This is a genomic window from Xanthomonas theicola (genome assembly GCF_014236795.1).
In the GTDB taxonomy this organism is placed as follows: Bacteria; Pseudomonadota; Gammaproteobacteria; order Xanthomonadales; family Xanthomonadaceae; genus Xanthomonas_A; species Xanthomonas_A theicola.
Genome location: NZ_CP049017.1, coordinates 2935972 through 2993361, shown reverse-complemented (window position 1 = coordinate 2993361; position 57390 = coordinate 2935972). Strand labels below are relative to the sequence as shown.

Sequence of the window (57390 nt, the reverse complement as noted above, 5' to 3'; positions counted from 1 at the left end):
GTAGGCGCCTTTTCCGCATGGGCCGCCTGCACCAATGCGTGCTCGGGCGCCTGCGCGATCTGCTGCTCCTGGGCCTGGCGTTGCTGCCGTTCGCGTTCCTGGCGCTGCCGCGCGGCGCTGGCCGCCTGGGTTTGCGCCTGCACGTCGAGCACGTGCTGCGGGCTGGAAGCGGGGTCGGAGGCCGAGCCATCCGTGTCGGCCGCCCCGTCGCAGGCGTGCGCCATGGACGCCTGCGGCGGCGTCGGCATGTCCGAGAGCGACGGGGCTTGCCGGCGCGCCCGGACCTCGTCCAGCGCCTGCCGGATGTCCTCGGTGCCGGTGACGGCGGCGATGCGCTCCACGCCGTCTGCACCGCGTTGCAGATGGACGATGGGGCTGTCTGCACCCAGCGCACCGCCCGGCCCGCGCTGCAACTGCACCGCGCCATCGCCGGTCAGCCCTTGCCCCTGGCGTGTGCGCTGCATCGCCAGATCGATCGCCTCGCGCCAGTCCGGGTTGAGTTCGGTCCCGACGATGCGGTAGCGGTACAGGGTCTGCTCGCGTTGCAGGTCCTGCGGCGTCGGCGGCGCCTGCGCAAGGGCGGCCATGGCCTGGGCGTGTTCGGCCAGCGCCGGTTGCAGCAGCGCGCGTGTCGTGTCCAGTTCCAGCGCCAGATTGCCATCGGCGCGGACGCCGTTGCTCGTCCACTGGCCCTCGGCATCGCGACGGTAGCGCTTGCCATCGGAAGCGTTCAGCGCATCCGGATCGGGCAACGCCTGCTGTACCGCCGGGGACATCGGATACCCATCGGCGGACCAGCCGCTGCGGTGGTAGGCCAGTTCATAGCGCGCGGCGATGGCGCCGGGGCCGTTGGCGAGGTTGCGCGCAACGACGGCCGCGGCCTGCGCGTCCAGGTCGGCCGCACGCGCTGGCGATGCGGTCTGCTGTTCGTAGAGGCCGCGGTTGTTTTCCCCGGACACGCCGGTCTTGACCTGGCGATGCCACTGGCCGTCGGCGGCATCGCGGGTCCAGTCGGCGCGACTCAGGCTGGGGCGGTCGCTGGCCTTGGCGGGGAGTCGGAAGGGATCGTCGGGGTGCGGCGCGGCCTTCAGCGCCAGTGCGGTCGCGGCGTTGGTGGCGAGAGAGTTCAACTCGCGCGCCTTCTCGTCGCTGGCGAGGATCGGCGTGGGGATCGGCTTGTTCACCCCGTCGCTGGTGGTGTCGGCCATGCCCTGGCGCGACCAGGCGCGGCCGTCGAAGGCCCAGGGCGTGCCGTCGCGGTCGGTTTGGTGGTAGATGGCGCGGTTATCGAGCAAGTCGGCGGCTTGCTCGCCGACCTGGCTCATGAAGTAGGCGTCGGCCGCGATCAGTCCCATCGGACCGGCGCCGGCACTGCCCAACGCATACGCCGCGGCAGTGCCGCCGGCCCAGCCGCCGACGTTGCGCCCGGCGAAGTGGACCAGTTCCGATCGGGCGGCGAGCGGGTTGTCGTGCGAGAGCAGGTCGCCGATTGTCTCGCCGGATTGCTTGGCGTCGTACAGGCTGGCCGCCACGCCCAGCGCGCCGACCGCCTTGACGCCGGGGCGGTCGCGCAGGGGCGCTGCGTAGGGCGTGAAGTCCACATGGCCGGTGCGCCGCAGGCGCGCGGCCAGGGTGTCGCCCTCGGTCAGCGCAGGATCGGCCACGGTCGCGGTGGGCTGCACGCGGCGTGCCGATCCAACCAGTTGCCGCATCTGCGCCGCAAGCGGTTCGGGCGCGTGCGCCACGGCATGGAGACGACGCCCGGCGGCGCGTGGCGCGCATGGTCGGCGGTGAGCTGGCGCACCTGTCCGGCGGCGCTGGCGCGGTCCAGCCTGGGGGCGAGGCGGAACAAGGCATTGCCCTCCTCGGAGCGGTGGATCACGTTCATGCGCGGATCGGCCGGGGCGTGCAGGCGCGGCAACCACGGCTCGCCGAGCAGGCCATTGTGGTAATCGGTCATCAGATTGAGGCTGCGCACGCCCAGGCCGCCGCGCAGGTAGCTGCCGCCGATGTCCGAGTGCGCGCCGGCCACGGCGACGTGAAGGAAGCGGCCGTCTTGCGACAGGCCGTGGGGGATGATCCGATCCACCGGGAACAGCCCGCGCCGTTCGTGCGCGGCGCTGATCTGGAACCCGGCATCGAACACCGATTGACCAAGGTCAAACATCGGTGGACCAACGGGCAGCTCGAGCGGATGAACCGGACCATCGAGGAAGCCACCCTCAAACGCTTCCACGACGACGATCGCGCGCAGTTGCGCCAGCACCTAGCCGACATCGATGCCTACACCTTCGGCCGCAGGCTCAAGACCCTGAAGGGGCTGACGCCGTACGAATTCATTCGCAAACAGTGGACATCCGAACCCGGCCGGTTCGAGGTCGACCCGATCCATCTAATGCCCGGACTGAACAGCTCGCCGAGGTCGGCGTGACCTGGTACGCCTGGCTCGAACAAGGGCGGCCGGTGCGCGCCTCCGCGCGGGTGCTGATCGCCATCGCCGGCGCCTTGCAGTGCTCGGACGTCGAGACCTGCCACGTGCTGGCGCTGGCCGGCCTGGGCGCCGCCGGAGCCGCGGCGGCGTTGCCGCTGTGCGAGCGGGCGACCGGCACCGCGTGCATGCTGCTCGACCAGCTCGCGCCATGGCCTGCGATGCTGCAGAATCCGCGCTTCGACATCCTCTGCACCAATGTCGCCTTCGAACGGCTGATGGGCGTGACCCTGGCCGACCTGCCGGAAGCCGACCGCAACTGCGTCTACCAGGCGTTCACCAACCCGCGCTGGCGCGCCAGCTTGGTCGATGACGAGAGCGTCCTGCGGCACATGGTGGCGTTGTTGCACGCAGCGATGGGCGAACACCTGGGCGAGCCGGCGTGGGAGCGCCTGTTGGCGCGCTACTGCGCGGCGTCCGCCGAATTCGACACGTTGTGGCGGCAGCGCCGCGAGGTGCGTGCGGTGGAAAACCAGGTCAAGCGGTTCCGCCACCCGCAACTGGGCGAGTTGCAACTGCACCAGGTGAACTGGTGATCGGCGCCGCGCAACGGCAACCGGCGGGTGGTCTACCTGCCTGCCGACGAGGCGGCGCAGGCGGCGCTGTCGCAGTTGCATGCGCAATTGCCCGTCGCCACGGCGCCGGAGCCCGGCGTACGGCACGGCGCTGAGTGCGGGCGCGTCGGCCTTGCACAAGCGGCAGCGGCGGTTCGTTCGCCGCCATGCGCTCCTGGCCATGGTCCCCGGACGCGGCCGGTATCGGGTTCGCACGATCGAAGGCAAGGCGCTTCGGCCGCATCCGCAGGCACGGGATGAATGCGCGCCTACCCGTTGCGGTCAGGCTGAATACATAACCGGTTCCAGCCGGATGCGGTTCAGACGGCAAGCGCATGAATGCAGTCGTGCCAACAATTAAGTGACGGAGCTGCCATGAACATCAAACGCATTGCCACCCTTGCCCTTGCGTCCCTGCTGGCGCTGGGCTCGATGGCGCCGCCGGCCTTCGCCCGCGACGGCTGGGACGGCCGCGACCGCTATGGCTACGGCTGGAACGACCGCGGCGACCGCGACCGCGACGGCCACGACGACCGCCGCTACTACCGCGAGGGCTATCGCGACGGTTACCGCCAGGCGTACCGGAACGGCCGCGGCGACGGCGACTACCGTCCCGCGCCGCCGCGTCCGCACTACTGGGCACGCGGCGAGCGCTATCGCCACGACGACCGCGGCCCGGTCTACGTGGTCAACGACGACCCGCGCTACGAACTGCGCCGCCCGCCCCGCGGCTACCACTGGGTCCGCGACGACCGCGGCAACCTGTTGCTGGTCGCCATCGCCACCGGCGTCATCGCCGACCTGGTGCTCAATGGCCACTGAACCGCGCCCCCCGCAACGCCACGACAGCCTCCCCTCCGCGAGGCCGTCGTCGTTTTGGTTCGCCGCCGGCGCCGCGCCGGGCTTAAACTAGCGGTCTGCCTTTTGTCCCTGCCCCGGAGACCCGATGTTCCCGCGCGACGCCCGCATCGAAACCTACGATCCCGAACTGGCCCAGGCCATCGCCGCCGAAGCCGGCCGCCAGGAAGACCATGTCGAGCTGATCGCCAGCGAGAACTACTGCAGCCCGCGGGTGATGCAGGCGCAGGGCAGCCAACTGACCAACAAGTACGCCGAGGGCTATCCGGGCAAGCGCTACTACGGCGGCTGCGAGTTCGTCGACGTCGCCGAGCAGCTGGCGATCGACCGGGTCAAGCAACTGTTCGGCGCAGACTATGCCAACGTGCAGCCGCACAGCGGCTCGCAGGCCAACCAGGCGGTGTACTTCGCGCTGCTGCAGCCGGGCGACACCATCCTGGGCATGTCGCTGGCCCACGGCGGGCACCTGACCCACGGGGCCAAGGTCAACGCCTCCGGCAAGCTGTTCGACGCGGTGCAGTACGGGGTGAACGAGCAGGGCCTGATCGACTACGGCGCGGTGGAGCGGCTGGCGCTGCAGCACAAGCCGAAGATGGTGGTGGCGGGGTTCTCCGCGTACTCGCAGTGGATCGACTGGGCGCGCTTCCGCGCCATCGCCGACCAGGTCGGCGCGTTCCTGTTCGTGGACATGGCGCACGTGGCCGGCCTGGTCGCCGCCGGCGTGTACCCGAGCCCGCTGCCGCACGCGCACGTGGTCACCTCCACCACCCACAAGACCCTGCGCGGCCCGCGCGGCGGCATCATCCTGGCCCAGGGCGCGAGCGAGGACCTGGTCAAGAAGCTGCAGTCGATCGTGTTCCCGGGCATCCAGGGCGGTCCGCTGATGCACGTGATCGCGGCCAAGGCGGTGGCGTTCAAGGAAGCGCTGGAGCCGCAGTTCAAGGACTACCAGCGGCAAGTGGTGAAGAACGCGCAGGCGATGGCCGGCACGCTGATCGCGCGCGGCTACAAGATCGTCTCCGGCGGCACTGAGAACCACCTGATGCTGGTGGACCTGATCGGCAGGCAGGCGTCCGGGAAGGACGCGGAAGCGGCGCTGGGCAAGGCCCACATCACCGTCAACAAGAATGCGGTGCCCAACGACCCGCGCTCGCCGTTCGTGACCTCGGGCCTGCGCCTGGGCACCCCGGCCATCACCACCCGCGGCTACCTGGAGCAGGACAGCATCGACCTGGCCAACTGGATCGTCGACGTGCTCGACGCCCCGACCGACGCCGCCGTCATCGCCCGCGTGCGCGAGGCGGTGACCGCGCAGTGCAGGACGTATCCGGTGTATGGCTGAGTTGTCGGGACTGGCGACTGGGGACCGGGGACTCGGCAAAGCGCCGGTTCCCTCATCCGCTGGCATGGCCATCGGGCCGGCCGGCCGATGCATTCCGCTTTTCCCCGAGTCCCGGGTCCCGGGTCCCGGGTCCCGGCTTTCCTGATGCACTGCCCCTTCTGCCAGCACACCGACACCCGGGTGATCGATTCGCGCGTGTCCGAGGATGGCGCGACGATCCGCCGCCGCCGCGAGTGCGAGGCGTGCGGCGAGCGGTTCAGCACGCTGGAGACGATCGAGCTGAAACTGCCGACGGTGATCAAGAGCGACGGCGGCCGCGAGGCCTTCGATGCGCGCAAGCTGCGCACCAGTTTCGATCGCGCGCTGCAGAAGCGGCCGGTGGCCGAGGAGCAGATCGAGGCGGCGGTGCGCGCGGTGGTGCACCAGTTGCGCATGTCCGGCGAGCGCGAGCTGCCGTCGATCCGGGTCGGTGAATACGTGATGGCCGAACTGCGCAAGCTCGACCAGGTCGGCTATGTGCGCTTCGCCTCGGTGTACCGCAGCTTCCAGGACGTGGCCGATTTCCGCGAGGAGATCGAGAAGCTCGAGCGCGAACTGCCGGTGGGCAGCGAGCAATTGCCGCTGCTGGACCTGGTCCGCGCCGACGAGCCGGCCGACAAGGCCGGCAAGCGCTGACCGGCATGCGCATCGTCTGCGTGGCCGAGGCGGCGCAGCACATTCCGGCGCTGGCCCGCGAGCACCTGCAGGCCTTCGGCGCGCTGCTGCCGGAATGGGACGTGGCCGAAGCCGCAGCCGACCTGCGCAGCCATCGCTGCGACCGCCGCATCCCGACCAGCTGGATCGCGCTCGACGGCGACGATTGGCTGGGCTCGGTCAGCCTGCTGCACAACGACGACGCGCGCATCCGCCAGTTTTCGCCATGGCTGGCGACGCTGTACGTGCGCCCGCAGGCGCGCGGCGGCGGGGTCGGTGCGCACCTGGTCGCGCATTGCGTGCAGGCCGCGGCGCGGCGGCGGGCCGGCGATCTGTATCTGTACTGCGCGCCGCAGTTGGTGCCGTTCTACCGGCGCCTGGGCTGGCAGCGGCATGCGGACCTGCCGCTGGGGCCGCTGCAGGTGGTGGTGATGCGCATCGACGCCGGCGCGCCGGCGGCATGAGTGGTTTCTCCGCCGCCGACCATCGCTACATGGCGCAGGCGCTGCGCCTGGCCGAGCGCGGCGCCTACACCACGCGTCCCAACCCGATGGTCGGCTGCGTGATCGTGCGCGACGACGAGGTGCTGGGCGAGGGCTTTCACCAGCGCGCCGGCGGCCCGCATGCGGAGGTGTTCGCACTGCGTCAGGCCGGTGTCGGCGCGTGTGGCGCCACCGTCTACGTGACCCTGGAGCCGTGTGCGCACTTCGGGCGCACGCCGCCGTGCGCGCTGGCGCTGATCGAGGCCGGGGTGGCGCGGGTGGTGGCGGCGATGGCCGACCCGTTCCCGCAGGTCAACGGCGGCGGTTTCGCGCTGCTGCGCGAGGCCGGCATCGCGGTCGGATCCGGGCTGATGGAAGTACAGGCGCGCGCCCTGAACCGCGGCTTTTTGTCGCGGGTGGAACGTGGCCGGCCGTGGCTGCGGCTCAAGCTCGGCGCCAGCCTGGACGGGCGCACCGCGCTGGCCAGCGGCGAATCGAAGTGGATCACCGGCGCGGCCGCGCGCCAGGACGTGCAGCGCTGGCGCGCGCGCGCCGGGGCGATCCTGACCGGCGCCGGCACCGTGCTGGCCGACGATCCATCGCTGACCGCGCGCCTGGACGACGGCGCCGACCTGCTGCCGCCGTTGCGCGTGGTGCTGGATGCGCGGCTGCGCACGCTGCAGCAGGCGAAGGTGCGCGACGGCGCGGCGCCGACCCTGTACCTGCACGCGCCGGGACTGGCGCCGCCGCCGCTGGCGGGGGCCGAATTCGCCGCGGTCGCGCTGCGGGCGGGGCGGTTCGACCTGGAAGCGGTGCTGTGCCTGCTGGCCGCGCGCGGCATCAACGAGGTCCAGGTCGAGGCCGGCGCGACCCTGAGCGGCGCGCTGCTGCGCGCAGGCCTGGTCGACGAACTGCTGCTGTACCTGGCGCCGCTGCTGCTCGGCGGCGACGCGCGCCCGCTGCTGGCCGGCCTGGGCATCGACACGCTGGCGCAGCGCGTGCCGCTGCAACTGCACGAGGCGCTGCAACTGGGACAGGATCTGCGGCTGCGCTACGTTCCGGTGGCCCGCTGAGCACGGCGGCGGCGCGGCGCGGTGTCGGCAGACGCGCCGGGCGCGGCCAAGGAACGGTGTCTCCTGTCGCGGCGCGCGATTTGACGGGTGATTGACAGTCTACCGGGGCGGCGCGGTACGCGCGCGGCAGACTGTCCCGCCGAGGTGCGGCCACCGGCCAGGGCCGGTGCAGGCGGCCCTGCTAGAATGCGCGGGCCGGTTCGCCGGCGACCACAAACGTCTTCAGGGCGGGGTGCGATTCCCCACCGGCGGTAGGCATGCGCGAGCGTGCGAGCCCGCGAGCGCTTTCGCACGCAACCCCGCGCCATCATGCGCGGCTCCGGTGCGAAAGGTCAGCAGATCCGGTGCGATGCCGGAGCCGACGGTATAGTCCGGATGAAAGAAGACGGCGTTCGCGCGGCCCGGCGGCTGTGCGTCCGCCTGTTTGCCTTGTGGCGTTTTTCGCTCACCCTGCTTGCGAGAAACGTTTATGTTCACTGGAATCATCGAAGGCGTCGGCCGTCTCGCCGCGCGCCAGCCGCAGGGCGGCGATGTCCGCTTCACCTTCGCCACCGGCAGCCTGCCGTTCGCCGACGTCGAGCTCGGCGAGAGCATCGCGGTCAATGGCGTGTGCCTGACCGTCGTCGCCTTCGATGCGGACACGTTCCAGGCCGATGCGTCCACCGAAACCCTGGCCCTGACCACGCTCGGCGCGCTCGCCGAAGGCGCGGCGCTGAACCTGGAACGGGCGATGCGCCCGACCGACCGGCTTGGCGGGCATCTGGTCAGCGGCCATGTCGACGGCCTCGGCGCGGTGGTGTCGATCCACGAGGACGCGCGCGCGCAGCGCTGGCGCTTCGTCGCGCCGCCGGCGCTGCTGCGCTATGTCGCCAGGAAGGGCTCGATCTGCGTGGACGGGGTCAGCCTGACCGTCAACGACGCCGACGCCGCCGGGTTCGAGGCGGCGCTGATTCCGCACACGCTGGCGCATACCGCGTTCGCGCACACTGCCGTCGGCGCGGCGGTGAATCTGGAGATCGACCTGGTCGCGCGCTACGTCGAACGCCTGCTGCGCGGCGGCCAGGGCTGAACTGCGCCGGGTCCGTCACCGCCGCGCCGCCGCCAGCGGCGGCGCCATCCGTCTTCTCGCGAGTCCGCCATGCCGCCATCCGCCACCCCCAGCCTGAACTTCGCCCCCGTCCCCGAGCTGCTGGATGAAATCCGCGTCGGCCGCATGGTGGTCATCGTCGACGACGAGGACCGCGAGAACGAGGGCGACCTGATCATGGCCGCCGAACTGGTCAAGGCGTCGGACATCAATTTCATGGTCACCCACGGCCGTGGCCTGGTGTGCCTGCCGATGTCGCCGGCGCGCTGCGCGCAGTTGGGTCTGGCGCCGATGGTGCAGGCCAATACCGCGCAGTTCCAGACCAACTTCACCGTCAGCATCGAAGCCGCAGAAGGCGTCACCACCGGCATTTCCGCCGCCGACCGCGCCCACACCATTCGCACCGCGGTCCGGCCGGACGCCAAGCCCGGCGATCTCAGCCGGCCGGGCCACATCTTTCCGCTGATCGCTCAGGCCGGCGGCGTGTTGAACCGTGCCGGCCACACCGAGGCGGCCGCCGACCTGGCCGAACTGGCCGGGCTGGAGCCGGCCGGGGTGCTCGTGGAAATCCTCAATCCCGATGGCAGCATGGCGCGCCGTCCGGAACTCGAGCTGTTCGCGCGCGCGCATGGCTTGAAGATGGGCTCGATCGCCGACCTGATCGCCTACCGCCTGGCCACCGAGCACACGGTCGAGCGCATCGACGAGCGGGCGATCGAGACCGAGTTCGGCGGCTTCACCCTGGTCACCTACCGCGACCGCATCGCCCACGACCTGCATTTCGCGCTGGTGCGCGGCACGCCCGACGCGGCGACGCCGACCCTGGTGCGGGTGCAGGTGGAAAATCCGCTGGCCGACCTGCTGCACTGGCGCCGCGACGATTTCGGCGTGGCCTCCAGCGACGCGCTGCGCGCGATCGCCGCGGCCGGCAGCGGGGTGATGGTGGTGCTGTCGGTGCCGCGTGACAGCCAGGCGCTGCTGGCGCGGCTGCGCAAGCATCCCGACGTGGCCGCCAACAGCAAGGACGTGGGACAGTGGCGGCGCAACGGCGCCGGCAGCCAGATCCTGGCCGATCTGGGCCTGGGCAAGTTGCGCGTGCTGGGCACGCCGCGCCGCCAGATCGGGCTGGCCGGGTTCGGACTGGAGGTGGTCGAGCATGTGGAGCCGGGACCCGGGACCCGGGACCCGGGACCCGGAAAAGGCTGATGCCTCCGCGGGCAAGCGTTCGCCGTGCTCTAAGCTCTTCCGAGTCCCGAGTCCCGAGTCCCGAGTCCCGGGCAGGCCGCCTGCTAAACTCGCCCATTCTCTGAACCCGCCACCGCCATGACCCATTACGAAGGCGACCTCCGCGCTCCCGCCGCGGTCCGTTTCGCGATCATCGCCAGCCGCTGGAACGCGCGCATCACCGACGTGCTGGTCGCAGGCGCGCGCGCGAGCCTGTCCGGCAACGGCATCGCCGACGACGCGGTGGACGTGGTCCGCGTGCCTGGCGCGTGGGAATTGCCGCTGGCCGCCGCGCGCGTGGCCGCCGCCGGCCGGCACGCGGCGATCGTCGCGCTGGGCTGCGTGATCCGCGGCGACACCCGCCACTACGAGCATGTGGCCGATGGCTGCGCCGACGGCCTGCTGAGGGTGTCGCTGGATTTCCGCATCCCGGTGCTCAACGGCGTGCTGGCGGTGGAACGGGTCGAGGACGCCGAGGCGCGCGCCGGCGGCAGCCATGGCAACAAGGGCGAGGAAGCGGCGCTGAGCGCGCTGGAGATGGTCAATCTTTGGGAGCTGCTGCCGTGAACAAGTCCGCTGGCCACAGGCACACCCGCCGCGACGGCGTCGACCCGGTGCTGCGTTCGCGCGCGCGCCGGCGTGCGCTGCAGGCGATCTACGCCTGGCAGATGTCCGGCGGCAACGCGCAGCACGTGATCGCGCAGTTCGCGCACGAGCAGGCGCACGAACTCGCCGACCTGATCTATTTCGAGAACCTGGTCGAGGGTGTGCTCAAGCATCGCGCCGAACTGGATGCGGCGCTGGTCGGCTACCTGGACCGCACGGTCGAGGAAGTGGACGCGATCGAGCGCGCGGTGCTGCGCCTGGCCGCCTACGAGCTGCTGCATCGTCAGGACGTGCCGTACCGGGTGGTGATCAACGAGGCCATCGAGACCGCCAAGCGCTTCGGCTCCGAACACGGCCACACCTACGTCAACGGCGTGCTCGATCGCGCCGCGCTGCAGTGGCGCGCGGTGGAGTCGGGCAGCGGCGCCTAGGCGCCGCGGGATTCGGCATTCGGGAGTGGGGTTCGCACAGCGGCATTTCCGGCGACGGTCGTTGCGCGCGCAAGCCGGACGCGGATTTCCGGCAACGACGTTCGCGGCTACGCTTGCCGTGCTGCAAGCCTCGAATCCCGCATTCCGGTTTCGCATCGGGCCCGCCCGCCGCTGTTGCGAATCCCCACTCCCGAATCCGCACTCCCGGCCCCGCCAATGCCCGAATTCGCTCTGATCGATCGCCTGCGCGCCCGCATCGGGGCGCGCGCGGACGTGGCGCTGGGCATCGGCGACGACGCGGCGCTGCTGCAGCCGGCGTCGGGCGAGCAACTGGCGATCACCACCGACACGCTCAATGCCGGGGTGCACTTCCCGGTCGAGACGGCGCCGGCCGACGTGGGTTGGAAGACCCTGGCGGTGAACCTGTCCGACCTCGCCGCGATGGGCGCGCAGCCGCGCTGGTGCATGCTGTCGCTGTCGTTGCCGCACGCGGATGCGGCGTGGATCGACGCCTTCGCCGACGGGTTCTTCGCGCTGGCCGACGCACACGCCATCGTGCTGGCCGGCGGCGACACCACGCGCGGGCCGCTGTCGCTGTCGGTCACCGCGATCGGCAGCGTGGCGCCGGGTGCCGCGCTGCGCCGCGACGGCGCCCGGCCGGGCGACGAGATCTGGGTCACCGGGCGCCCGGGCGAGGCCGCCGCGGCGTTGGCCTTGTGGCAGGCCGGGCGCCTGGACGTGGCCCGCGTCGCCGCCGATCCACTCCACGAGCACCTGCGCCGCCGCTTGCTGCGGCCGACGCCGCGGGTGCAGGCCGGGCTGCGCCTGCGCGGCCTGGCGCATGCCTGCGTCGACCTCTCCGACGGCCTGCTGGCCGATCTGGACCACATCTGCGTGCGCAGCGGCGTCGGCGCCGAATTGTGGCTGGCCGCGCTGCCGGCCGCTGCCGCCGCGGCGGATGCGACCGCGGCGCAGGTGCATGCCTGGCAACTGGGCGGCGGCGACGACTACGAACTGTGCTTCACCGCCGCGCCGGCGCAGCGCGCGGCCATCGTGCAAGCACTGGGCGCGATCGGCGAGGAGGCGACGCCGATCGGCCGCATCGTCGCAGGCAGCGGCATCCTCGTGCGCGACGCCGATGGCCGGCCCTGGCAGCCGCCGCGGCGCGGCTACGAACATTTCGCCGCCTAGCGGAAGACGGAGCGGCTGGCGGGTTGGGAACTGGGGATCTACGGATGGATGCCCGGCCGCCTTCTGCAGGAGGGGCTTCGGCCCCGACGGTCGCCGAAGCCGGTGGGTAGTTGCGAATGATGGCCCAAGCCCGCCCGGAGCCGCTCTTCCAGAGCGCCTCCCTCTGCCTGCCATACCATGCCGCACTGCGGCGTGAACTGACCCGTACCTGGTGGTACGGTCACGGCGCTCGACCCCACGTCGTGTGCTCGCAAACCGTATTGGCAGTCTGGCCATTCCGGCCCGGCGCCGCCTGGGAGGCAGTACATGCGTACGTCCGTGTCCCGCTGCATCGCCCTGTGCGCGATGCTGTTGTTCTCCGCCGCTGCCTTCGCCGGCGGTTTCAGCAAGCAATACCGGACCATCTCCAGTTGGGACGGCACCGAGCTCGGCGCGCTGGTGCTGGTGCCGCAGGGGCAGGGCGCCGGGCCGTTCCCGCTGGTGGTGATGCCGGCTAGCTGGTCGCTGCCCAATCTGGAGTACGTGGGCCGCGCCAGCGCACTGGCCAGCGACGGCTACGTGGTGGTCAGCTACACCTCGCGCGGGTTCTGGGATTCGGCCGGGCAGATCGACATCGCCGGGGCGCCGACGGTGGAGGACGTCAGCGCGGTGATCGACTGGGCGCTGGCCAATACGCCGGCCAATGCCGGGGCGATCGGCGTGTCCGGCATTTCCTACGGCGCCGGCACCGGCCTGCTCGCCGCTGCGCGCGATCCGCGGATCAAGGCGGTCGCCGCGCTCAGCGGCTGGGCGGACCTGCAGGCCTCGCTGTACGCGAACGCCACGGTCAGCCAACAGGGCGTGGCGCTGCTGGTCGCGGCCGGCGCGGCGACCGGCCGGCCGGGTCCGGAGTTGGCGCAGATCGGCGCGCGGGTCGCCCTCGGCGACTACGACGGCGCGGTGCGGGGCTTTCTGCCCAACGCTGCCGAGCGCGGGGTGATCAACGAACTGCAGGCGCTCAACCGCAACGGCGCCGCGGTGCTGCTGGCCAATGCGTTCAACGACGGCCTGTTCCCGCCCAACCAGTACATCGACCTGTACAACCGACTCGACGTGCCCAAGCGGCTGATGTTCAGCCATGGCGATCACGCCACCGCTGAACTGCCGGGTGCGCTGGGCCTGCCGAACGCGGTGTACGCCGAGACCACCCGCTGGTTCGACCATTACCTCAAGGGCCAGGCCAACGGCGTGGACCGCGAGCTGCCGGTGCGGTTGTCCACCCTCGGCGGCAGCTGGCTGCGCTATGCCGACTGGGACGGCGTGCAGGCCGGCGCGACCCGCTACGGCCTGAGCCGGCCGAGCGGCCTGCTGGCGCCGACCGGCGCACTGGCCAGCGGTACCAGCAGCGGCTGGACCCACCGCATCGCCACCGGCGTGCCGACCCTGGCCGATTCCGGGGAGGTGCTGGCGAGCGGCCTGCTGCAGGGCTTCGGCCAGCCGGTGACCACCTCGATCCCGCTGGTGGCGCGCTACGGCGCCGCGGTCTGGAGCGGGCCGGTGTACGCCAGCGCCAAGCGCCTGGCCGGCAGGCCGTCGCTGCGCCTGACCGTGACCCCGAGCCAGACCGACGTGTCGCTGTTCGCCTACCTCTACAGCATGGACGGACTCGGTGTGGCGCAGTTGCTCAGCCACGCGCCGTACACGCTGCGCAATGCGACACCGGGCGTGGCGACCACGATCGACCTGGCGCTGCAGGCGACCGCCGCCGAGATCCCGGCCGGACGCCGACTGGTGCTGGTGGTGGACACCACCGATCCGCGCTACGCCACCGCCAGCCGTTTCGGCGGCAGCGTCAGTTTCAGTTCGTCGGTCGCCGCGCCGTCCAGCCTGAGCGTGCCGCTGCACTGAGCCGGGGTCCGGCGCCTCGTGGCGCCGGACTCCAGCGTTCCCGCTGCCGGCGGGCGACAGCGGCGCGCGGTCGTCGCGCCGCGACCGAGGCAATGCATCGCCGGCAGCATGCCTGGCCACCTGTACACGTGCGCCGCAGCGTGGCAGCGCGTTTCGCATTCGCGCTGCGGCGATCTTTCCGGCTGCGGAGCACGGACGCATCCGACACCGCGCCAGCGCGCGTAACGTGTGCCGCTCGAAAGAGCGGTGGGCGCAACGCGGACGATCGTTCGGCTGCGCCGCGGCGGCCGCAGGAAGCGCCTGAATTTACGCAGAATTTATTTGAATCGTCCGCCGGTTTGCAACGAAGATATTCGGCGATTCCTATACTTTCCCCGCTGATGCCGGGGGTGGTTCCGTGGAGTCGATGGACATGTTGCTGGCCGCGGCGCCGGCCGGTGTGTGGATGCTCTGCCGGCGGTGGAACCGCCGGCCCGGCCCGGCGCACCCGGATGCTCTCGCGGACCCGCGCGGCAGGCAGGGCTTGGTCCGCGAGATGCCGCACCGAGCGCCTGCGCATCCGTTGCTGGCGCCGAACCGGTCCACCATGGCGAGATTGCCGCGCGGCACCTGTGTCGTGCCGATGTTGCCGGCAACGCGTCGCACTTGCATTCCCCTCCGGCCAGGTTGAGCGCCCGCGTGCCGCATACGCCGGCATCAATCGATCGGCCGGCGACGATGCGGCGGGCGCCCGGTACCCCGGTCATATCCTTACCCACAGAAGAGGACGGCTCGCTGCGAGCCGGTTTTTGCGATGTCGATGAAGGTCAATCCGTTTTTCGTGTCCCTGGCGCTGCTCTATGCTGGGAAAGCCGCTGCAGTCGATGCCGCGGCGCAGGCCCCTGCCGCACCGGCGCCAGACATGATGCAGGAGCGCGCTGCCGCCGCGCTGTCGCCGGCCAGCGACGACTGTTCCAATGGCTTCTTCTCGCGGCTGGTCGACGCCTACCGCGAGGACGCCCAGCCTGCCGATCCGAACGCACCCGCGGCGGCGCGGCGCGGCATGGAGTCGCCGTTCTCCTCGCCGCCATTTCCGTCGGCGGAATGGCAGCTCGGTGCCGTGGACTATCCGGTCGGCGTGCCGAACGAGAATGCGCAGTACCCGGTCGAGAAAGCGCTTGCGTGCACCCGTGCAGGGCAGTGGATGAAGCGCAACCGCATCGAGCTCTATGGCTGGATCAACCCCTCGGCTAATGCCAGCAGTTCGTCGCACACGAACTATCCGTTGTCCTATTCCACGCGTCCGAATCGGGGCGAATTCAACCAGGCCCTGATTCGCCTCCAACGCATCCCCGATACGGTGCAGACCGATCACGTGGATTGGGGTTTCCACCTCGACGATCTGTATGGCTACGACTACCACTACACGACGATGAAGGGCGTCACCAGCGACCAGCTGCTGCATCATCCCAAGCCCGACAGTGCGCTCAACGGGAAGATCTATGGCAACGATCCGATGATCGCGCACGTGGACCTGTACATCCCATCGGTGGCGCAAGGCATGCTGATCACCGCCGGGCGCTACCTGTCGTTGCCGGACATCGAGGCGCAGTTTTCACCGAACAACTATCTGATGACGCACTCGATCCTGTACACCGTCGACGCCTATACCAACATGGGCATCCTCACCACGACCAAGCTCAATGACCAGTGGACGCTCCAGCTAGGCGTGCACGGTGGCGACGATTCGGCCGTCTGGGACTCCACCAGCAGGCTGACCGCGCAGGCCTGCTTACGCTGGGTGTCCAAGAGCAACAACGACATGCTCTATCCCTGCGTGGAGTCCTACAACCGCTCCGCACAGACCTACAACAACCTGCAGGAGTTCGTGCTGACCTGGGGCCATCGCTTCTCGCCGAGAGTGCACATGCTCACCGAGGCCTATCATCTCTATGTGCGCGACCAGGCGCTGGCGACCGACCCATCGCAGTCCCATGCGCCGACCGGCAGGCCGGGATACGCACTGGGCGACGCACCGGATTTCCCGTTGGGCCGCAGCACTGCCGATGCCGTCGTCAATTACCTCAACATCCAGCTCGACCCTGCCAACATGCTGTCGATCCGCAACGAATTCGTCGACGACCATGACGGGCAGCGCACCGGCTTCGCCACGCGCTATTCGAGCCACACCATTGGCATGACCCACTGGGTGTCGCAGGATCTGGAGATCCGTCCTGAACTGCGTTACGAGCGCGCCTACGATTTCCCGGCCTACGACGCCGGGCGCAAGAACCACCAGGCGATTGCCCTGATCGACGCGATTCTGCACTACTGACCAGGCAGCGGTGGCCGTCCGCATCGTGCTGGCTCCGGCGGCGGCAGTGCGTCCTTGCCGTCGCCGGACGTTGGCGGCATCGTGACGCCCGCTTGCCGCTTGCCGCTTGCCGCTTGCCGCTTGCCGCTTGCCGCTTGCCGCGCGGCCGCCGCCGCCTTCGGACCGGTGGCCGCCGGCGTCGCCGGCTTTACGCAGAATGTATGCGGCCGCGCGTTTTCGTCATGGAGAGTTTATGGTGGTTCTTTCGATAATGCCGGCTTGGGGCAGCGATGCCTGTCCGATGCGATCGCCATGCTTCTTGCGCAGCCTTCTGCAAACGCATGGCGCATTCGGCGCCATGCGGCTTTTCATCGCCATTTTCTGGCCTGCCGGACGTGCGGGCCGTTCACTTGCCGGAGTTGACACCATGAGCGGTTGGCTTTCATTCGTTTGCGGCGTGGCGGTGATCGTCGCCGCCGGCTACCTGTTGTACGTGATCCTGCGTCCCGAAGACTTCTGAGCCGAGTGCTGCCTCCATGATCGATACATTGCTTGTCTATGCGCTCGCGCTGCTGCTGGGCTGGCCGCTGGGCCTGTACCTGGCCAAGGTGATGCGCGGTGCGCCGATGCGCGGCGACGCGCTGTTCGGCTGGATCGAACGGCCGCTGTACCGCCTGCTCGGCACCGATCCGGCGCAGGGCATGAGCTGGCGCGGCTATGCCGGCGCGTTCCTGGCCAGCAACCTGGTGCTGGGCGTGCTGGTGTTCGTCCTGTTCGTCACCCAAGCGTGGTTGCCGCTGAATCCCGACGCGGTGCCGAACCTGCGCTGGGACGTCGCCTTGCACACCATGGTCTCGTTCCTGACCAACACCGACCAGCAGCACTATTCCGGCCAGGCGCAGCTGTCGTACCTGTCGCAGGCGGTGGGCGTGGTCGGGCTGCAGTTCATCACCCCGATGATGGGCCTGGCGCTGGTGGTGGCGACGCTGCGCGCGTTGTTCGGTGGGCGAGCGGTCGCATGCTCGGCCGATGCCGCCGATGCCCTGTCGGCATCGACCGCGACCGGGCCGGACGATCCGGAGCCGACGCCGTCGCGCCATGGACTGCAGCATGCGACGGCCGCCGTGGGGATGCAGCACACCGCGCTCAGTGCCGACAAAGCCGACGTCGGCAACTACTGGGCCGACGTGATCCGGCCGACGCTGCGCTTCCTGCTGCCGCTGTGCCTGCTGTGGACGCTGCTGCTGACCCAGCAGGGCGTGCCGTCGACCCTGGCCGCCGGCCCCACCGCCACGCCGCTGGACGCCAGCGCCGGCCTGGCGCAGCAGAAGATCCCGCTCGGCCCGGTCGCGGCGATGGTGGCGATCAAGCAGCTCGGCACCAACGGCGGCGGCTGGTATGGCCCCAACAGCGCGATGGCGCTGGAGAACCCGACCCCATTCTCCAATCTGCTGGAAATACTGGCGATCGTGCTGATCCCGGTGGCGGTGGCGTTCATGGTCGGCCCGTTCACCGGGCGCGGCAAGTTCACCGCGCTGGTGGTCGGCAGCATGCTGGTGATGTCGCTGGCCTCCAGCGCGCTTTCGCTGTGGTCCGAAGGCCATTCCGCCAGCGTCGCCAGCGCGGCGTCGATGGAGGGCAAGGAAGTGCGCCTGGGCGTGGATGCATCGGCTGCGTGGTCGTCGCTGACCACGCAGACCTCCAACGGCTCGGTCAACGCCATGCACGATTCGCTGGCGCCGCTGACCGGCGGGGTCGCCATGCTCAACATGCTGGTCAACGCGATCTGGGGCGGCATCGGCTGCGGGCTGCAGCAGTTTCTGGTGTACCTGCTGCTCAGCGTGTTCCTGGCCGGGCTGATGACCGGGCGCACGCCGGAGTTGTTCGGACGCAAGGTCGAGGCCGGCGAAGTGCGCTTGCTGGCGCTGCTGATCCTGCTGCAGCCGCTGGCGCTGCTCGGCTTCACTGCGCTGACCCTGGTCATGCCGGCGGCGATCGTCGCCAATTCCAATCCCGGTTTCCACGGCATCAGCCAGGTGTTCTACGAGTACACCTCCGCCTTCGCCAACAATGGCTCCGGTTTCGAAGGGCTCGGCGACAGCATCCCGTGGTGGAACCTGAGCTGTACGCTGGTGCTGGCCCTGGGCCGCTATCCAGCGCTGATCGTGCCGTTGATCGTGGCCGCGCAGATGGCGCGCAAGCGGGTGGCGCCGGAGACCGGCGGCAGCCTGCAGATGGAAACCCCGACCTTCGCACTGACCCTGATCGCGGTCATCGTGATCCTGACCGTTCTGCAATTCACGCCGGCACTGGTGCTGGGCCCGATCGCCGATCACCTGACCCTGGCCGCGCACTGAGACCGACGACAATGAGCACCCCGTTTCCGCAAGCCTCTTCCTCCGTCCGTCGGCCCGGCCTGCTCGACGGCCCCGCGCTGCGCGCGGCCCTGCGCGCCAGCGTGCTGAAACTCTCGCCGCGCCATCTGCTCGGCAGCCCGGTGATGGCGGTGGTGTTCGCCGGCACCATGCTGTCGGCGCTGATCACCTTGGCCGGGCAGAGCGCACCCGCCTTCGGCTGGGCGGTGACCGCGATCCTGCTGGTCACCGTGCTGTTCGGCAATTTCGCCGAAGCGGTGGCCGAGGCGCGTGGCCGCGGCCAGGCCGCGTCATTGCGGCGCGCGCGCAAGGACTTGGTGGCGCGCCGCGTGAGCAGCGCGCAACTGGAGGGAGAAACCCGCATTCCCGCCGCCGAGCTGAAACCCGGCGACCTGGTGGTGATCTCCGCCGGCGAACTGATCCCGGCCGACGGCGAGATCGTGCACGGCGTGGCCACGATCAACGAAGCCGCTGTCACCGGCGAATCGGCGCCGGTGCTGCGCGAGGCCGGCACCGACCGCTCCGGTGTGATCGGCGGCACCAAGGCGCTGTCCGACGAGATCGTGGTCAAGGTCACCGCCGAGCCGGGCCACAGCTTCCTGGACCGCATGATCGCGCTGGTCGAAGGCGCCAACCGGCAGAAGACCCCGAACGAGATCGCGCTGACCATGCTGCTGGCGGCGATGACCCTGACCTTCCTGATCGTGGTCGCCACCCTGCCGGCGATCGCCGGCTTCGTCGGAGTGAAGGTCGATCCGCTGTTGCTGATCGCGCTGCTGGTGTGCCTGATCCCCACCACCATCGGCGGGCTGTTGCCGGCGATCGGCATCGCCGGCATGAACCGCGCGCTGTCGGCGAACGTGCTGGCCAAGTCGGGCAAGGCGGTGGAAGTGGCCGGCGACGTCGATGTGCTGATGCTGGACAAGACCGGCACCATCACCCACGGCGACCGCCAGGCCACCGCGTTCCATGCGCTCAGCGGCGTCGATATGGCGCCGCTGCGCGAGGCGGCGATGCTGTCGTCGCTGGCCGACCCGACCCCGGAGGGCAAGTCGATCGTGCGCCTGGCGCGCGAGCAGGGCCTGCCGCCGGCCGAGCCGGACGGCGCCAGCTTCGTCGCCTTCACCGCGCAGACCCGCATGTCCGGCGTGGACCTGCCCGCGCAGGGGCAACAGCCGCCGCGTTCGATCCGCAAGGGCGCGGCCGATGCGGTGATCCGCCACGTCACCGCGTTGGGCGGGCAGGTGCCGGCCGAGTTGAAGGGCCGTGTCGAGCAGGTCGCGCGCAGCGGCGCCACGCCGCTGGTGGTGGCCGAGGGCCGCCACGTGCTCGGCGTGGTCGAGCTGTCGGACGTGGTCAAGCACGGCGTGCGCGAGAAGTTCGCGCGGCTGCGCGCGATGGGGGTGAAGACGGTGATGATCACCGGCGACAACCCGCTCACCGCCGCGGCGATCGCCGCCGAGGCCGGCGTCGACGACTACATCGCCGAGGCCACGCCGGAAGACAAGCTCGCGCGCATTCGCGCCGAGCAGGCCGGCGGGCGCCTGGTGGCGATGGTCGGCGACGGTACCAACGACGCGCCGGCGCTGGCCCAGGCCGACGTCGGCCTGGCGATGAACTCCGGCACGCAGGCGGCCAAGGAAGCCGGCAACATGGTCGACCTGGATTCGGATCCTGCCAAGCTGCTGGCGGTGGTGGAAGTTGGCAAGCAGCAACTGATCACCCGCGGCGCACTGACCACGTTCTCGCTGGCCAACGACGTGTCCAAGTATTTCGCAATCCTGCCCGCGCTGTTCGCCGCCTCGATCCCGCAGATGGCGGCGCTGAACGTGATGCGCCTGTCCAGCCCAGCGCATGCGGTGCTGGCCGCGCTGATCTTCAACGCGCTGGTGATCCCCGCGCTGATCCCGCTGGCGTTGCGCGGCGTGCGCTTCACCCCGGCCACGGCGACCTCGCTGCTGCGCCGGAACATGCTGATCTACGGCGTCGGCGGCGTGCTGCTGCCGTTCGTCGGGATCAAGGCGATCGACCTGCTGCTGGTGGCGCTTGGCTGAGCCCGGCGCCGATTTTCCGCTTCTTTCCGGATTTCCCGCGATGAACGTTTCCCAGGTTTCCACTTCCTACCGCGAACCGCTACGCTGGCGCGCCGCGGTGGTGCTGCCGCTGCTGGTGCTCGGCGCGGCCGCGCTGTATTCGCTGCTCGCCACCGTCGTCGCCGGCGCGCTGTTCCCGGCGCAGGCCAACGGCAGCCTGCTCGCACGCGACGGCCGCGTGCTCGGCTCGGCGCTGGTCGCGCAGCCGTTCGCCGCGCCCGGCTATTTCCAGCCGCGTCCGTCGGCGGCCAAGTTCGACCCGATGGCCGCGGCCGGCAGCAACCAGGCGCGCAGCAATCCCGAGCTGCAAAAGCGCATCGCGGAGACGCGCGCGATGCTGGCCGCACGCGACGGCGTCGCCCCGGCGCAGGTGGCGGACGACCTGCTGACCCAGTCCGGCAGCGGCCTGGATCCGGACATCAGCGTGGCCGCGGCGCAGCAGCAGGTGGCGCGCGTGGCCAGGGCGCGCGGGCTGCCGGTCGCCACCGTGGCCGCGCTGGTCGCCGCGCAGGCGCAGCCGCGCCAGTTCGGCGTACTCGGCCAGCCGCGGGTCAACGTGCTGGCGCTGAATCTGGCGTTGGATGAAGCCGGGACTCGGGACCCGGGACCCGGGACCCGGGAAAATCAACAGCGAAAGCAATAAGTCGACGGCCCGCGCTGTAGGCTCTTCGAGTCCCGAGTCCCGAGTCCCGAACTACCCATGCCCGACCCCCGCACCCAACACGCCGACGCCCTGATCGGCGCACTCCAGCGCGAACGCGGCGGCCGCCTGACCGTGTTCCTGGGCGCGGCGCCCGGCGTCGGCAAGACCTACGCGATGCTGTCGCGCGCGCGCCAGCTGCAGCGGCAGGGCAGCGAGGTGGTGGTGGGGGTGGTCGAGACCCATGGCCGCGCCGAGACCGCGGCGTTGCTGGACGGGCTGACCGTGCAGCCGCGGCGGCGCGTGGAGTACCGCGGCCGCACGCTCGAGGAGATGGACCTGGACGCGCTGCTGGCGCGGCGCCCGCCGCTGGTGCTGGTCGACGAACTGGCCCACCGCAACGCGCCCGGCAGCCGCCACGAGCGGCGCTGGCAGGACGTGCAGGAACTGCTCGACGCGGGCATCGACGTCTACAGCACGGTCAACATCCAGCACCTGGAAAGCCTCAACGACGTGGTCCACCGCATCACCGGCGTGCGCGTCGCCGAAACCGTGCCCGACGCCATTTTCGACCGGCTGCGCGACATCGTGCTGGTCGACCTGCCGCCGCGCGAGCTGATCGAGCGCCTGCAGCAGGGCAAGGTCTACCTGCCCGAGCAGGCCGGGCAGGCGCTGCAGGCGTTTTTCTCGCCGTCGAACCTGGCCGCCTTGCGCGAACTGGCGATGCAGACCGCGGCCGACCGCGTCGACAACGACCTGCGCGACGTGCAGGCCGCGCAAGGCCGCACCGGTGTGGCCCTGCGCCGGCGGGTGCTGGTGGCGATCGACGGGCGCGGCCAGTCCGATTACCTGGTGCGGGTGGCGCGGCGCCTGGCCGAGCGCCGCGGCGCGCCGTGGAGCGTGGTCACCGTGCAGACCCGGGCGCAGCCGGAAGCAGCCTGGCAGTTGGAGATCGACCGCGCCTTCGCGCTGGCGCGGCGGCTCGGCGGCGACGCCGCGCTGCTGCATGGCAGCGGCGTGGCCGACGCGCTGCTCGACCACGCCGCGCGCAACGGCGTGTCCACGCTGCTGCTCGGCCGCACCCGCGAACGGCCGCTGGCGCGGATGATCAACCGCACCCTGACCCAGCAGCTGCTGCAGCGCGGTGCGCACTACGAACTGGTCATCATCAGCTCGCCGGAGGCGCGGGCGCGGGCGCGGCGGCGCTGGCGCCGCCCCGGCCATTGGCTGTCGCGCGACGACCTGGCGTTCGCCACGATGGCGGCGGCGCTGGCGGTGGCGGTGGCGTGGATCGCCGAGCGCTGGGTCGGCATCGACGACTTGTCGATGGTGTTCATCGTCGCGGTGGTCATGGTGGCGTCGAAGACGCGCATGGCGGCCGCGGTGCTGGCTGCGCTGCTGAGCTTCTTCAGCTACAACTTCTTTTTCATCGAGCCGCGCTTCACCTTCCAGATCAGCGCGCGCCAGGGCGTGGTCACGGTGCTGCTGTTCCTGGTCGCGGCGCTGGTGGCGGGGCGGCTGGCGTCGCGGCTGCGCACGCAGGTGTTGGCGCTGCGCGCGGCCAATGCGCAGACCAGCGCGTTGCAGCGATTGGGCCGCGAACTGACCAGCGCCGCCGACCTGGGCCAGGTGCTGGAGGCCGGGCGCCGCGCGTTGGCGGCCACGCTCGAGGCCGAGGCCTGGGTGCGGCTGCAACCGCTGGAGGCGGCGCACGCCGCGGCGCAGGACGGCGCGCACGACTACGTGGCCTCGATGGCGGCGGTGGACCGCAGCGCCGCCGACTGGGCGCAGCGCCACGGCCAGGCCACCGGCCGCTTCACCGACACCCTGGCCGGCGCCGATTGGTGGTTCCTGCCGGTGCGCCACGAGCGCGGCGCGATCGGCGTGGTCGGGCTGAAGTTCGGCGCCGGCGTGCAGCGTCCCGGGCTGGAGCAGCAACGCCTGGCCGAGGCCATGGTCGAGGACATCGGCCAGGCCGCGTTGCGCACGCGCCTAGTCGCCGATCTGGAAAGCGCACGGGTCAGCGGCGAGACCGAACGCCTGCGCTCGGCGCTGCTGTCGTCGGTGTCGCACGACCTGCGCTCGCCGCTGGCGGCGATGATCGGCGCGGCCAGCAGCCTGGCCAGCTACGGCCAGGCGATGGACGCCGACGACCGCCGCAGCCTGCTGGAAACGATCCAGCTGGAAGGCGAACGCCTGGACCGCTATATCCAGAACCTGCTCGACATGACCCGGCTCGGCCACACCGGGCTGACCTTGCACCGCGACTGGATCGGCGTGGACGAACTGATCGGCTCGGCCGCGCGGCGACTGCAGCGCTACCAGCCGCAGGTGCGCCTGGACATCGCCCTGGCCGCCGGACTGCCGACGCTGTGGGTGCATCCGGCGCTGGTCGAGCAGGCGATCTTCAACGTGCTGGAGAACGCGGCCAAGTTCTCGCCGCCGGACGCGGCGATCCGGGTCGCCGCGGCGCTGGTCGACGGGCGCCTGCGCATCGACATCAGCGACCGCGGCCCGGGCATTCCCGAGGACGAGCGCGCGCGCATCTTCGACATGTTCTACAGCGTCGAGCGCGGCGACCGCGGGCGCCACGGCACCGGTCTGGGCCTGACCATCTGCCAGGGCATGATCGGCGCGCACGGCGGCAGCGTCGAGGCGCTGCCCGGCGCCGATGGCCGCGGCACCACGATCCGCATTACCCTGCCGTTGATCGAACCCGCCGCCCCGCCGCCCCGTCCCGATGCCGACTGAGTCCCACGCCGATCCGATTCCGCCGCCGCGCGTGCTGGTCATCGACGACGAGCCGCAGATCCGCCGTTTCCTGGACATCAGCCTGCGCGCGCAGGGCTACCACGTGCTGCAGGCGGCCAGCGGCGGCGACGGCCTGGCACAGCTGGCCGCGCACGGCGCCGAACTGGTGGTGCTGGACGTGGGCCTGCCCGACCAGGACGGGCACAGCGTGCTGCGCGAACTGCGGCAATGGTCCGCGGTGCCGGTGATCATGCTCACCGTGCGCGCCGGCGAGGCGGAGAAGGTGCAGGCGCTGGACGCCGGCGCCAACGACTACGTGACCAAGCCGTTCGGCGTGCAGGAACTGATGGCGCGCATCCGCGTGCTGCTGCGCATGCAACCGGCCGCTGGCGAGGCCGAGCCGGTGTTCGACGACGGCCACCTGCACATCCACCTGGGCCTGCGCGAGGTACGCCTGGACGGCGCGCCGCTGGCGCTGAGCCGCAAGGAGTACGCGCTGCTCGCCCTGCTGCTGCGCCACAGCGGACGCGTGCTCACCCAGCCGCAACTGCTGCGCGAAGTATGGGGGCCGACCCATCAGGAGGACACCCACTACCTGCGCATCCTGGTCGGCAAACTGCGGCAGAAACTCGGCGACAGCGCGGTGGCGCCGCGCTACATCGCCACTGAACCGGGCGTGGGGCTGCGTTTCATCGGACCGGCGGCATGACGTCCGTCATCGGCGTTCTTGCCGTCGCGATGAGCCGATGCCGCGTGCGATCGCGCTCACGTCCGTGGTTCCCGCTCAGCTTGCCGAGGATCACGAAAGACCCGGCGTTAAAAAAATCGGGCTCACTCTCCTGAGTGGGTGCGAAGTGATTCTTGAGACCACCGCGTGTTATGAACTTTGAAGGATAGAAGCCGCATTGCCGAGCATGGGGATGGTGAAGACAACGAAGTGCAGCCCGGCCAGTGTCTCGGGCAGACGTCCGTAGTCGCGGGCCAGGCGCCGGAACCGATTGAGTCAGCCGAAGCTGCGCTCCACCACCCACGTCGCGGTAGCAATACAACGAATCCCTTCTTGGCTTCCGGCCGCTTCACCACATGAAGCTCGATGCCTTCCTCTTGTGCCGCTTCGGCTGGGCCTTTTCCGGTATAGCCCTGATCGACAAAGGCGAGCTTCACCGTTTCGCCCGTGACGTGTTGAACTTCCTGGGCCAACGATCGCACCTGGGCCCGCTCCTGCTCGTTGGCGGGCGTGATCTGCACGGCCAACAGATGGCAGTGCGTGTCCACGGCCATGTGCACCTTGTTGCCTTTCTTGCGCTTGTAGCCGCCGTAGCCGGCTCGCGGACCACTCTCGCAGGTGGACTGCAGCGTGCGGCCATCCAGGATCACCGCACTGGGCTGCTCCTGCTTCCCTGGGCCACCCGCGGCACCGAGCGTAGGTCGTTGACCATGGCCTCGAAGCAGCCAGCCTGCAGCCAGCGCTGACTCTGCTGATAGACCGCCTCCCACGGCGGAAAGTCATTGGGGGACAGCCGCCACGGTGCACCGGCTCGCGCCCATCCAACGCAAGGCGTTGAACATCAAGCGCAGGTCGTACTTGCGCTGCCGCGCATGAGGGTCCATCAGTGTCAGGTAAGGGGCCGCAAAGGCCCATTCTTCATCGAAAACATCGGTCGGATACGAACGCTTTGGCTTCATCCGCTTACGATAGCCATACTGCCCCGAAGTTCATAACACGCTCTAGCCGGGTGGATTGTCCGGCAACACCTTGCCCGGATTGAGGATGCCGTCCGGATCCAGCGCGCGCTTCACCGCGCGCATCGCTTCCAGCGTGGCCGCGTCGAAGGCCTGCGCCATGTAGTCGCGCTTGGCCACGCCGATGCCGTGCTCGCCCGACAGCGTGCCTTCCAGCGCCAGCACCAGCGCGAACAGGCGCGGCAGCGCGGCGTGCGCACGCGCGGTCTCGGCGGCATCGTCGGGCGCGTACAGGATGTTGACGTGCAGGTTGCCGTTGCCGGCATGGCCGAAGGCGACGATCGGCAGCTCGAATTCCGCCGCCAGCGCCTCGACGCCGGCGACCAGCTCGGGAATGCGCGACACCGGCACCACCACGTCCTCGTTGATCTTGCCCGGCTTGATCGTGCGCAGCGCCGGCGACAGCGCGCGCCGCGCGGCCCACAGCCGGTCGTGCGCGGCGCCGTCGGTGGCCACGTCCAGCGACAACAGGCCGTCGCCGTCGGCGGCGGCGCCCAGCGCCTGCAGCGCGTAGGGCAGGGTGTCGTGGTCGCCGTCGGCCTCGATCAGCAGCATTGCGCCGGCCTCGGGCACGTCGCTGCCGTTGCGGCGCAACAGCGCGATCGCGCTGCGGTCCATGAATTCCAGCATCGCCGGCGTGGTCGGCTGCGCCATCAGCCGCGACACCGCCGCCGCGGCGCTGCCGGCGTCGCGGTAGAACGCGCGCAGCCCGGCCTGCGCCAGCGGCCGCGGCGACAGTTTCAGCGTGGCCTCCACGATCAGCGCCAGGGTGCCTTCGCTGCCGACCAGCAGGTGGGTGAGGTCGTAGCCGGTGGCGTCCTTGGTGTAGGCGCCGCCGCAGCGGATCAGCTCGCCGGCGCCGGTCACCGCGACCACGCCGAGCACGTTGTCGCGGGTGGCGCCGTACTTCACCGCGCGCGGGCCGCCGGCATTGGTCGACAGGTTGCCGCCGACGCTGCAGAGCTCGGCGCTGGACGGGTCCGGCGGCCAGAACAGGCCGTGCGGCGCCAGCGCCTGCTGCAGCTCGCCGTTGCGCACGCCCGGTTCGACCACCGCGCAGCGGTCCTGCGGGCGCAGCCGCAGGATGCGGTTCATGCGCGCGAACGACAGCACCACGCCACCGTCGAACGGCACCGCGGCGCCGGCGGTGCCGGTGCCGGCGCCGCGCGCGACGATCGGCACGCGGTGCGCGCGGCAGGCGCGCACGATCGCCTGTACCTGCTCGCGGGTCTGCGGCAGCGCCACCGCGTCGGCCAGCACCCAGCGCCGCGAATCGTCCTCGCCGTAGCTGCGCCGGCTGGCGTCGTCGGTGCGCCAGCCGTCGGCGCCGAGCAGGTCGGCGAGGGTCTGGACCAGGGAAGCGGGCAGCGGCGTGGTCATGGCGGTGGCTGGGATGCGGGGGAAAAGGCGGCCGCCACGCGCTGCGGGTGGCCACGGTCAGCCGCGCCGCGGCGCGACCGGTAAGGCCGGGCGCGTCAGCAGTCGTCGGCGCGGAACGCGTCGCGCAGCCAGCTCAGCCGCGGCGGTTCGCCCTCGGCCTCGACCACGTCGAACCGGCACGGCCAAGTCGCGTAGTGCGGGTGCGCGGCCAGGAACGACTGCGCCGCCCGCAGCAGTCGGCGGCGCTTGTGCACATCGACCGAGGCGGCGCCGCCGCCGAACGCGTCGCTACGGCGATAGCGCACTTCCACGAACACCAGCGTCTGCGCATGCCGCATGACCAGGTCCAGTTCGCCGCCGCGATAGCGCACGTTGGCGGCAAGCAGTTGCAACCCGGCGCGCTCCAGCTTGGCGCGCGCCGAGGCTTCCACCTCGCGACCGCGTTGCGCGCGGTCAACGGCCATCGGGCAGCGGCGTCGCGCGCCCGCCGCTGAAGGTGGACCAGGCCGGGGTGCGCAGGATATTGCCGAAGCCGTCCAGGTGCAGCACGCCGGTGGCGCCGCGCAGGTTGGCCTCGGCGCCGGTGGCCAGCTTCTCCAGGTAGGCGCTGATCTGCCAGGCGTCGTAGCCGAACGCGAACAGGCGCCCGGCCGGGCCGCGCGCGGTCGGCAGGGTCTCGGCCACGCTGGTCGCCGCCGGCAGGCCGCCGACGCCGCGCACGTTCCACAGTTCGCTCGGGTAGGCGATGCCGTCCAGCACCAGGTCGTCCTCCGGCTTGCCGGTGCCCAGCACCAGTTGCGAGGTCGCCACCCGGCTCTTGCCGGCGAAACCGGCCAGCGCCAGCTGCGGCGCCAGCGCGCGCGCGGTGCCGCCCTTCACCGCCAGGAACACCGCGTCGGCGGCGCCGGCGCTGCGCAGCTGAGCGCCGACATCGCCCGGCACCTCGGCCACGCTGACGCTGGCCGCGACCTTGCCGCCGCGCTCGCTGTAGCGCTCGCGGAACGCGGCCACCGCGCGGCGGCCGTTGTCGTCGTTGCTGCCGATCACCAGCGCGTTGCGGCGCTCGTGCGCCAGCAGGTACTCGGCGGCGGCGATGCCGTCGTCTTCCGGCGCCAGCGAGAACCCGGCGCTGCCGGCGGGCGGGGCGCCGGTGCCGCGGTTCAGCGCCAGCAGCGGCACCGGCAGCGCGTCGCGCGCGAACAGCGCGCTGACCTCGTCGCGGCCGAGCGGGCCGACCACGAAGTCGGCGCCGCCGTCGATCGCCTTCTGGTAGGCGGCGAGCGCGCCGGCCGCGGTGCCGGTGGTATCGATGAAGTTGATCTCCGGGCGGCGCCGGGTCTCGCCGTAGTAGCCGGCGAGCAGGCCGTCGCGTACCGGCGCGGCCGCGGTGGCCAGGGTGCCGCTCAGCGGCAGCAGCACCGCCAGCTTGGCCGGCGGGCGGTAGCCGTCGCGCTCGGCCGGCGGCCGCTTGCTGGTGTCGAAGCCCCACTGCTCGCCGCGGTCGAACGGGCGCGGCAGCGCCAGGCCGCGGCTGATCAGCGCGCGCCCGGCGAAGTTGTACAGCGGGTCGCCGGCCGGCAGCGCGGCGGCGCGCGCCTGCAGCGTGGCGTCGTTCAAGGCCGCCAGCTGGCGCACGATGGCGCGCTGGTTGTCGCTGCGCGCCTGGCCGCTCAGGCCGATGTCGGCGCGGGCGCGTTCGTCCAGCGCCGCGGTGGCGTCGCCGGTGCCTTCCAGCGCCTGCGCGCGGGCCAGGTGCCAGCGCGCGCGCAGGTTCTGCGGCACCGCCTGCGGATCGTTGCCCAGCGCCTGCAGCGCCTGTGCCGGCTGGCGGTCGGCCAGCGCCAGCTCGGCGTTGACCAGGGCCAGCCGCACCTTGCTCAGGCCCGACAGCTGGCGCGGCTGCACCTGCGCGGCCAGGCTGCGCGCGCGGGCGACGTCGCCGCCCTCGTACCAGGCGAAGGCGGCATCGGCCAGCAACTGGTTGCGCTCGCTGCCGGTGGCGCCGGCGGCCTGGGCCTCGAGCTGCGCCGCCGCTTCCCGCGGCTTGCCTTGGTCCAGCAGCGTCAGCGCCGCGGCCTGGGCCGGCGACGACGCGCTCTGCGTCACGCTGGTGGTGGCGCAGCCGGCGAACAGCAGCGCTAGCAGCGACAGGGCGGAAATCCTTGCGAATCGCTTGTTCATTTCTGGTCCATTCGGCAGGGCACGCCGGGGCGCGCCGGGGAAAACCGCTACGATTCTACCCTTGACCATGGAAAGCCGTAGATGAGCGCCCAGCCCGGAACCCTGCATGTCGTCGCCACGCCGATCGGCAATCTCGCCGACCTGACGCCGCGCGCGCAGGAGGTGCTGCGCGCGGTCGCCGCGATCTGCGCCGAGGACACCCGCCGCAGCGGCCAGCTGCTGTCGCACTTCGGCATCGACAAGCCGCTGCTGGCGCTGCACGAGCACAACGAGCAGGCGCTGGCGCAACGCATCGTCGCGCGCCTGCTCGGCGGCGACTCGCTGGCCCTGGTCAGCGACGCCGGCACCCCCCTGGTCAGCGACCCCGGCTACCGGCTGGTGCGCGCGGCGCGCGAGGCCGGGGTACGGGTCAGTCCAGTGCCCGGCGCCTGCGCGGCGATCGCCGCGCTCAGCGTGGCCGGCCTGCCCAGCGACCGCTTCAGCTTCGAGGGCTTCCTGCCGGCCAAGGCCGCCGCGCGCCGCGAGCGCCTGGCGCGACTGGCCGGCGAGCCGCGCACCCTGGTGTTCTACGAAGCGGCGCATCGCATCGTCGAGTCCCTGGCCGACTGCCGCGCCGCCTTCGGCGACGCGCGCCCGGCGGTGCTGGCGCGCGAACTGACCAAGCTGTTCGAGACCGTGCTCGACGGCAGCCTTGCCGAGCTGCAGGCACGGGTGCAGGCCGACGACAACCAGCGCAAGGGCGAGTTCGTGCTGATCGTGCAGGGCGCCGGCGACGACGCCGACGCGCAGCTGGCCGAAGGCCGCCGCGTCTACGCCACGCTCAGCGAACACCTGCCGCCATCGACCTCCGCCAAGCTGGCCGCGGAACTCACCGGCGCGCCGCGCAAGGCGTTGTATGGGGGCAGCTAGTGTTCTGTCCCTGAGATAATTTTACAGCGTTGTTCGACCTTGTGGAGGATGGATTGAGCGGTAGCAGTCCAGATGAAGGGCCGCTTGTGAAGGTTGCAGTGGGCGACATAGCGTTCGATGCGCTGGACCAGTTCCTTGACGCTAGGGGAACGAACCGCGCCGGAGGGCCTGCTGGGTGATCAGGCTGAAGAAGCGTTGGAGCTGATTGATCCAACTGGAGTAGGTAGGAGTGAAGTGCAGGTGGCAACGCGGACGCCGTGCCAGCCATGGGCGCACCTTGGGACGGCGGTGGGCGGCGTCGTTGTCCAAGGCCACATGCAGGTCCAGCGCCTTGGGCACTTGCTGATCGAGGTGCTGCAAGAAGGCAAGCATGAACCGCCCCGGGATTGAACTGTCCCCGGAAGTTGGACGGTCGCGATTCCCGCGTTCAGGCGGTGCTTCTCAGCCGGTATGCCACAGGGCTGAGCCCCTGCAGCCCGAGCTTGATACGCTCGGGGTTGTCGTAGTGGACGTCACCATGCACGCCCGCTTCGAGCGCATCAAGGCTGTTGGCGCGCGGCAGGGTTTGCGCCGCATCGCTGGCGAGCTTGTTTGACGGCGCTGCACCGCCTCGTTCTGGCTTCATCTTGGGACGCTCTTCTTTCTCGCTAGCGAGAGCCTGCAGGCGGCCTTGATCGAGATTGCCTCGCCAGACCACGACTTGGTGGGGATTGCCGATGTCATAGAGCGCCGCCACCTGGCGGCTGGAAAGCGGTTCGCGATCCTGACCGGCCAGGACCCGCAGGTTGAACTGCCCACTGTACGCGCTGCGCTTGGGACGCCACCGGTCGATGCCGTGGAGGCGACAGGGGCTCACCCAGGTGCGGATCTTCTCCTCGCGCACCAGCCACCGCCCAGCCAGCAGCCTTGCCCCGCCTTCGCCCGCCAAGACGCTCTGGACGACTTCCAACTTGAACTCCCTTTTGTACTTCTCCATGAGACCCCTTGACGTTCGTCCAACTTCTGCGGGGCAGTTCAGTCGGGGATGCACCCAGCCAATTGGCCAGTGTGTCGGCCGACATGTCCAGTTGTGGCCCGATCGACTCGGCCAGGGCGACAGCTTGAGCCTCGAAGTCGTCGGTGAAACGGCGATGGGTCATACGTTGCATGAGAACCTCCAGGGCGCGATGAAAGTATCGCTGCCTGGCGTCCGCGCTCGCGGGACGGATTCAGGTGTCGACTGCCCCCCCTGCAGCGAGCGCATTCGCCAATGATTAGAAGACTTCGCGTCGTGCAGTCCGCTTCGCAGGTGGATCTGTCAAATTGGCGGCGTGGCACCCGTCAACTTCAATCCGGACTCATCCGGCACAAAATGGTCTCTCCCTCGAGAGAATCTTAATTCGCTGGCGAGCATTCGGCTCCCGGCCAAGACAGAGAGGTAAGAAACGCCATGGCACATCTGCCACGAACCACGCTCATCATGAGCACGCCCTGCGCCGCCCTCATAATGTTGGCCATTACCGACGTGCCTGCAAGCGCCGAATCGATCAATCTCTCCGACGGGGCCATCGTGCAGTACGTCGTTCCGACTGCTCAGCGAGATAAGAACGCTTCCTACTGGACACCCACACGGATGCGCGCCGCGGTTTCCGCATCGTTCGTCGATGCCAACCCGGACGACGGCGACCCGCCCCAGACACAGAATTTAGCCGTGGTCCTTGGTAAAAACCCGGGCGCAGAATGGAAGATAGTGACAGGTGCGGTGGCGGCGCCGAAGACGGATCCGTCCGTGCCGGTTCCCGGGTTCTCCGCCGCTGGTCACCTCGGCGTGGTCTTCTTTCGGGCGAACGGCATAGACCAGCGCTGCACTGGCAACGCGGTCGTCTCCGACTCCGGGAACGTCGTCGCCACTTCCGGGCGCTGCGTCTCCGCCCTACCGGGTACGGTCGTGTCAAAATTGGTGTTCGTGCCCGGCTACAACGGCACCGCCCCCTATGGGGTGTGGGCCGCGACGACCATCACGGCCGATAAAGATTGGGTCGTGGGCCGAGCCGTCGACTATGACACGGCGTTCTTCCAGGTGCAGGCCCCCCTGGCACTGAGGCAGTCCGGCGCGACGCTGTCGAGCACTGTCGGGGCGTCTGGCGTTCTCTTTGCCGGTCAGCAGGACGACAACGAATATCGGGCGACCGGCTACAACACCGACCCCGGTGCCGATGCGAACAAGCCTGTCAGCGTGACCAGCACCGCAGAGCCGAACCCGTGGATGAACAAGGACTACGCCATCGAGGGCCTGGAGTGGGACGCACGCTCCGGCGTCAGCGGCTCACCCTGGGTCTCGACGGACGAGGATCCCGTGCGGGACGTCGAGGTCGGCATGACCTCGTTTGCCTACAAGCAGTTCATCCACTCCTCGTTCGGTCCGCAGTGGACGTCAGCGATCAGTAACCTGTATCAGACGGCGGCGGCGGCTAAATAGGCTGCGACTCGGTAATCCTCCCTAAGAACTTATCCGTAAGTTATTAAACTCCTGATCCGAGCCGCAGAGAACGCGGCGGCGGATCGGGACCATGGCTAAGCGCGTCGAATCGTGGGTCGTGGCCGATGACGTCTGGGAACGGGTTGAGCCGCTGATGCCGCTGCGCTTGGCGGCGCACCGGGTATCTGGTCGCAAGCCAGGAGCGGGCCGACCACCGAAGCCGGCGCGGCAGGTGTTGGAGGCCGTCGTCCATGGGCTGCGCACCGGCGGCCAGTGGAAAGCGCTGCCCAAGGAGCGCTTGGGTAGCGCAAGTGCCATCCACCAACGCTTCCTGGAGTGGGCGGCGGCGGGCTTCTTCGACGCGTTGTGGAAAGGGCTGGCCGAGTACGACCAGATGGCGGGCATTGCCTGGCGCTGGCAGGGCGTCGACGGCGCGATGATGAAGGCGCCATTGGCTCAAGAAACCGTCGGCCCGAATCGGATGGATCGGGGGAAAAACGGGCAGCAAGCGACAGCTGCGGGTGGCCGGGCGTGGCGTCGGGTTGTCGCTCGTGGTGAGCGGGGCCAACGTTCATGACGGCAAGGCGCTTGATGGCGTCCTCGGCGCCATCGCCGTCAGGCGCAAGGATCGGCCGCATCGGCCAAACAAGCATCCGTGCGCCGACGCGGGCGACCGCGGCGTGCCGCATCTGCGCACCATCGAGCGCCACGGCGACATTCCCCATGTCCTCGATCGCCGCAAAGCGGCCGATGACAAGCGGGGTGACCCGAAGAAAAAGGCCCGACGGCGGGGGGCGAGGTCTGCCATGGCGGGTTCAACCGCTCCGGCAAGCTGCTCGTTCGGTACGAGAAGCTCGAGCGCAGCGTCGTCGCTCTCAACCATCAGGACCACGTCGCCGATGACGGTGCAGGCCGGGTCCACGTAGACGCGTGCGCCCAGCTGCGGCGTCTTGTCAAGGAACGGGCGGATCGGGTTCACGGCAGTCTCCGGCGATCGGGCCGGGCATGCGCCAGATCGCCGCGCGCGCCGATGATAGCGCCTGCCCATCAAGGACCCGCACGACCCGGACCAACGGCTCCCCCGCTTTTCCGGGTCCCCGGTCCCGAGTCCCGAGTCCCGCTCGCCGCGGCCATTATCGCGCTCCGCAAGGGACCGGTCCGGGTCGATACAATTTACGGATAAGTTCTAAGTTGCGATCTGTGGCCGATGGCCGCCAGTTTGTGGAGACGGCGGAACGCCGTCGAATGGTGTTTAAAAAGCCGTTTTGCGCGCGTATTGCTCGCGTCCGGAGAGGGTGATGGCCTGGGTTTCTGAATGGAAACGTGCAACAATGCGCGCGGCGGAGTCGGCTAGGCAGTCGCGTCGTCCCGGTGCATTTCGGTGCGGCGGGGTGCCGAGGAAAGTCCGGGCTCCACAGGGCAAGGTGCCAGGTAACGCCTGGGCGGCGCGAGCCGACGGAAAGTGCAACAGAAAGATACCGCCTACGTCTGCGCAAGCAGGCCGGTAAGGGTGAAATGGTGCGGTAAGAGCGCACCGCGAGTCCGGTAACGGACCGGCACGGCAAACCCCACCTGGAGCAAGACCAAATAGGGACCTCATGGCGCTGCCCGCGTCGGGTCCGGGTAGGTTGCTCGAGCGCCGCGGCGACGCGGCGCCTAGAAGAATGACTGCCCACGACAGAACCCGGCTTATCGGCCGGCTCCGCCGCTTTTTTCGCGCGCAGCGCGAAAAAAGCCCCAAACTTTCGCGCAGCAGAAGTTTGGGCCCCAGGCCCTTGGCCTGCCAAATCCCCGCGGCTTCGCCGCGCCCCCTTTACCAAAGGGGGCTTTGCTCAAGATGCAGTACAGAGCGGGACTGGGGACTCGGAAAAGCCGGGAATGCCGCGGCTCGCTTTTGCTTTCGCTCTTACCGGGTCCCGAGTCCCGGGTCCCCAGTCCCGAGCACCTTCAGCCGCGTCTCCCCCAAGAACACCCCATCGACGCCGAAACGGCGCTCGTGGATCCAGCCGCGTCCGCCGCCGTCCACCGCGACGATGGTGCTGGCGCGGGTGCCGTAGTCGTGGCCGCGGATGAAGGCCGGCGACAGGCGCCGCTCCAGCGCCAGGCCCACGCCGGTGTCGGGCAGCTGCGCCTCGGCGGCGATGGTCTCGTCGGCCAACGCGCGCCACAGCACGGTCAGGTCTTCGTCGCCCGCGGCGATCCAGCCTGCCAGCGCTTCGCACAGGCGCACGGTCTTCGGCCAGGGCGCGTCCAGTGCCCCATTGGACATGCCGTGGATGCCGCGGCCCAGGCGCCGCCGGGCAAGCGGGTGGTTGCCCAGGTATTCGGCACCGTCGGCGTCGGCCAGCAGCAGGTTGAACGGCGGGTAGGCGTCGGCGCGCGTCGCCAGGGCCTCGGCGAACGCGGCCGCCGGCGCGGCACCGGCCAGGTAGTCGGCGACCAGCGCGCCCCGCGAGGCGCCGGACATCGACGCCAGCGGGTCGCGCACGTTGGTCACCACCGTGCAGCGGCCGGCGTCGTCCAGGCCCACCCAACTGCCGCCGGAACGCAGGTCGCGCCCGGCCAGCACGCGCTGTGCCGGGGCCGGCCAGCGCTGCAGCGGCGCGGTCGGACGGGCGTGGAATTCGTCGCGGTTGCCGACCAGCAGCAGGCGCCAGCGCGGGTGCGATTGGAGGGCGAGGGCGACCAGGCACATAGGGCGCGATTGTGCGGTTTTGCGCAGTGGTGTGCGAGCCGGTCGGCGGTGGACGCGGCGACTGGCCGCCGTCTTAACGCCTTGTGCACAGGGCTGAATTTCCGCTCAATCTCAAAATATGAGACGAAACAGCAACTTGTGGATAAGGTTTGAACAAGTCTCTAAAGAATGGTGCAAGCCGTTGATGTGGCTGGCGATTTATCGCTCGCAAAGTTGTTGACAACCTTTCGCGCGCTGCTAAGGTGGGTATCTGAGGGAAAACCGGGTTTTTTGTGGTTTTTCATGGTTCAATAACCGCCCAGGCGGATTTTGAAAGGTGTAGGCGTCGTGTTCCAGGGCGAGACCGCAATCACAGTGGACGACAAGGGGCGTATGGCGGTTCCCACCGCGTACCGCGACCTCGTCGCGCGTGCGAGCGGCAATCGGCTGGTGCTGACCTACAACCCGTTCGAGGCCGGATGCCTGTGGCTATACGCGGAGAAGGAGTGGGAGCGGGTCCGTGACGACGTCATGGCCAAGCCCAACACCCAGCGCGTGGTGCGGGTGCTGCAGCAGAAGCTGGTGGGTTCCTCGGCCGCGCTGGAGCTGGACGCCAACAGCCGCATCACCATTCCGCCGAGCCATCGCGCCGCGGTGGGCGTTGAAAAGCGCGCTGTGCTGTTGGGCATGGGCGACAAGTTCGAACTGTGGAGCGAGCAGGCTCATCGCGCACTGATCCAGCAGACGTTGTCTGACCAGGATCTGGGCGATGGATTGCTCGATCTGAAGTTGTGAGCCGGGGTGTCCGGATGCGCGGACAGGCGCAGGCCGGTCACCTCCCGGTGTCGCAACCGTCGGCGGCGCACGTGCCGGTGTTGTTCGCGCAGGTCATGGACGGGCTGCAGGTGATCGAAGACGGACTCTATCTGGATGGCACGTTCGGGCGTGGCGGACACGCGCGCGGGGTGCTGCACGAACTCGGCCCGGGAGGCCGGCTGCTGGTGATGGACAAGGACCCCGAGGCGATCGCCGAAGCCGAACATGCGTTCGGCGGCGACGCGCGCGTGAGCATCCGCCGCGGCAGCTTCGCCGAACTGGGGCAGTGGGACGCCGCCGCCGACCTGGACGGGGTGTTGTTCGACCTGGGCGTGTCCTCGCCGCAGCTGGACGTGGCCGAGCGCGGTTTCTCGTTCGGCAAGGACGGCCCGCTGGACATGCGCATGGACCCGGACGCCGGCGAGAGCGCCGCGCAGTGGCTGGCGCGCGCCGCCGAGCGCGACATCGCCGACGTGCTGTGGACCTACGGCGACGAGCGCCAGAGCCGGCGCATCGCCCGCGCGATCGTGGCGCGCCGCGCCGCGCAGCCGCTGACCCGCACCGCGCCGCTGGCCGAGCTGATCGCCAGCGTGATGCCGCGCGGCGACGGCAAGACCCATCCGGCCACGCGCAGCTTCCAGGCGATCCGCATCCACATCAACCGCGAGCTGGCCGACCTGCAAGCCGGGCTGGACGCGGCGCTGGCCAAGCTCAAGCCGGGCGGCCGGCTGGCGGTGATCAGCTTCCATTCGCTGGAAGACCGCATCGTCAAGCAGTTCATGAACCGCCACGCCAAGGCCCCGCCGAGCAACCGCCGCCTGCCCGAGGCGCAGCCGTTCGTGCCGGCGCTGCAACTGCACGGCGGCGCGATCAAGGCCGACGCCGCCGAACTGGCCGGCAACCCGCGCGCGCGCAGCGCGGTGCTGCGGGTGGCCGAAAAATTGTCGGGACTCGGGACCTGGGACTCGGGACGCGATAGAAGCAACAGCAGCAGTGGCGGCGGTGATCGGTCGACGCGCGGCTCGGGCTTTTCGCGAGTCCCCAGTCCCGGGTCCCGAGTCCCGGCGCAGCTCCAAAGGAGCGCGCCATGAGCCGTCTGCTGCTCATCGTTCTGTTGGCCTGCACCGTCGCCTCGGCGATCGGCGTGGTGTACATGCGCCATCGCCACCGCCAGCTGTTCGTCGAGCTGTCGCGGCTGGAGCACAGCCGCGACGAACTGAACATCGAATTCGGCCGGCTGCAGCTGGAGCAGGCGACCTGGGCGGAAAGCAATCGCGTCGACCAGGTCGCGCGCGGGCGGCTGGGCATGAAGTTTCCGGAAACCGGCGACATCGTGGTGGTGCGGCCATGAGCAAGACCGGCCGCAACCGCGCGCGCAGCCACTTCAACCTGCGCGGCCGCCTGGTCCTGGTTGGCGCGGCGCTGAGCCTGTGCTCGGTCACGCTGATCGGCCGCGCCGCCTACGTGCAGCTGATCAACAGCGATTTCTACCAGCGCCAGGGCGAGGCGCGCTATCTGCGCGAGCTGCCGATCGCCACTTCGCGCGGCATGATCACCGACCGCAACGGCGAGCCGCTGGCGGTATCCACGCCGGTGGAGTCGATCTGGGCCAATCCGCAGGAACTGCTGCGCAATCCCGATCGCATCCCGCAGCTGGCGCAGGCGCTGGAACTGCCGAGCGACGAACTGGCCGCCAAGCTGTCGCAGAAGACGGACAAGGAATTCATGTACCTCAAGCGCCGGATCAATCCGGACAAGGCGCATGCGGTGGTCGCGCTGGGCATCCCGGGCGTGTTCTCGCAGCGCGAGTTCCGCCGCTTCTATCCGCAGGGCGAAGCGATGGCGCACGTGCTCGGCTTCACTAACATCGACGACCGCGGCCAGGAAGGACTGGAACTGGCGTTCGACGAATGGCTGCGCGGCAAGCCCGGCTCCAAGCGGGTGATCCGCGACCGCAAGGGCGCGATCGTGGAGAGCATCGACCTGGTCAAGCCGGCCCAGCCGGGCAAGGACCTGACCTTGAGCATCGACCGCCGCATCCAGTTCCTGGCCTACAAGGAGCTGCGCAAGGCCCTGGAAGACAACAAGGCCGCGGCCGGCTCGATCGTGATCCTGGACGTGGCCAGCGGCGAAGTGTTGGCGATGGTCAACCTGCCGACCTACAACCCGAATTCGGTCAGCGGGGTTAATTCCGATGCGCGCCGCAACCGCGCGGTCACCGATCTGGTCGAGCCGGGTTCGACGATGAAGCCGCTGACGGTGGCCACCGCGCTGCAGGTCGGGGTGGTCACGCCGAACACGCTCATCGACACCAATCCCGGCTACATGAGCCTGGGGCGGTACACGATCCGCGACGTGCCGCGCAACAACGGCGTGCTCAACGTCACCGGGGTGATCACGCGCAGTTCCAACATCGGCGCCGCCAAGATCGTCGCCAAGCTGGACGACCAGGCGTTCTACCAGTCGGTGCGCAAGTTCGGCTACGGCGCCGCGCCGCACAGCGGGTTCCCCGGCGAATCGGCCGGCGTCGTGTCGCATCCCGGCAGCCCGAGCTGGTACGGCACCACCAAGACCACGATGTCCTATGGCTACGGCCTTTCGGTGACGCCGCTGCAGATCGCCACCGCCTACACCGCACTGGGCAACAACGGCAAGTTGATGCAGCCGACCTTCGTCAAGGGCCAGCACCAGGAAGTGCGCGAGGTGATCAGCCCGCAAGTGGCCCGGGAAGTGGTGTCGATGATGGAGACCGTGGTGACCCAGGGCGGCGCCAAGGGCGCGGCGGTGCTCGGCTACCATGTCGCCGGCAAGACCGGCACGGCGCGCCTGAACGGCCCCGGCGGCTATATCCGCGGTCACTACAACGCGCTGTTCGCCGGGCTGGTGCCGGCGACCAACCCACGCTTCGCCACGGTCATCGTGATCAACGATCCGCAGGGCGCCAAGTACTACGGCGGCCTGGTCTCCGCGCCGGTGTTCCACAACGTGATGGAAGGCGCGCTGCGGCTGATGGACGTACCGCCGGACGACATCCAGGCGTGGCTGGCGGCGCAGGCGGCCGGCAAGAGCGGTCATGCGCCGCCGCCGGCGCCGGTGGAGCCGGATCCGGCCATCGTTCCCGACGCCGCGGCGGAAGTGGACGCCGCCTTGCCCAGCGCGCACGCGTCCGCGCCGCCGGCTGCGCTGCCGGCGCCACTGCAGGAGACCCGCCAGTGAGCCGCGTGTTGCCGCTGGCGCACCTGCTGCCGGACCTGGCGCTGGCTGGCGAGGTGGCCGTGTCCGGGCTGGCGATGGACAGCCGCCAGGTACGGCCCGGCGACGCGTTCGTGGCGATCGCCGGCTTCGGCGCGCACGGGCTCGGCTTCGCCGCGCAGGCGCGCGCCAACGGGGCCGCGGCGGTCCTGTTCGAGCCGCCGGCGCCGGCCGACCTGCCGGCGCCGGCCGACGCGATCGCGGTGCCGGGCCTGCGCGCGCGCCTGGGCGCGATGGCCGACCGGTTCCACGGCCATCCGTCGCAGGCGATGACGATGGTCGGGGTCACCGGCACCAACGGCAAGACCTCCACCGTGCAACTGCTGGTCCAGGCCTGGCAGTGCCTGGGCACGCGCAGCGGCAGCATCGGCACGCTCGGCGCCGGCCTGTACGGCGACGTGGTGCCGACCGGCTTCACCACGCCGCTGGTGCTGCACACGCATGCGCTGCTGGCGCAGCTGCGCGATGCCGGCGCGCAGGCGGTGGCGATGGAGGTGAGTTCGCATGCGCTGGACCAGGGCCGCGTGGATGCGGTGCATTTCGATGTCGCGGTGTTCACCAATCTCACCCGTGACCATCTGGACTACCACGGCGACATGGCCGGCTACGGCGCGGCCAAGGCGCGCCTGTTTGCCACGCCGGGGCTGAAGGCGGCGGTGCTCAATGCCGACGACGCGTTCGGCCGCGCGCTGCTGGCGACGCTGGACCCGGCGCTGCGCCGCATCGGGGTCAGCTCGCGCGGCCATGCCGGCGCGATGCTGCGTGCCGAGGCGCTGCGCCTGGACGTGCGCGGCATCGGCTTCGAGCTGGCGATCGACGGTGCGCGCCATGCGGTGCAGTCGGCGCTGCTCGGCCGCTTCAACGTCGACAACCTGCTGGCGGTGGCCGGCGCGCTGCATGCGCTGGACGTGGCGCCGGCGCGCATCGCCGCGACGCTGTCGCAGCTGCAGCCGATCCGCGGGCGCATGCACCGTCTCGGCGGCGCGCACGCGCAACCGCTGGTGGTGGTGGACTATGCGCATACCCCGGACGCGCTGGAGCAGGCGCTGGACAGCCTGCGCGGCCACGCGCACGGTCGTCTGCTGTGCGTGTTCGGCTGTGGCGGCGAGCGCGACGCCGGCAAGCGTCCACAGATGGCGGCGATCGCGCAACGCCTGGCCGACGCGGTGATCGTCACCGACGACAATCCGCGCGGCGAGGACGGCGACCGCATCGTCGCCGACATCCTGGTCGGGTTCAGCGACATGCACGCGGTGCGCGTGCAGCGCGACCGCGCGCAGGCCATCGCCCGCGCGGTCGGCGAGGCCGGCAGCGAGGACATCGTGCTGATCGCCGGCAAGGGCCACGAGCCGTACCAGGAGATAGCCGGCATCAAGCATCGGTTCGACGACAGCGAGATCGCCGCGCAGGCGCTGCAGGCGCGTGCCGCACAGGCCAGCCAAATACAGGCCGGAGAGCGCGCGCGATGAAGCGCCTGCCGCTGTCGATGATCGCGCACTGGGCCGGCGCCGAACTGCATGGCGACGACGTGGCGATCGATGCGATTGCCCACGACACCCGCACGCTGGCGCCGGGCAGCCTGTACGTGGCGCTGCGCGGCGAGCGCTTCGACGGCCACGACTTCGCCGTCGACGCCGCCGCGCGCGGCGCCAGTGCGTTGTTGGTGGACGTGCTGCAGCCGCAGAGCGAACTGCCGCAGATCCTGGCCGCCGACACCCAGCTGGCGCTGGCGCGGATCGCCGCCGGCATGCAGCGCGGCCGCGCCACGCGGGTGGCGGCGATCACCGGCAGCAATGGCAAGACCAGCGTCAAGTCGCTGCTGCTGGCGATCCTGCAGCACGCCTGCCGCGCGCACGGCGGCAGCGTCTACGCCAATCCCGGCAACCGCAACAACGAGATCGGCCTGCCGCTGGCGGTGATCGAGGCGCCGGACGCGGCCGACTACGCGATCTACGAGATGGGCGCCGGCAAGCCGGGCGACATCGCCTACCTGACCGACATCGTCGCCCCGCACGCGGCGCTGGTGAACAACGTCGCCTCGGCGCACCTGGAATGCATGGGTAGCCTGCTCGGCGTGGCGCAGACCAAGGGCGCGGTCTATGCCGCGCTGTCTGCCGACGGCACCGCGGCGATCAACGCCGACGATGCCTTCGGCCTGTGGTTCGAGCAGCGCCTGCCGACGCCGCTGGCCCCGCGTGTCCTGCGCTTCGGTCTGCAGGCCAGCGCCGAGGTCACCGCCACGCAGTTGCGCGCGCGCGCGGACCGCTCGCAGTTCGTGCTGGTCACCCCGCACGGCGAGGCCGAGACGACGCTGCCGCTGCCCGGCCGCCACAACCTGATGAACGCGCTGGCCGCCGCGTCGCTGGCGCTGGCCCTGGACATCGCGCCGGCGCTGATCGCTGCCGGCCTGGCGCAGGTGCAGCCGGTGCCGGGGCGGCAGATCGCGCACACGCTGCCCGGCGGCGCGGTGTTGATCGACGACAGCTACAACGCCAACCCCGGTTCGCTGGCCGCGGCGATCGACGCGCTGGCCGCGGCCGGTGGCGAGCGCTGGCTGGTGCTGGGCGACATGCGCGAACTTGGCGCCGGCGCCGAGGCGCTGCACGCCAGCGGTGGCCGCCGCGCGCGCGACGCCGGGTTGACCCGGCTGTACGCGCTGGGCCCGCTCAGCGCCGTCGCGGCGCAGGCGTTCGGCGAGAACGGACGGGTGTTCGACAGCCACGCGGCGCTGATTGCCGCGTTGCGCGCGGATCTGCGTGCGGCCACGGTCGGGACTCGGGACTCGGGACTCGGGACTCGGGAAAAGCAGGATCAAGAGCAGGAAACAGAGCAAATGCATGAGAGCACCGGTGCGGCGTCCGCTGGCGTTGCGCCCCTGCGAGTCCCGAGTCCCGAGTCCCGAGTCCCGACTTCACTGAGTCCCGAGTCCCGAATCGCGGCCACCATCCTGGTCAAAGGCTCGCGCGGCAGCGCCATGGACAAGATCGTGAGCGCACTGCTGGCCCAGGGAGAGGAGGCGCCGCATGCTGCTTGAGCTGTCCCGTTGGCTGCAGCAGTTGGAAAGCCTGTTCGGCCTGTTCGGCTACCTCACTTTGCGCGGCATCCTGGCCGCGCTGACCTCGCTGTTCCTGTCGCTGTGGCTGGGCCCGGCGATGATCCGCAAGCTGGCGCAGTTCAAGGGCGGCCAGCCGATCCGCCAGGACGGCCCGCAGACCCATTTCTCCAAGGCCGGCACGCCGACCATGGGCGGTTCGCTGATCCTGCTCACCGTGCTGCTGTCGGTGCTGCTGTGGGGCGACCTGCGCAACCGCTACGTGTGGCTGGTGCTGGCGGTGATGCTGGCGTTCGGCGCGATCGGCTGGTACGACGACTGGATCAAGATCGTGCGCCGCGATCCGAACGGGCTGAAGTCGCGCTGGAAGTACCTGCTGCAGTCGATCTTCGGGCTGGCCGCCGGCCTGTTCCTGTACTACAGCGCCGACGTGCCGGCCGCGATCACCTTCTACATCCCGATGTTCAAGTCGATCGCGCTGCCGCTGGCCGGCATCAGCTTCGTCGCCATCGCCTATTTCTGGATCGTCGGCTTCTCCAACGCGGTCAACCTGACCGACGGCCTGGACGGGCTGGCGATCATGCCCACCGTGCTGGTGGCGTGCGCGCTGGGCGTGTTCGCCTATGCCTCGGGCAACGCGGTGTTCTCCGCCTACCTGAAGATCCCGGCCATTCCCGGCGCCGGCGAGTTGGTCATCATCTGCGCGGCGATCGCCGGCGCGGGCCTGGGCTTCCTGTGGTTCAACACCTACCCGGCGATGGTGTTCATGGGCGACATCGGCGCGCTGGCGCTGGGCGCGGTGCTCGGCGCCATCGCGGTGATCGTGCGCCAGGAGCTGGTGCTGGTGATCATGGGCGGGGTGTTCGTGATCGAGACGCTGTCGGTGATGATCCAGGTCGCCTCGTTCAAGCTCACCGGCAAGCGCGTGTTCCGCATGGCGCCGATCCACCACCACTTCGAGCTGAAAGGCTGGCCGGAGCCGCGCGTGATCGTGCGCTTCTGGATCATCTCGGTGGTGCTGGTGCTGGTCGGCCTGGCCACGTTGAAGGTGCGCTGATGAACGATGCCCCACGCCAGGCAACCCGACTCGAGGCCATCGGCGGCCGCTACGACCCGTGGCTGCTCGGCGCCGTGGTGGCGCTGGCCTCGCTGGGCGTGGTGATGGTCGGCTCCAGTTCGATCGAGCTGACCGTCAGCCCGTTCTACTACCTGACCCGGCACCTGCTGTTCCTGGCCGGCGGCGTCGGCCTGGCGATCTGGACGATGCGCACCGAGCTGAAGAACATCGAGCAGTACAACCAGTTGCTGTTGCTGGCCTGCTTCGGCCTGTTGATCGTGGTGTTCGTGCCCGGCCTGGGCAGCAGCGTCAACGGCGCGCGGCGCTGGGTCAACCTGGGCATCTCCAGGTTCCAGACGGTGGAAGCGGTCAAGGTGCTGTACATCGTGTGGCTGTCCAGCTACCTGGTGCGCTTCCGCGACGAGGTCAACGCCACCTGGCCGGCGATGCTCAAGCCGCTGGGCGTGGCGGTGGCGCTGGTCGGCCTGCTGCTGCTGCAGCCGGATTTCGGCTCCTCCACGCTGCTGCTGGCGACCACCGCCGGGATGCTGGTGCTGGGCGGGGTCAACCTGCCGCGCATGTCGATGCCGATCGTGATCGGCCTGCCGGTGTTCGCCTTCATCGCGATCCTGGAACCCTACCGCCTGCGCCGCATCACCTCGTTCCTGGATCCGTGGGCCGACCAGCTCGGCTCCGGCTACCAGCTGTCCAATGCGCTGATGGCGGTAGGCCGCGGCGAACTGTTCGGGGTCGGCCTGGGCGGCTCGGTGCAGAAGCTCAACTACCTGCCGGAAGCGCATACCGATTTCATCTTCTCGGTGATCGCCGAGGAACTGGGCTTCACCGGCGTGTGCCTGATCATCGCGCTGTACGCGCTGCTGGTCGGGCGCGCGTTCTGGCTGGGCATGCGCTGCGTGGAGATGAAGCGCCACTTCTCCGGCTACATCGCCTTCGGCATCGGCCTGTGGATCAGCTTGCAGAGCTTCGTCTCGGTCGGCGTCAACCTGGGCATCCTGCCGACCAAGGGTCTGACCCTGCCGCTGATCTCCGCCGGCGGTTCCAGCGTGCTGATGACCTGCGTGGCGATGGGCCTGCTGCTGCGCGTGTCCTACGAACTCGACCGTGCCGAGCGCCAGGTGGCGCGGGTGCGCAGCGACGTGGCGCCGACCGTCAAGCAGACCGTGGACAGCGCCGAGGACCTGCAGGCCGCGCGCCAGGCCAGCGCCAGCGCGGTGGCCGCGGCGATCCAGGCCGGCAGCCCGGCGCGGGGCGCCAGCCGCATGCCGTCGCGGGTCGAGCCGACCTTCGGGAGGCTGGGATGAGCATGCATGCCAATCCCCGGCAAAAGCCGGCAGATCCATGTGCGGGGACCGAATATGCGAGTTCTCCATCAGGCGCGCAGCAAGGCGCAAGCCGCCCGGTAATGATCCTCGCCGGCGGCACCGGCGGGCACATCTTCCCGGCGCTGGCGGTGGCCAAGGCGCTGCGCGCACGCGGCGTGCCGGTGGTGTGGCTGGGTGCGGCCGGGCGCATGGAAACCCAATTGGTGCCACAGCACGGCATCGAGATCGACACCATCGAGATCGGCGGCCTGCGCGGCAAGGGCGCGCTGGCGTTGTTCGGCGCGCCGTTGCGGATATTGCGCGCGATCCGCGCCGCCGGCTTCGTGCTGCGCCGACGCGCGCCGCGCGCGGTGATCAGCTTCGGCGGCTTCGCCGCCGGTCCCGGCGGCATCGCCGCGCGCCTGCTGAAACTGCCGCTGCTGGTGCATGAACAGAACCGCGCGCCGGGCCTGACCAACAAGGTGCTGGCGCGCATCGCGCGGCGCGTGCTGACCGGCTTCCCCGGCAGCTTCGCCATGCGCGAGGAAGCGGTGGGCAATCCGGTGCGCGTCGAGATCGCCGCGTTGCCGCCGCCGGTGCAGCGCCTGGCCGCGCGCGCCGGCACGGCGCGCCTGCTGGTGCTCGGCGGCAGTCAGGGCGCGCGCGCGCTGAATCAGGCGCTGCCGCGCGCGCTGGCCGCGCTGGGCATGCAGGTCCAGGTGCGCCACCAGTGCGGCGAAACCCTGCGCGGGGAAGCGGCGCGTGCCTATGCCGACGCCGGTGTCCAAGCCAGCGTCGAAGCCTTCATCGGCGACATGGCCGCCGCCTACGCCTGGGCCGACCTGATCGTGTGCCGCGCCGGTGCCTCGACCCTGGCCGAACTGTGCGCGGCCGGCATCGGCAGCGTGCTGGTGCCGTTCGCCGCCGCGGCCGACGACCACCAGACCCGCAACGCCGAATACCTGGTCGAGCGCGGCGCCGCGGTATTGCTGAAGCAGGACGACGCCTTGGCCGCCAACCTGCAAGGCGTCCTGCACGACCTGCTCGGCAATCCGGCGCGCGGCCTGTCCATGGCCGAGGCCGCACGCAGCCTGGCCAAGCCGGATGCGGCCGAGCGCATTGCCGACATCATTCTTGAAGAAGCCGGGACCGGGGACCAGGGACCGGGGACCGGGGACAAGTACGATCAACAGCAGAAGCCTATGCACGCAGACAATCTCCACGGCCAGGCGCTTCGCGCCGCCGCTCCGCTCTTCCCCGGTCCCCGGTCCCCGGTCCTCGGTCCCGGCGCGAACGGAGTTCGCGCATGATCCGCCGTCTCCACGACACCGGCGACCTGGTCCGCGCGTTCCCACGCGTGCACTTCGTCGGCATCGGCGGCACCGGCATGAGCGGCATCGCCGAGGTCATGCTGACCCTGGGCTACGAGGTCTGCGGTTCGGACAACGCCGACAACGCGGCGACGCGGCGCCTGGCCAAGCTCGGCGCGCGGGTGATGCGCGGGCACTCGGCGGCCAACGTGCTCGGCACCGACTGCGTGGTGGTGTCCAGCGCGATCCGCGACGACAACCCGGAGCTGATGGAGGCGCGCAGCCAGCGCATCCCGATCATGCCGCGCGCGGCGATGCTGGCCGAACTGATGCGCTTCCGCCGCGGCATCGCGGTGGCCGGCACCCACGGCAAGACCACCACCACCAGCCTGGCCGCGGCGGTGCTCAGCGAAGGCGGGCTCGATCCCACCTTCGTGATCGGCGGGCAACTGCTGGCCGCCGGCGCCAACGCCAAGCTCGGCGGCGGCCAGTGGCTGGTGGCCGAGGCCGACGAGAGCGATGGCAGCTTCCTGCGCCTGAATCCGCTGATCTCGGTGATCACCAACATCGACGCCGATCACCTGGAGAACTACGGCAACGACTTCGTCCGGGTCCAGGCCGCGTTCGCCGAGTTCCTGCAGCGCCTGCCGTTCTACGGCCTGGCGGTGCTGTGCATCGACGATCCGGAAGTGGCCGCGCTGGCCGCCAGGACCCCGCGCCACGTGATGAGCTACGGGCTCAGCGAGACGGCCGACGTGCGCGCCGAGGACGTGGTCCAGGACGGCCCGCGCATGCGCTTCACCCTGCGCCTGCCGGAAGGCAGCAGCACGCCGGTGACGCTGGCCCTGCCGGGCCGGCACAACGTGCTCAATGCCCTGGCCGCCGCCGCGATCGGCTGGCAGCTGGGCGTGGCGCCGGCGGCGATCGCCAGCGCGCTGCAGGGCTTCGCCGGCATCGGCCGCCGCTTCAACGATCTGGGCGAAGTGGTCACCGCCGCCGGCGCGCGCGTGCGCGTGGTCGACGATTACGGCCATCATCCGCGCGAGCTGGCCGCGGTGTTCGCCGCCGCGCGCGGCGGCTGGCCGGACCGGCGCCTGGTGGTCGCATTCCAGCCGCACCGCTACAGCCGCACCCGCGACCAGTTCGACGCGTTCGCCGCGGTGCTGTCGGAGGTGGACGCGCTGGTGCTCAGCGAGGTCTACCCAGCCGGCGAAGCGCCGATCCCCGGCGCCGATGCGCGCTCGCTGGCGCGCGCGATCCGCGCCCGCGGGCGCAGCGAGCCGGTGGTGGTCGGTCAGGTCGCCGAGCTCAGCGAGGTGCTGCCGGACGTGCTGCAGGACGGCGACCTGCTGCTGATGATGGGCGCCGGCGACATCGGCTACGTCGCCCAGCACATCGCGCAGGACGGTTTCGCCACGCAGGTCAAGGCATGAGCGCGCCGAACTGGCCGCCGCCACGCCACACCGACCCGGCCGTGTTCGGCCGCGTCGCGGTGCTGCTCGGCGGCACCTCCAGCGAACGCGAGGTGTCGCTGGATTCGGGTCGCAACGTGCTCGAGGCGCTGCGCGCGCGCGGCGTCGACGCGGTCGCCGTGGACGGCATCCCGGCGCTGGCGCAGGCGCTGGCGGAGAAGTGCTACGACCGCGTGTTCAACGTGCTGCACGGCCACAACGGCAGCGGCGAAGACGGCGTCGTGCAGGGCCTGATGGACGCCTTCGGGGTGGCCTACACCGGTTCGCCGGTGCTCGGCTCGGCGCTGAGCATGGACAAGGTGCGGACCAAGCAGGTGTGGCTGGCGCTGGGCCTGCCGACGCCGCGCTACGTGCGCCTGGCGGCGACCGCGCAGGCGGCGGCGATCCACGCCGCGGCCGCGCGGCTGGGCCTGCCGGTGATCGTCAAGCCGGCCAACGAAGGCTCCAGCGTCGGCGTCACCCGCGTGTTCGAGCCGGTGCAACTGGGCGACGCGGTGGCGCTGGCCGCGCGCTACGACGGCGAACTGCTGATGGAGCAGCTGATCGTCGGCGACGAACTGACCGTGGCGATCCTCGGCGACACCGCGCTGCCGTCGATCCGCATCGTGCCCAAGGGCCAGTGGTACGACTACCACGCCAAGTACGTGGCCGAGGACACGCAGTACCTGTGCCCGGGCCTGGACGGCGATGCCGAGCGCGCGCTGGGCCAGCTGGCGCTGGCCGCGTTCCGCGCCGCCGGCTGTCGCGGCTGGGGCCGCGTCGACGTCATGCGCGACGGCGCCAGCGGCGACTTCGCCCTGCTGGAGGCCAACACCGCCCCGGGCATGACCAGCCATTCGCTGGTGCCCAAGGCCGCAAGCCAGGCCGGCATCGGCTTTGAGGAACTGGTGTGGCGGGTGTTGGAGCAGACGCTGTGAGGTCGGGACTGGGGACTGGGGACTGGGGACTCGGAGCGCGGTGCGCCGCCGATGCGCTGCTGCGCCCGAGTGTCCGCGCACGCATTCTCGCCAAGGGCGCCGCTTCTACGAATCCCCAGTCCCCAGTCCCGAGTCCCGGTTCCATCAAGTCCCGAGTCCCGAGTCTCGGCGTTCGCCATGAGGCGAACGCATGAGCGCCCTGCTGCGCATCCTCGCCTGGCTGCTGGCGCTGGCGCTGGTCGCGCTGCCGGTGGTGGCGTTGCTCAACGGCTGGGTCGGCGCCGAGCGCTGGCCGCTGAGCCGGCTGCAGGTCAGCGGCGACTTCAAGCGGGTGCCGGCCGAGCAGCTGCGCCAGGTGGTGTTGCCGTACGCGCGCCGCGGTTTCTTCGCGGTGCGCCTGCAGGACGCGCAGAACGCCATCGAGCGCTTGCCGTGGGTGGAGCGCGCGCGGGTGCGCAAGCGCTGGCCGGACGTGCTGGAGGTGCGTGTCACCGAGCATCGCCCGTTCGCGCGCTGGGGCGCCGACCGCATGCTGTCCGAGCAGGGCCGCATCTTCGCCCTGCCGCGCGAACTGCGCGGCAGGGCGCTGCCGCAACTGGACGGGCCCGACGCCAAGGCGCAGGACGTGGTCGCGCTGTACAACACGTCGCGCGCGCTGTTCGCGCCGGCCGGGCTGCAGGTCGACGGCGTGGCGATGGACGCGCGCGGCAGCTGGTCGCTGCAACTGGGCGACGGGATACAGGTGGTGGTGGGCCGCGACGACGCCCGCGCCCGTCTGACGCGCTTCGCCCGCGTACTGCCGCAGTTGCTGCAGCCCGAGCAGGCGCCGCTGGCCCGCGCCGACCTGCGCTACACCAATGGGTTCACGGTGAGCCGCAAGGCCCTCGAGAATGGGGACCGGGGACCGGGGACCGGGGAGCGCAAGCCCGGCCGCGCCGCCGCAGCGCCTGCTGCGCATGCCGGCACTGCGTGGTTGACGCCACGCCCCCCGACGCTCGCCATGCCCCCGCTGTTCCCGGTTCCCGGTCCCCGGTCCCCGGTCCCGTCACCGCATTCCCGCTCTCTACGCAGTACCCAGACATGAACCGCAAAGGCGACAAATCCCTCATCGTTGGACTGGACATCGGCACCTCCAAGGTCGTCGCGCTGGTCGGCGAGTATTCGCCCGGCAACCCGATCGAGGTGATCGGCATCGGTTCGCACGAATCGCGCGGGCTCAAGCGCGGCGTGGTGGTGGACATCGAATCCACCGTGCAGTCGATCCAGCGCGCGGTCGAGGAAGCGGAATTGATGGCCGGCTGCGAGATCCGCTCGGTGTACGCGTCGATCTCCGGCAACCACGTGCAGTGCAAGAATTCCCCCGGCATCGTGCCGATCCGCGATGGCGAGGTGACCTGGAACGACCTGGACCGGGTGCTGGAAGCGGCCAAGGCGGTAGCGATCCCGGCCGACCAGCGCATCCTGCACGCGATCCCGCGCGAGTACGTGCTCGACGATTCGCAGGAAGGCATCCGCAACCCGGTCGGCATGACCGGCGTGCGCCTGGAGGTGCACGCGCACCTGGTGGTGTGCGCACAGTCGGCCGCGGCCAACATCAGCAAGTGCGTGCAGCGCTGCGGTCTGCAGGTGGACGACCTGATCCTGTCGTCGCTGGCGTCCTCGGTGGCGGTGCTGACCGCCGACGAGCGCGAATTGGGCGTGGTGCTGGTGGACATGGGCGCGGGCACCACCGACCTGGCGGTGTTCGTGCAAGGCGCGATCTGCCACACCGCCTCGTTGCCGATCGCAGGCGACCACGTCACCAACGACATCGCGCACATGCTGCGCACGCCCACGCCGGAAGCCGAGCAGATCAAGGTGCGCTACGCCTGCGCGCTGGCGCAGCTGGCCACCGCCGAGGAAAGCATCCAGGTGCCGAGCGTCGGCGACCGTCCGCCGCGGCGCATGCCGCGCCACGCGCTGGCGCAGGCGGTGCAGGGCCGCTACGAGGAAATCTTCGAGATGGTGCAGGCCGAACTGCGCCGTTCCGGCTTCGAGGAACTGGTGCGCGCCGGCATGGTGCTGACCGGCGGCGCTTCGAAGATGGAAGGCGTGGTCGAACTGGCAGAGGAAATGGTGCAGATGCCGGTGCGCGTGGGCATCCCGCAGCACGTCACCGGCCTGGGCGAAGTGGTCGGCAACCCGGTACACGCCACAGGCGTGGGCCTGCTGCTGATGGGCAGCCAGATCGAGCACCCGCGGCGCCCGTCGCTGCCCACCGGGCGCGCCGGCAGCCTGTTCAAGAAATTGAAGAACTGGTACCGCGGAGAGTTCTGAAAGCCGGGACCCGGGACTCGTTGGAGCGGAGAGCGGAGAGCGGAAGGCGGAAAGACAGAGAGACGGTAAAGCGGTAACGGCAACATCCACTAAGAAAATCGCCGGTGCGAAGGCTGGGCAGGGAACAGGAAGCTGCTTTTCCGAGTCCCCAGTCCCAAGTCCCCAGTCCCGGCCCCATAACAAGAGGAAACGGACATGGCGCATTTCGAACTGATTGAAAAGATGGCACCCAACGCGGTGATCAAGGTGGTCGGCGTGGGCGGCGGCGGCGGCAACGCGGTCGCGCACATGGTCAGCAGCAGCGTGGACGGCGTGGAGTTCATCACCGCCAACACCGACTCGCAGGCGATCAAGAACTGCGGCGCGAAGCTGCAGCTGCAACTGGGCAGCAACGTCACCAAGGGCCTGGGCGCGGGCGCGAACCCGGAGGTCGGCCGCCAGGCCGCGCTGGAGGACCGCGAGCGCATCATGGACGCGCTGCAGGGCGCGGACATGGTGTTCATCACCGCCGGCATGGGCGGCGGCACCGGTACCGGCGCCGCGCCGGTGGTGGCGCAGCTGGCCAAGGAGATGGGCATCCTGACCGTGGCCGTGGTCACCAAGCCGTTCCCGTTCGAGGGCCGCCGGCGCATGCAGGTCGCGCTGAAGGGCATCGAGGAACTGAGCCAGCATTGCGACTCGCTGATCACCATCCCCAACGAGAAGCTGATCACCGTGCTGGGCCGCAACGCGACCATGATCCAGGCGTTCCGCGCCGCCAACGACGTGCTGCAGGGCGCCGTGCAGGGCATCGCCGACCTGATCGTGCGCCCGGGCCTGATCAACGTCGACTTCGCCGACGTGCGCACCGTGATGAGCGAGATGGGCCTGGCGATGATGGGCACCGGCTCGGCGCGCGGCGACGACCGCGCCCAGGCTGCGGCCGAGGCGGCGATCCAGAACCCGCTGCTGGACGACGTCAACCTGGCCGGCGCCAACGGCATCCTGGTCAACATCACCGCCGGTCCGGACTTCACGATGAGCGAGTTCGACGAGATCGGCCGCACTATCGAGGGCTTCTCCTCGGAGGACGCCACCGTGGTCGTCGGTACCGTGCTCGACCCGGACATGCAGGACGAAGTCCGCGTGACCGTGGTGGCCACCGGCCTGAACCGCGCAGTGTCGCGCCAGGCGCAGCGTCCGGAGCAGCGCGCGCCGATCAAGCTGGTGCGCAACGCCACCACCGGCCAGCCGGAGCTCGGCGGCTTCGACCACGGCGGCGACGCCGTGTCCAAGGCAGTCGGCGGGGCGATGGGCCTGGGCCTGCGCCGTCCCAGCGGCGATGCGATGGGCAGCTCAGGCTCCGGCTCCGTGTCGGCACCGGCGGCGGCCGATCTGCCGAACGATTATTTGGACATCCCGGCGTTCCTGCGCCGCCAGGCCGACTGATGCCGTCCATGGCGCGACAGCCCGGCGTGTGGATGGCCCGGCCTGTCCATCCATGGCCAGGCGCGGATCCGCGTGCGAAGCAGTGCTTCGCAAGCACGCGGCCCGTCCTGCGCCGCCAGGCCGACTGAGGTCGCCGCGCCGGCGTGTGTCGGCCGGCGGCCAGAACCTGTCCGCCTGGCCGCTGTGCCGTGTCCTTGCTGCTGGGTCGGTGCGACCCGGCAGGCTTTTGTGACCGCGGCACCGGCCTGCCAGCGTTGCGCAAATGAGACACTGTGACCATATTGTTAAAATTTAGCTAAACGCGTGATACTCTCGATTCCGTTCAGTTCCTGTCTGAACGGACGTTCCCAGACTGTCTCCCATGACTCGACAACGCACTCTCAAGAACACGATCCGCGCCACCGGCGTGGGCCTGCATAGCGGCGACAAGGTCTACATGACGCTGCGGCCGGCGCCCGCCGACCACGGCATCGTGTTCCGCCGCGTCGACCTGGAGCCGGCGGTGGAAGTGCCGGCTGATGCCGGGCTGGTCACCGAGACCACGCTGTGCACCGGCCTGAGCCGCGGCAAGGCCAAGATCCAGACGGTGGAACACCTGATGTCGGCGATGGCCGGCCTGGGCGTGGACAATGCCATCGTCGAGCTGTCCTCGGCCGAGTTGCCGATCATGGACGGTTCCTCCGGCCCGTTCGTGTTCCTGCTGCAGTCCGCAGGCATCGTCGAGCAGGCCAGGGCCAAGCGCTTCATCCGCATCAAGCGTCCGATGGAAGTGCGCGACGGCGACAAGATCGCCCGCTTCGATCCCTATGACGGCTACAAGCTGGGCTTCACCATCCAGTTCGACCACCCGATGATCCCGGCCAAGCAGTCGCGCCAGGAAATCGAGTTCTCGACCATGGCCTACATCAAGGAAATCTCCCGCGCACGCACCTTCGGTTTCATGCGCGACCTGGAGTACATGCGCGAGCGCAACCTCGGGCTGGGCGGATCGATGGACAACGCCATCGTGCTCGACGAGTTCCGCGTGCTCAACGACGACGGCCTGCGCTATGCCGACGAGTTCGTGCGGCACAAGATCCTCGATGCGATCGGCGACCTGTACCTGGCCGGCGGCGCCATCCTGGGCGCCTACGAAGGCTACAAATCCGGCCATGCGCTGAACAACAAGTTGGTCCGGGCGCTGCTCGCCGAGCAGGCTGCATGGGAGTGGGTGAGCTTCGATTCCGCTGCGCTGCCCGCGCCGGTGGCCTATGGCGCCGTGGCCTACGCCTGACGCTTCGCGTCCCGCCGCCAGGACGGTCCGGGGTCACGGATTCAGGCCACCCGTCATTGCGCTTGTTTCGATTAACTTTATTTAACGAATCTGTAACGACCTCGCGCCCGGCGCCCGCTAGGATGCCGTCCTAGGATGCGCCGGGGTCGCGAGCGTGCGTGTCTACGGACGCAGACAGCGGCCGGAGGTCGTGGTGGTGCCGGGCGTCGCGGACTCGACATCCTGCAGGGATGCCAATGCGTCGCGCAATCCCTTTTGCGTCGCTGCGGAGATCGGTGCGGGCTTGCTGCTTGCCTGTTGCATTGGGGAATGCATGGGCGCAGTCGCAATCTTGACGGTCACCCTGGTGGCCTTCAGCCCGAGGGAGCGGGCCGCGGCAAGGATATCGGCCTCGGCAAGCCTCATCCGGGCGTGCCAGACCGGAGCGTCAACGAGAAAAACGAGCTGTTCGCCGTTCACATTGGCCAACCGGCAACGGGACGCCAGGTTCGGCGGCAGATGGGGGCGCAACTGCCGGTCCAGCGCGTCGAGCCACAGGGCACGCCGCAACGGGTCGCCCACCTTGTCCGCCAATGCCGCGTCCAACGCTGGCATCGGCGCGGCGGTGTGGCCCTCGCCGGACTTTCGCTTAGACATGAAAACTCATATGGCGTTTAATAAGAAGATCGTAATCAATTCGTGTGAAAAGGGGATCAGTACGCGGCCGGGACGATTTCGCCAGTTCGCGGACCGGCGTCCCCTGGCCGTGCTGGGCGCGGTGCTCGGGGTGGGCATGGTACTCGGCATCGGCGTCAGCGCCGCGACCGGGTTGGTCGGTTCCGCACAACTGCGGGCCAAGGTACAGCAGCAGGACGCAGAACTGGCGCAGGTGCGCCGCGACGCGCAGACCCAGGTCAACGCGCTCGCCGCGCGGCTGGGCGAATTGCAGGCACAGGCCACGCGTCTGAACGCGCTCGGCGAGCGCCTGACCCGGATGGGCAAGCTGCAGGACGGCGAATTCGACTTCGAACAGCCGGTCGGCGTCGGCGGCGGCGACGACGAGGCCAGCCAGGACATGCCGGCGCGGCAGTTGGGCAAGGAGCTGGACGGGGTGCAGCAGCAGTTCGCCACTTCCGGACAGCAGCTGTCGGTGCTGGAATCGCTGCTGTTCGACCATCAGCTCGACCAGAACGCGGTACCGTCGCGGATGCCGATCCGCAACAGCTACGTCACCTCCGGCTTCGGCGGCCGTGCCGATCCGTTCGGCCGCGGCGCAGGCAACCACAAGGGCATCGACTTCCATGCCAGCGTCGGCGACCCGGTGCTGTCGGTGGCCGACGGCGTGGTGAGCTACGCCGGCGTGCGCGGCGGCTACGGCAACGTGGTCGAGGTCGATCACGGCAACGGGTACGTCACCCGCTACGCGCACAATTCGCGGTTGACGGTGAAGGTCGGCGATCTGGTGCGGGTCGGCCAGGAAGTGGCCAAGGCCGGCTCCACCGGCCGTTCCACCGGCGCGCACGTGCACTTCGAAGTGTGGAAGGACGGCGTGGTGATGAATCCGGCCAAGTTCCTCGGCGACGGCGCCACGCCGGTGGGACGCCGCGGCCGCGGCTGACCGCACTCGGGCGGCGATAGCGGCGCTTGAATCGCCCGGATCCGCACCAAGCTACAATACGCTTTGCCACGACAGGGCGCCTCGCGCCCTGCTTCGTTTGCGGCCCATCGATTCCTTGCGGGACTGGGCCGTTCGGGCGTTCCTTTCCAACCGGTTCCTTCAATGATCAACAGTCTGCTTACTCGCGTTTTCGGTAGCCGCAACGAGCGCCAGCTGCGTCAGCTCCACCGTATCGTCGCCAAGGTCAATGCGCTGGAAGCGGAGATGGAGCAGCTCTCCGACGCGCAGCTGCAGGCCAAGACCCCGGAACTGCGCGGGCGCATCGCCGGGGGCGAGACCCTGGACAAGGTGCTGCCGGAAGCGTTCGCGGTGTGCCGCGAGGCCAGCCGCCGCGTGCTCGGCATGCGCCACTACGACGTGCAGCTGATCGGCGGCATGGTGCTGCACCTGGGCAAGATCGCGGAAATGCGCACCGGCGAAGGCAAGACCCTGGTGGCGACGCTGCCGGTGTACCTCAACGCGCTGGAGGACAAGGGCGTGCACGTGGTCACCGTCAACGACTACCTGGCGCGCCGCGACGCCGCGCAGATGGGCCGCCTGTACAACTGGCTGGGGCTGAGCGTGGGCGTGGTCTACCCGGGCATGCCGCACAGCGACAAGTATGCCGCCTATGCCGCCGACATCACCTACGGCACCAACAACGAGTTCGGCTTCGACTACCTGCGCGACAACATGGCGCTGTCCAGGGCCGACCGCTACCAGCGCGGCCTGAACTACGCCATCGTCGACGAGGTGGACTCGATCCTGATTGACGAGGCGCGCACCCCGCTGATCATCTCCGGCCCGGCCGACGATTCGCCGGAGCTGTACATCCGCGTCAACCGCATCGTGCCGCAGCTGACCAAGCAGGAGGCCGAGGAGGGCGAAGGCGATTTCTGGGTCGACGAGAAGGGCAAGCAGGTGCACCTGTCCGAGGCCGGCATGGAGCATGCCGAGGAACTGCTGCGCGCGGCCGGCATCCTGAGCGACGACGAGGATCGCCTGTACGGGGCGCAGAACCTCAGCGTGGTGCATCACCTCAATGCCGCGCTGCGCGCGCATGCCATCTACCAGCGCGACGTGGACTACATCGTCCGCGACGGCGAGGTGGTGATCGTCGACGAGTTCACCGGCCGCACGCTGCCGGGCCGGCGCTGGTCCGACGGCCTGCACCAGGCGGTGGAAGCGAAAGAAGGCGTGCCAGTGCAGCGCGAGAATCAGACGCTGGCCAGCATCACCTTCCAGAACCTGTTCCGCATGTACAAGAAGCTGTCCGGCATGACCGGCACGGCCGACACCGAGGCCTACGAGTTCCAGAGCATCTATGGCCTGGAAGTGGTGGTGATCCCGACCAACCGCCCGACCGTGCGCAAGGACCACGCCGACCAGGTGTTCCTCAACCGCCAGGGCAAGTTCAACGCGGTGCTGGCCGACATCGAGGATTGTGCCAAGCGCGGCCAGCCGGTGCTGGTGGGCACCACCTCGATCGAGACCTCGGAGATGCTGTCCGAGCACCTGCGCAAGGCCGGGGTGAAGCATGAGGTGCTCAACGCCAAGCAGCACGAGCGTGAGGCGACCATCGTCGCCAACGCCGGCATGCCGGCGGCGGTGACCATCGCCACCAACATGGCCGGACGCGGTACCGACATCGTGCTCGGCGGCTCGCTGGAATCCGAGCTGCACGCCCTCGGCGAGGGCGCCGACGACGCCCGGCGCGGCGCGGTCAAGGCGGCCTGGCAGCAGCGCCACGACGCGGTCAAGGCCGCCGGCGGCCTGCACATCATCGGCACCGAGCGCCACGAGTCGCGCCGCATCGACAACCAGCTGCGCGGTCGTTCCGGCCGCCAGGGCGACCCGGGCTCGTCGCGCTTCTACCTGTCGCTGGAAGACAACCTGATGCGCATCTTCGCCTCGGACTGGGTGCAGAAGGCGATGCGGATGATGGGCATGAAGGAAGACGACGTCATCGAGGACAAGCTGGTCAGCCGCCAGATCGAGAAGGCGCAGCGCAAGGTCGAGGCGCACAACTTCGACATCCGCAAGAACCTGCTCGACTTCGACGACGTCAACAACGACCAGCGCAAGGTGATCTACGCGCAGCGCGACGAACTGCTCGATGCCGAGTC

General features: G+C 69.9%; 47 protein-coding genes, 1 other RNA gene, 4 pseudogenes and 1 riboswitch (2 of these 53 cut by a window edge). Of the genes and pseudogenes, 41 read left to right on the top strand and 11 right to left on the bottom strand.

Annotated elements, in window-relative coordinates; genetic code table 11:
• Both G4Q83_RS23445 and G4Q83_RS23440 read right to left on the bottom strand, forming a co-directional pair.
• A protein-coding gene (locus tag G4Q83_RS23445) for a hypothetical protein (protein ID WP_246432103.1) crosses the window boundary here: on the bottom strand, positions 1-1682 show its 5' portion. Its footprint begins 946 nt before the window's first position; only the first 1682 of its 2628 coding nucleotides appear in the window; it begins with the start codon at positions 1680-1682; its stop codon lies beyond the left edge, outside the window.
• Entirely contained in the window at positions 1646-2032 is a 387-nt protein-coding gene (locus tag G4Q83_RS23440) for a hypothetical protein (protein WP_246432102.1), read from the bottom strand. Before G4Q83_RS23440 ends, G4Q83_RS23445 begins: the two co-directional genes overlap by 37 nt.
• A 105-nt stretch (positions 2033-2137) precedes the next feature.
• Between G4Q83_RS23440 and G4Q83_RS13965 the strand changes: the two are divergent.
• The 20 genes and pseudogenes from G4Q83_RS13965 to G4Q83_RS13870 all read left to right on the top strand — a co-directional run.
• Positions 2138-2431, top strand: a pseudogene (locus G4Q83_RS13965) (integrase core domain-containing protein); the annotation flags it as partial.
• Positions 2428-3024 (top strand): MmyB family transcriptional regulator, encoded by a 597-nt coding sequence (locus G4Q83_RS13960; protein WP_128418918.1) that lies wholly within the window; start codon positions 2428-2430, stop codon positions 3022-3024. The pseudogene G4Q83_RS13965 and the gene G4Q83_RS13960, both read left to right, overlap by 4 nt.
• Before the next feature lie 393 nt (positions 3025-3417).
• A complete protein-coding gene (locus tag G4Q83_RS13955; RefSeq protein ID WP_128418917.1) occupies positions 3418-3864 on the top strand; it encodes an RcnB family protein in 447 nt (148 codons plus the stop codon).
• Positions 3865-3988: 124 nt separating this feature from the next.
• Complete coding sequence (gene glyA / locus G4Q83_RS13950) at positions 3989-5242, top strand: serine hydroxymethyltransferase (RefSeq protein ID WP_128418916.1); 1254 nt, start codon at positions 3989-3991, stop codon at positions 5240-5242.
• A gap of 144 nt (positions 5243-5386) precedes the next feature.
• Complete coding sequence (nrdR, locus tag G4Q83_RS13945) at positions 5387-5917, top strand: transcriptional regulator NrdR (protein WP_128418915.1); 531 nt, start codon at positions 5387-5389, stop codon at positions 5915-5917.
• Positions 5914-6399: a GNAT family N-acetyltransferase gene (locus tag G4Q83_RS13940; RefSeq protein ID WP_185817439.1), complete on the top strand. Its 486-nt coding sequence runs from the start codon at positions 5914-5916 to the stop codon at positions 6397-6399. Before nrdR ends, G4Q83_RS13940 begins: the two co-directional genes overlap by 4 nt.
• Positions 6396-7490, top strand: a complete 1095-nt coding sequence (gene ribD, locus G4Q83_RS13935) for a bifunctional diaminohydroxyphosphoribosylaminopyrimidine deaminase/5-amino-6-(5-phosphoribosylamino)uracil reductase RibD (protein WP_128418913.1) — start codon at positions 6396-6398, stop codon at positions 7488-7490. The genes G4Q83_RS13940 and ribD overlap by 4 nt, the downstream gene beginning before the upstream one ends.
• Positions 7491-7704: 214 nt before the next feature.
• Positions 7705-7881, top strand: a riboswitch (FMN riboswitch).
• 78 nt (positions 7882-7959) lie between these two features.
• The gene (locus tag G4Q83_RS13930; protein ID WP_128418912.1) at positions 7960-8559 is read left to right on the top strand and encodes a riboflavin synthase; all 600 of its coding nucleotides are present in this window, start codon (positions 7960-7962) and stop codon (positions 8557-8559) included.
• 93 nt (positions 8560-8652) lie between these two features.
• Positions 8653-9783 (top strand): 3,4-dihydroxy-2-butanone-4-phosphate synthase, encoded by a 1131-nt coding sequence (gene ribB, locus G4Q83_RS13925; protein WP_128418972.1) that lies wholly within the window; start codon positions 8653-8655, stop codon positions 9781-9783.
• A 117-nt stretch (positions 9784-9900) separates the two neighbouring features.
• Positions 9901-10368, top strand: a complete 468-nt coding sequence (gene ribH / locus G4Q83_RS13920; protein WP_128418911.1) for a 6,7-dimethyl-8-ribityllumazine synthase — start codon at positions 9901-9903, stop codon at positions 10366-10368.
• On the top strand, positions 10365-10838 hold the full coding sequence (gene nusB, locus G4Q83_RS13915; RefSeq protein WP_128418910.1) for a transcription antitermination factor NusB: 474 nt from the start codon (positions 10365-10367) through the stop codon (positions 10836-10838). Before ribH ends, nusB begins: the two co-directional genes overlap by 4 nt.
• Positions 10839-11054: 216 nt before the next feature.
• Complete coding sequence (thiL, locus tag G4Q83_RS13910; protein ID WP_128418909.1) at positions 11055-12029, top strand: thiamine-phosphate kinase; 975 nt, start codon at positions 11055-11057, stop codon at positions 12027-12029.
• Between the two features lie 306 nt (positions 12030-12335).
• Entirely contained in the window at positions 12336-13916 is a 1581-nt protein-coding gene (locus tag G4Q83_RS13905) for a CocE/NonD family hydrolase (protein WP_128418908.1), read from the top strand.
• Between the two features lie 793 nt (positions 13917-14709).
• Positions 14710-16230, top strand: coding sequence for an outer membrane beta-barrel protein (locus G4Q83_RS13900; protein ID WP_128418907.1), 1521 nt, complete (start codon positions 14710-14712; stop codon positions 16228-16230).
• Positions 16231-16636: 406 nt separating this feature from the next.
• Positions 16637-16729, top strand: coding sequence for a potassium-transporting ATPase subunit F (locus G4Q83_RS13895; RefSeq protein WP_010341961.1), 93 nt, complete (start codon positions 16637-16639; stop codon positions 16727-16729).
• 16 nt (positions 16730-16745) lie between these two features.
• Positions 16746-18566 (top strand): potassium-transporting ATPase subunit KdpA, encoded by a 1821-nt coding sequence (gene kdpA / locus G4Q83_RS13890; RefSeq protein ID WP_128418906.1) that lies wholly within the window; start codon positions 16746-16748, stop codon positions 18564-18566.
• Positions 18567-18577: 11 nt separating this feature from the next.
• Entirely contained in the window at positions 18578-20638 is a 2061-nt protein-coding gene (kdpB, locus tag G4Q83_RS13885) for a potassium-transporting ATPase subunit KdpB (RefSeq protein WP_128418905.1), read from the top strand.
• A 40-nt stretch (positions 20639-20678) separates the two neighbouring features.
• On the top strand, positions 20679-21320 hold the full coding sequence (kdpC, locus tag G4Q83_RS13880) for a potassium-transporting ATPase subunit KdpC (protein WP_128418904.1): 642 nt from the start codon (positions 20679-20681) through the stop codon (positions 21318-21320).
• A gap of 57 nt (positions 21321-21377) precedes the next feature.
• Positions 21378-24068: a sensor histidine kinase gene (locus G4Q83_RS13875; RefSeq protein ID WP_128418903.1), complete on the top strand. Its 2691-nt coding sequence runs from the start codon at positions 21378-21380 to the stop codon at positions 24066-24068.
• Positions 24058-24777, top strand: a complete 720-nt coding sequence (locus tag G4Q83_RS13870) for a response regulator (RefSeq protein ID WP_128418902.1) — start codon at positions 24058-24060, stop codon at positions 24775-24777. The genes G4Q83_RS13875 and G4Q83_RS13870 overlap by 11 nt, the downstream gene beginning before the upstream one ends.
• 168 nt (positions 24778-24945) lie before the next feature.
• On the opposite strand, the pseudogene G4Q83_RS13865 reads toward G4Q83_RS13870, so the two are convergent.
• The 4 genes and pseudogenes from G4Q83_RS13865 to G4Q83_RS13850 form a co-directional block, all read right to left on the bottom strand.
• Positions 24946-25754: pseudogene (locus G4Q83_RS13865) on the bottom strand (IS5 family transposase).
• A gap of 42 nt (positions 25755-25796) precedes the next feature.
• On the bottom strand, positions 25797-27191 hold the full coding sequence (locus G4Q83_RS13860) for an FAD-binding oxidoreductase (RefSeq protein ID WP_128418901.1): 1395 nt from the start codon (positions 27189-27191) through the stop codon (positions 25797-25799).
• Positions 27192-27286: 95 nt separating this feature from the next.
• Positions 27287-27655 (bottom strand): YraN family protein, encoded by a 369-nt coding sequence (locus G4Q83_RS13855; protein WP_128418900.1) that lies wholly within the window; start codon positions 27653-27655, stop codon positions 27287-27289.
• Positions 27645-29372, bottom strand: a complete 1728-nt coding sequence (locus tag G4Q83_RS13850; protein ID WP_128418899.1) for a penicillin-binding protein activator — start codon at positions 29370-29372, stop codon at positions 27645-27647. Before G4Q83_RS13850 ends, G4Q83_RS13855 begins: the two co-directional genes overlap by 11 nt.
• Positions 29373-29453: 81 nt before the next feature.
• On the opposite strand from G4Q83_RS13850, the gene rsmI reads away from it, so the two are divergent.
• A complete protein-coding gene (gene rsmI / locus G4Q83_RS13845) occupies positions 29454-30281 on the top strand; it encodes a 16S rRNA (cytidine(1402)-2'-O)-methyltransferase (RefSeq protein ID WP_128418898.1) in 828 nt (275 codons plus the stop codon).
• 141 nt (positions 30282-30422) lie between these two features.
• On the opposite strand, the gene G4Q83_RS13840 is transcribed toward rsmI, so the two are convergent.
• Together G4Q83_RS13840 and G4Q83_RS13835 are read right to left on the bottom strand one after the other, a co-directional pair.
• Positions 30423-30653: a transposase gene (locus tag G4Q83_RS13840; RefSeq protein ID WP_128418897.1), complete on the bottom strand. Its 231-nt coding sequence runs from the start codon at positions 30651-30653 to the stop codon at positions 30423-30425.
• A 55-nt stretch (positions 30654-30708) separates the two neighbouring features.
• Positions 30709-31257 carry a hypothetical protein gene (locus G4Q83_RS13835; protein ID WP_128422010.1) on the bottom strand — a complete coding sequence of 183 codons (549 nt, stop codon included), beginning with the start codon at positions 31255-31257 and terminating at the stop codon, positions 30709-30711.
• A gap of 636 nt (positions 31258-31893) precedes the next feature.
• On the opposite strand from G4Q83_RS13835, the gene G4Q83_RS13830 reads away from it, so the two are divergent.
• Together G4Q83_RS13830 and G4Q83_RS23435 are read left to right on the top strand one after the other, a co-directional pair.
• Complete coding sequence (locus tag G4Q83_RS13830; RefSeq protein ID WP_128421970.1) at positions 31894-32739, top strand: trypsin-like serine peptidase; 846 nt, start codon at positions 31894-31896, stop codon at positions 32737-32739.
• Positions 32740-32830: 91 nt separating this feature from the next.
• Positions 32831-33622: pseudogene (locus G4Q83_RS23435) on the top strand (IS5 family transposase); the annotation flags it as partial.
• On the opposite strand, the pseudogene G4Q83_RS23430 reads toward G4Q83_RS23435, so the two are convergent.
• Positions 33623-33718, bottom strand: a pseudogene (locus G4Q83_RS23430) (gamma carbonic anhydrase family protein); the annotation flags it as partial.
• Positions 33719-34081: 363 nt separating this feature from the next.
• Between G4Q83_RS23430 and rnpB the strand changes: the two are divergent.
• Positions 34082-34447, top strand: an RNA gene (gene rnpB / locus G4Q83_RS13815) — RNase P RNA component class A.
• 198 nt (positions 34448-34645) lie between these two features.
• Here the strand turns inward: rnpB and G4Q83_RS13810 are convergent.
• A complete protein-coding gene (locus tag G4Q83_RS13810; RefSeq protein ID WP_128420748.1) occupies positions 34646-35434 on the bottom strand; it encodes an NRDE family protein in 789 nt (262 codons plus the stop codon).
• 372 nt (positions 35435-35806) lie between these two features.
• Between G4Q83_RS13810 and G4Q83_RS13805 the strand changes: the two genes are divergently transcribed.
• From G4Q83_RS13805 to lpxC, 15 genes are all read left to right on the top strand, one after another.
• Positions 35807-36208, top strand: coding sequence for a division/cell wall cluster transcriptional repressor MraZ (locus G4Q83_RS13805; protein ID WP_246432394.1), 402 nt, complete (start codon positions 35807-35809; stop codon positions 36206-36208).
• A 14-nt stretch (positions 36209-36222) separates the two neighbouring features.
• Positions 36223-37320, top strand: a complete 1098-nt coding sequence (rsmH, locus tag G4Q83_RS13800; RefSeq protein WP_128420749.1) for a 16S rRNA (cytosine(1402)-N(4))-methyltransferase RsmH — start codon at positions 36223-36225, stop codon at positions 37318-37320.
• Entirely contained in the window at positions 37317-37580 is a 264-nt protein-coding gene (ftsL, locus tag G4Q83_RS13795) for a cell division protein FtsL (RefSeq protein WP_128420746.1), read from the top strand. The genes rsmH and ftsL overlap by 4 nt, the downstream gene beginning before the upstream one ends.
• Complete coding sequence (locus tag G4Q83_RS13790; RefSeq protein WP_128420745.1) at positions 37577-39445, top strand: peptidoglycan D,D-transpeptidase FtsI family protein; 1869 nt, start codon at positions 37577-37579, stop codon at positions 39443-39445. Before ftsL ends, G4Q83_RS13790 begins: the two co-directional genes overlap by 4 nt.
• Positions 39442-40950 carry a UDP-N-acetylmuramoyl-L-alanyl-D-glutamate--2,6-diaminopimelate ligase gene (locus tag G4Q83_RS13785; RefSeq protein WP_128420744.1) on the top strand — a complete coding sequence of 503 codons (1509 nt, stop codon included), beginning with the start codon at positions 39442-39444 and terminating at the stop codon, positions 40948-40950. The genes G4Q83_RS13790 and G4Q83_RS13785 overlap by 4 nt, the downstream gene beginning before the upstream one ends.
• A complete protein-coding gene (locus G4Q83_RS13780; protein WP_128420743.1) occupies positions 40947-42515 on the top strand; it encodes a UDP-N-acetylmuramoyl-tripeptide--D-alanyl-D-alanine ligase in 1569 nt (522 codons plus the stop codon). The genes G4Q83_RS13785 and G4Q83_RS13780 overlap by 4 nt, the downstream gene beginning before the upstream one ends.
• Positions 42505-43590: a phospho-N-acetylmuramoyl-pentapeptide-transferase gene (gene mraY, locus G4Q83_RS13775; protein ID WP_128420742.1), complete on the top strand. Its 1086-nt coding sequence runs from the start codon at positions 42505-42507 to the stop codon at positions 43588-43590. Before G4Q83_RS13780 ends, mraY begins: the two co-directional genes overlap by 11 nt.
• Entirely contained in the window at positions 43590-44912 is a 1323-nt protein-coding gene (ftsW, locus tag G4Q83_RS13770) for a putative lipid II flippase FtsW (RefSeq protein ID WP_128420741.1), read from the top strand. The genes mraY and ftsW overlap by 1 nt, the downstream gene beginning before the upstream one ends.
• On the top strand, positions 44909-46222 hold the full coding sequence (gene murG, locus G4Q83_RS13765; RefSeq protein ID WP_128420740.1) for an undecaprenyldiphospho-muramoylpentapeptide beta-N-acetylglucosaminyltransferase: 1314 nt from the start codon (positions 44909-44911) through the stop codon (positions 46220-46222). The genes ftsW and murG overlap by 4 nt, the downstream gene beginning before the upstream one ends.
• A complete protein-coding gene (gene murC, locus G4Q83_RS13760; RefSeq protein ID WP_128420739.1) occupies positions 46219-47655 on the top strand; it encodes a UDP-N-acetylmuramate--L-alanine ligase in 1437 nt (478 codons plus the stop codon). The genes murG and murC overlap by 4 nt, the downstream gene beginning before the upstream one ends.
• Complete coding sequence (locus tag G4Q83_RS13755; protein WP_128420738.1) at positions 47652-48611, top strand: D-alanine--D-alanine ligase; 960 nt, start codon at positions 47652-47654, stop codon at positions 48609-48611. The genes murC and G4Q83_RS13755 overlap by 4 nt, the downstream gene beginning before the upstream one ends.
• 190 nt (positions 48612-48801) lie before the next feature.
• Positions 48802-49695: a cell division protein FtsQ/DivIB gene (locus tag G4Q83_RS13750; protein WP_128420737.1), complete on the top strand. Its 894-nt coding sequence runs from the start codon at positions 48802-48804 to the stop codon at positions 49693-49695.
• Positions 49692-50927 carry a cell division protein FtsA gene (ftsA, locus tag G4Q83_RS13745; RefSeq protein ID WP_128420736.1) on the top strand — a complete coding sequence of 412 codons (1236 nt, stop codon included), beginning with the start codon at positions 49692-49694 and terminating at the stop codon, positions 50925-50927. The genes G4Q83_RS13750 and ftsA overlap by 4 nt, the downstream gene beginning before the upstream one ends.
• A gap of 195 nt (positions 50928-51122) precedes the next feature.
• A complete protein-coding gene (gene ftsZ, locus G4Q83_RS13740; RefSeq protein WP_128420735.1) occupies positions 51123-52355 on the top strand; it encodes a cell division protein FtsZ in 1233 nt (410 codons plus the stop codon).
• A gap of 361 nt (positions 52356-52716) precedes the next feature.
• On the top strand, positions 52717-53628 hold the full coding sequence (lpxC, locus tag G4Q83_RS13735; protein ID WP_128420734.1) for a UDP-3-O-acyl-N-acetylglucosamine deacetylase: 912 nt from the start codon (positions 52717-52719) through the stop codon (positions 53626-53628).
• A 162-nt stretch (positions 53629-53790) separates the two neighbouring features.
• Here lpxC and G4Q83_RS13730 read toward each other — a convergent pair whose 3' ends face one another.
• A complete protein-coding gene (locus tag G4Q83_RS13730; protein ID WP_128420733.1) occupies positions 53791-54264 on the bottom strand; it encodes a DciA family protein in 474 nt (157 codons plus the stop codon).
• A gap of 10 nt (positions 54265-54274) precedes the next feature.
• On the opposite strand from G4Q83_RS13730, the gene G4Q83_RS13725 reads away from it, so the two are divergent.
• On the top strand, positions 54275-55225 hold the full coding sequence (locus G4Q83_RS13725) for a M23 family metallopeptidase (protein ID WP_128420732.1): 951 nt from the start codon (positions 54275-54277) through the stop codon (positions 55223-55225).
• Positions 55226-55387: 162 nt separating this feature from the next.
• Positions 55388-57390 carry the 5' portion of a preprotein translocase subunit SecA gene (gene secA, locus G4Q83_RS13720; RefSeq protein ID WP_128420731.1) on the top strand. It continues 736 nt past the right edge of the window, so the window shows 2003 of its 2739 coding nt (coding positions 1-2003); the start codon lies at positions 55388-55390; the stop codon falls past the right edge of the window.

Excerpts from the sequence above, each read along its gene's own strand:
- G4Q83_RS13955 (WP_128418917.1), top strand. The coding sequence starts at position 3,418 with ATGAACATCAAACGCATTGCCACCCTTGCCCTTGCGTCCCTGCTGGCG.
- glyA (WP_128418916.1), top strand. The coding sequence starts at position 3,989 with ATGTTCCCGCGCGACGCCCGCATCGAAACCTACGATCCCGAACTGGCC.
- nrdR (WP_128418915.1), top strand. The coding sequence starts at position 5,387 with ATGCACTGCCCCTTCTGCCAGCACACCGACACCCGGGTGATCGATTCG.
- ribD (WP_128418913.1), top strand. The coding sequence starts at position 6,396 with ATGAGTGGTTTCTCCGCCGCCGACCATCGCTACATGGCGCAGGCGCTG.
- G4Q83_RS13930 (WP_128418912.1), top strand. The coding sequence starts at position 7,960 with ATGTTCACTGGAATCATCGAAGGCGTCGGCCGTCTCGCCGCGCGCCAG.
- ribH (WP_128418911.1), top strand. The coding sequence starts at position 9,901 with ATGACCCATTACGAAGGCGACCTCCGCGCTCCCGCCGCGGTCCGTTTC.
- thiL (WP_128418909.1), top strand. The coding sequence starts at position 11,055 with ATGCCCGAATTCGCTCTGATCGATCGCCTGCGCGCCCGCATCGGGGCG.
- G4Q83_RS13905 (WP_128418908.1), top strand. The coding sequence starts at position 12,336 with ATGCGTACGTCCGTGTCCCGCTGCATCGCCCTGTGCGCGATGCTGTTG.
- G4Q83_RS13900 (WP_128418907.1), top strand. The coding sequence starts at position 14,710 with ATGTCGATGAAGGTCAATCCGTTTTTCGTGTCCCTGGCGCTGCTCTAT.
- G4Q83_RS13895 (WP_010341961.1), top strand. The coding sequence starts at position 16,637 with ATGAGCGGTTGGCTTTCATTCGTTTGCGGCGTGGCGGTGATCGTCGCC.
- kdpA (WP_128418906.1), top strand. The coding sequence starts at position 16,746 with ATGATCGATACATTGCTTGTCTATGCGCTCGCGCTGCTGCTGGGCTGG.
- kdpB (WP_128418905.1), top strand. The coding sequence starts at position 18,578 with ATGAGCACCCCGTTTCCGCAAGCCTCTTCCTCCGTCCGTCGGCCCGGC.
- kdpC (WP_128418904.1), top strand. The coding sequence starts at position 20,679 with ATGAACGTTTCCCAGGTTTCCACTTCCTACCGCGAACCGCTACGCTGG.
- G4Q83_RS13875 (WP_128418903.1), top strand. The coding sequence starts at position 21,378 with ATGCCCGACCCCCGCACCCAACACGCCGACGCCCTGATCGGCGCACTC.
- G4Q83_RS13870 (WP_128418902.1), top strand. The coding sequence starts at position 24,058 with ATGCCGACTGAGTCCCACGCCGATCCGATTCCGCCGCCGCGCGTGCTG.
- G4Q83_RS13860 (WP_128418901.1), bottom strand. The coding sequence starts at position 27,191 with ATGACCACGCCGCTGCCCGCTTCCCTGGTCCAGACCCTCGCCGACCTG.
- G4Q83_RS13855 (WP_128418900.1), bottom strand. The coding sequence starts at position 27,655 with ATGGCCGTTGACCGCGCGCAACGCGGTCGCGAGGTGGAAGCCTCGGCG.
- G4Q83_RS13850 (WP_128418899.1), bottom strand. The coding sequence starts at position 29,372 with ATGAACAAGCGATTCGCAAGGATTTCCGCCCTGTCGCTGCTAGCGCTG.
- rsmI (WP_128418898.1), top strand. The coding sequence starts at position 29,454 with ATGAGCGCCCAGCCCGGAACCCTGCATGTCGTCGCCACGCCGATCGGC.
- G4Q83_RS13840 (WP_128418897.1), bottom strand. The coding sequence starts at position 30,653 with ATGCTTGCCTTCTTGCAGCACCTCGATCAGCAAGTGCCCAAGGCGCTG.
- G4Q83_RS13835 (WP_128422010.1), bottom strand. The coding sequence starts at position 31,257 with ATGGAGAAGTACAAAAGGGAGTTCAAGTTGGAAGTCGTCCAGAGCGTC.
- G4Q83_RS13830 (WP_128421970.1), top strand. The coding sequence starts at position 31,894 with ATGCGCGCCGCGGTTTCCGCATCGTTCGTCGATGCCAACCCGGACGAC.
- G4Q83_RS13810 (WP_128420748.1), bottom strand. The coding sequence starts at position 35,434 with ATGTGCCTGGTCGCCCTCGCCCTCCAATCGCACCCGCGCTGGCGCCTG.
- G4Q83_RS13805 (WP_246432394.1), top strand. The coding sequence starts at position 35,807 with ATGGCGGTTCCCACCGCGTACCGCGACCTCGTCGCGCGTGCGAGCGGC.
- rsmH (WP_128420749.1), top strand. The coding sequence starts at position 36,223 with ATGCGCGGACAGGCGCAGGCCGGTCACCTCCCGGTGTCGCAACCGTCG.
- ftsL (WP_128420746.1), top strand. The coding sequence starts at position 37,317 with ATGAGCCGTCTGCTGCTCATCGTTCTGTTGGCCTGCACCGTCGCCTCG.
- G4Q83_RS13790 (WP_128420745.1), top strand. The coding sequence starts at position 37,577 with ATGAGCAAGACCGGCCGCAACCGCGCGCGCAGCCACTTCAACCTGCGC.
- G4Q83_RS13780 (WP_128420743.1), top strand. The coding sequence starts at position 40,947 with ATGAAGCGCCTGCCGCTGTCGATGATCGCGCACTGGGCCGGCGCCGAA.
- mraY (WP_128420742.1), top strand. The coding sequence starts at position 42,505 with ATGCTGCTTGAGCTGTCCCGTTGGCTGCAGCAGTTGGAAAGCCTGTTC.
- ftsW (WP_128420741.1), top strand. The coding sequence starts at position 43,590 with ATGAACGATGCCCCACGCCAGGCAACCCGACTCGAGGCCATCGGCGGC.
- murG (WP_128420740.1), top strand. The coding sequence starts at position 44,909 with ATGAGCATGCATGCCAATCCCCGGCAAAAGCCGGCAGATCCATGTGCG.
- murC (WP_128420739.1), top strand. The coding sequence starts at position 46,219 with ATGATCCGCCGTCTCCACGACACCGGCGACCTGGTCCGCGCGTTCCCA.
- G4Q83_RS13755 (WP_128420738.1), top strand. The coding sequence starts at position 47,652 with ATGAGCGCGCCGAACTGGCCGCCGCCACGCCACACCGACCCGGCCGTG.
- G4Q83_RS13750 (WP_128420737.1), top strand. The coding sequence starts at position 48,802 with ATGAGCGCCCTGCTGCGCATCCTCGCCTGGCTGCTGGCGCTGGCGCTG.
- ftsA (WP_128420736.1), top strand. The coding sequence starts at position 49,692 with ATGAACCGCAAAGGCGACAAATCCCTCATCGTTGGACTGGACATCGGC.
- ftsZ (WP_128420735.1), top strand. The coding sequence starts at position 51,123 with ATGGCGCATTTCGAACTGATTGAAAAGATGGCACCCAACGCGGTGATC.
- lpxC (WP_128420734.1), top strand. The coding sequence starts at position 52,717 with ATGACTCGACAACGCACTCTCAAGAACACGATCCGCGCCACCGGCGTG.
- G4Q83_RS13730 (WP_128420733.1), bottom strand. The coding sequence starts at position 54,264 with ATGTCTAAGCGAAAGTCCGGCGAGGGCCACACCGCCGCGCCGATGCCA.
- G4Q83_RS13725 (WP_128420732.1), top strand. The coding sequence starts at position 54,275 with ATGGCGTTTAATAAGAAGATCGTAATCAATTCGTGTGAAAAGGGGATC.